Origin of the sequence: Bradyrhizobium sp. th-b2, from assembly GCF_000426785.1 — a bacterium.
Lineage (GTDB): Bacteria > Pseudomonadota > Alphaproteobacteria > Rhizobiales > Xanthobacteraceae > Bradyrhizobium > Bradyrhizobium septentrionale.
In genome coordinates, this window is the sequence record NZ_AUGA01000004.1 from 113,667 (window position 1) to 170,153 (window position 56,487).

Consider the following 56,487-nt stretch of genomic DNA (forward strand, 5'->3'; position numbering starts at 1 on the left):
TGTCCAACGAAGGGAACGTCCCAGTTCATCGCGGCGCGGGTGTTGAACATGCGCGCCTCCATGCCGGTCGAGACGCTCCACACCACGATCGCCTCGGCGCCGGCGTTCTTGGCGCGCAGCATGTCCGGCGTCATGTCGGGCTGCGTGGCGTCGATGTTGGCCTGATAGGCCACCTCGGCGCCGTCCTTCTTGAACGCCGCGACCGACGCGCCAACCGCGGTGACGCCGTAGCCGGTGGTGTCGCCGATCACAGCGACCTTCTTCACCTTGAGGATCTTCAGGCAGTAATTGCGCACGGCATCGTCCCATTGATTGTTTGACGGCGCGATGCGGAACGCATTGGGGAACTTGACCGGATCGATCAGGGTCTCGACGACGCAGGGGTGCAGGTCGGGCATCTTGGCGCGCGCCATGATCGGTGTCGTGGCCAGCGCCTCGCCCGAATTCAGCGGGCCCCAGATCGCATGAACCTTGGCCTGGCTGATCAGCTCCTGCGTGGCGTTCACCGCCTTGGTTGGATCGCCCTGGGTATCGCGCATCACAAGCTCGATCTTGCGGCCTTTCACCCCGCCGGCGCCGTTAATGGCGTCGACCGCGAAATTGACGCCGCGATTGAAACCGACGGTCGGCGCCGAACTCGGGCCGGTGATCGCCGCGAGACAACCGATCTTGATCGGTTCCGATTGTGCGATCGCAGGAGCGGGGAAGGAGAATGATGCGGCGCCCAGTGCGCCGGCGCTGCCCAATAAAACGTCACGGCGTGAAATGGCCATGTGATGCCTCCCTGTTTCCCTCTCGGCGCCCGTCGTTTGCTGCGGGACGTCCGTTGATTGATTGTCCGCGCGCTCACGGCCGCGGTTTTGCAAGCTCAAGTTTGATCTGGATGTGAAGGTCTTGTCCAGTCCCGCGGACGGCATTGGGATCAGTCGAACTTTCATGGCCGCGGCCGCCGCGTCCAGCGCTCGGCATTGACAGCGCCGACAGGTATCTCGCCGGCAATGATCTTCGCGACCTGGCGCACGGTTTCCGACGATTGATGCTCGATCGCCTGCGGGGTCAGGCCGCCGACATGCGGCGTTGCGATCACATTGCGCAGCTTCGCAAGCTCCGGCGTCGGCATCTGGTCGGGCGCACGGCCGACATCGATCGCCGCGCCGGCAATGCGGCCATCGCGCAGCGCGGCCGCCAGCGCCGCTTCGTCGACCAGGTTGCCGCGCGACAGGTTGATGAAGAATGCATGCTTCTGCATCCGCGCCAGTGCGGCTTGCCCGATCAAATTCTCGGTCTCTGCGTTGGCGATCGCGAGACAGACGACATAGTCGGCGCTTGCCAGGAGATCGTCGAGCGGCAGATGCCGGATCGCGGCATCGTCTGACGTCACGAAGGGATCCGCGACCAGCACATTCATGCCGAGCACTTTTGCGATCCCGGCAAGATGGCGCCCGATGCTGCCATAGCCGATGATGCCGACCGTGCTTCCCGCAAGCTGGTGACCCATCACGACCTCAGGCGCCCTGCCCGCATGGTAGTCCGCGGTCGCGCGCGAGACGCCGCGCGACAGATCGACCATGAAGCCGAGCGCGAGCTCGGCGACCGACTGCACGAACCCGGTGCTCGCCTGCGTCACCAGCACGCCGGCGGCAGACGCCGCCGCGACGTCGATGTTGCGGATATCGACCGCACAGCGCACGAAGGCGCTGAGCTTCGGCAGGCGCGGAAAGATTTCGCTCGGCCCCTGCGTCATGCGGTCGGCGACGATGATGTCGACATCGACCGCGGCCCTGACCAGCGCAGCCGCGTCGAGCGCCTCGTTGCCGTCATGCAGCCTGACGTCGGCGACCGCGCGCAGGCCGTTCAGGCTACGCTCGCCGTAATAGTCGCGGCGCATTTGCGGGGTATGGGCGAGCAGTACCTTCACGCTTCTCTTCCCCTAATAGCCGAGCGCATGCGGCAAGGCCGTGCTGATCGCCGGCACGAAGGCGATCACCAGCAGGCACAACAACAGCAGGCCGAGATACCCAGCGATAGGCTTGACGGTCTGCTCGATCGGCACATTGCCGATCAGGCAGGCGCCATAGAGCCCAAGGCCAAGTGGCGGAGCAAAGAGCCCGAGCCCCATCGCGATCACCAGCACGACGCCGAAATGCAGGGGATCGATGCCGAGCTTGACGGCGACCGGCAGCAGCAGCGGCCCAAAGATGATCAGCGCCGCGGCGCCCTCGAGCACCGAGCCCATCACTACCAGCACCAGGATCGACAGCAGCATGAACAGCCAGACGCCGTGGCTGCCCGAGATCGCCAGCATGAGGTCGCCGACCGCGTGCGGCACCTGCTGCAGCGTCAGGATGAAGGCCAGCGATTGCGCCGCGGCGACGATGAACAGCACCAGCCCCGAACGAACAGCCGATTGCACAAAGCAGTGCGCGAGGCTTTTCGCGCCGAGCTCGCGGAACAAGAGACTACCGACGGCGATCGCATAAACCGCGGCAAAGGCGGAGATTTCGGTCGCGGTGGCGAAGCCGCTCTTGAAGCCGAAGAAGATCATGAAGATCAGCCCGACCGAGGCGATCGCGCCGGTCCACAGCCCCGACACTGCGGCGCGCGGCTCGGTTTCCACGTTCCCGGCAGGGCGTTTGCCGAAGATGATTGACACCGCGATCAGCGCCAGCGCCATCAGGGCAGCCGGCAACATGCCGGCGACGAACAATCCGCCGATCGAGAGATTAGCGACGAAGCCGAGGATGATCAAATTGATGCAGGGCGGAATGGTCTCCGCCATCACAGCGGAAGCCGCGAGCAGCGCCACCGCCCCGCCCGGATTCTGCCGCGAGCGGCGCGCCGCCGGGATCAACACCGAACCGACCGCGGCGACATCGGCCATCTTGGAGCCGGAGATGCCGGAGAACAGCACCATCGACATCACCATCACGACATTGAGCCCGCCGCGCATCCGCCCGACCGCACGCTGCAGCAGCTCGATCAGCCGGACCGACATGCCGTTGGCTTCCATCAAATAGCCGACCAGGATGAAGAACGGGATCGCCAGCAGCACGAAATTGTCGATGCCGCGCGCCATCTGCTGGGCGAAGATCACGCCAGGCAGCGTGCCCTCGACCCAGATGAAGATCAGCGCCGCCAGCGCCAGCGCAAAGCCGATCGGCAGTCCGCCGAACAAAGTGAGGAAGAAGCCGACCAGCATCAGCGCCTGCGACGATGGCACGGACGACGGCGCCAGCGCATCCCAGGCCAGATAGAGGCCCACGATGACGGCCGTTGCGACGATGCCGGCCACCATGTCGCGGAGCGGGCGGCTACAGAACGTCTCGAACGCGAAGATCGTCATAAATGAGGCGCCGACGCCCATCGGATAGAACGTCCATTCCAGCGGCAGGCCGGAGCCGGAGGTCTGCCCGGTGGTCAGCCAGCCCATCTTGATGGCGTTGAATGCAACGTAGAAGGCGATGATGGCGGCGAGCAGCGCACCGACCGCATCGACGACCCGCCGCACGCCCGTCGGCAGCATGTCGACGAAGAAGGCGACGCCGAGATTCTCGCTGCGTGCGAGCGCGCTGGCCGCGCCGAAGAAGCTCGAGCCGACCATCAGGCCGCGGGCGACATCGTCGGACCACTCGACCGGCGCGTTGAACAGGAAGCGCGCCAGCACCGACACGCAGACCACCACGAGATCCGCAGCGAGCAGGATCGCGGCGATCGCGTCGCTGGCGGCAAGCAGCGGCGCCGTGATCCGCTCAGCGCTGCTTCTCGTCGCGACTGCGGCGACCGACATGCGTCGACCTCAGGCCTGGGTGGCGCGGATCAGATCGACGACGGCCTTCGCCTCGGGCCGCGCCTTGATGAAATTGTCGGTCTGCGGCAGCACGCGCTTGCGGAACGCCTCCTTGTCGCATTCGACGACGGTGACGCCCTTTTCCGTAAGCGTCGCCAGCGCCTCCTTCTCCACCGCAAGGCCATGCGCGCGGGTGTCGATCGCGGCCTTGTTGGCCGCGTCGAGGAAGCCTTCGCGCAGCTTGGGATCCATGCGCTTGAAGCTGGCGTCGCTGAAATAGACCGCGAGCGGCGAGAAGATGTGCTGGGTCAGCGCATAGTGCTTCGACGTTTCGTAGAACTTGCTGGCGAGGATGGTCGGCGGATCGTGCTCGAGGCCGTCGAGCACGCCGGCCTGCAGCGCCGTGTAGATCTCGCCGAACGCCAGCGGCGTCGCCGCGGCGCCCATCAGCCGCAGACACTCGGTGATGATCGGATTGGGCAGCGTGCGGATCTTCAACCCGGCGAGATCCTCCGGCGTCTTCACCGGCTTCTTCGCCAGCACGCTGCGCGCGCCGAAATTATAGGCCCAGCCGATGATATGGATGCTGGCGCCCTTGAGCAGCGCATCCTCGATCGGCTTCGCCGCGCCGGCGTTGAACGCCTTGGTCTGCTGCTGATAGCTGGTGAAGAGATAGCCGAGGTCGAAGGTGCCGACCAGCGGCACCAGATTGGCCGATATCGACGATCCCGACACCATCAGGTCGATCACCCCGAGCTTCACCGAGTTGATGACGTCGATCTCCTGGCCGAGCTGGTTGTCCGGGAAGAAGGTGACGTCGATCTGCTCGCCGAGCCCGTTCGCCTTCAGGCTCTTGACCAGATTGTCGTAGTAGACGCGACCGTTGGCGTATTTGGGATCGTTCGGCAGCGACGACGAGCATCGCATCTTCAGGGTCGCGGCCTCGGCGCGGCGGATGATGGCGGGCGCAGCGGCAAGCCATGCCGCGGCCGTGACCGACGATCGCAGCACAATGCGGCGGCTCACCCGGTTCGTCGTCATGATGGTGCTCCTCCCCAGGAACGGATCGTTATTGTGTTGGCCGCCCGCCTGAACGGCGTGAGCTTGGCAGCTGATTTGTCATAATGTATGACAAAACAGATACGGTTGTGCAAGAGCGCGGCGCTGCGGCGGCGCAGGCACCAACCGCAGCGAGGCTTCCGATGTTCCAGACATCCAACGCATTGCGTCGGAGCGTGCACAGCCAGGTCACCGACCACGTCGGCAGCAGCATCGTGCGCGGCGATATCGGCGTCGGCGAGACGCTGCCGCCGGAGATGCAGATCTGCGAGATGATGGACGTCAGCCGCACCGTGGTGCGCGAGGCGATGCGAACCCTGACCGGCAAGGGCCTGATCGAGTCGCGGCCGAAGAGCGGCACGCGGGTGCGGCCGCCCGAGCAGTGGAACCAGCTCGATCCCGACGTGCTGCGCTGGCACCTCGAGACCGCGGAGATCGATCGCTACCTGGCAAAACTGTTCCAGCTGCGCGCCGCGGTCGAGCCCGGCGCCGCAGCGCTGGCGGCAACCCATGCCGAGGCGGACGACATCGCCCGCATTCGCGCCGGCTGCGACGGCATGGACGCGGCGAGGACCAACGACGACTTCGTCACGGCCGACATCATGTTCCATCAAGCGATCTATTTCGCGACCCGCAACGAGTTCTTCTGGCCGATCGCGCAGATGTTCGAGATCACCCTGCGCCAGAGTTTTACGATCGCCGCACCGGGCTCGCACCGCCCGCGCGCGCTGCGCGAACACCGCGCGGTACTCGACGCGATCGCCGCCGGCGAGGCCGAGGCGGCGCGCGCGGCCACCGTCGTGCTGCTGACGAATTCCGCCGATGACCTCGTGCGAATTCGCGGCAGGGAGTTCGAGACGCCGGCGGGCAAACCTGCGCGCAAGCGGTAGTGAGCGCACGACTCTCTCCTCATCGTCGTCCCTGCGAAAGCAGGGACCCATAGCCACCGATGCCAATTGGTTCGCAACGCTGGGGCCACAGCTCGCTTCAACAACACAACCCTGTGGTTATGGGTCCCTGCTTTCGCAGGGACGACCACGAGGATGGTTCTCGATTTCAACCTGTCAAACAACCTGCTCGGTGTCATCGCCAGGCTCGACCGGGCGATCCAGTATTCCAGAGACGCCGGTGCTTGAGCCGAAAGGCCGCGGCGGACTGGATCGCCCGGTCGAGCCGGGCGATGACAGTGTGGGTGGGGACACAGCTTTGCATTCTCGCGACATGATTCGTCCGAGCTTTGCATCTCTTGACCGCCCTCCTCTTGCAGAGGGCGCAGGGAAAGCCGGGTGCCGATCGCACCCATGGGCCCCGAGCAATGGGTAGAAAGCTCGGGGGTAGGACCACAGGTGTAACCGGAGCAATCCGGCTTTCCCTGCGCGATGGGTTACGGCTTACTTCGTGCTCTCCCCGGCGAGACTGGGCTTGTTTGTCCCTCGCATCACGCCTTCGCGTGTTGCTTGGGGACACCGGCCGCTAGGGCGTCAGGACCACACGACTTCACCGTCCGCTTCGCGTGCTCTCGTCAGCGACACGCTCGGCGTCCACCGCATCCCACACCGCGTTCGTGACGATCGCGACCCGCCCCTCGTATCGGGTGAGACGGGTGAACCTATAGCACTGAGTTGCTCTACTGATAAACCGAATTATTTCTGCGCGCGGGGATTGACAGGTTTTTGCTGTGTTGCCCGACGTGTCGAATTGGCAACACTGGTTGCCATCACGATGTGCATGGTAGGATGGGTCGAGCCCAGCGAAACCCATCCTCTCAACGCGCGGATAAGATGATGGGTTTCGCTGCGCTCGACCCATCCTACGATCTACTACGATCCACCAGCCGAACCTCGTCGCAACACAACTATTTCGAGCGTGCCACCGTGGTGCCGTCCCAGTCCTCGTCGGTGGGATTGGCGAGCTGATGCCGGCACCGCTCGATCATCAGCGACGAGGCCGCATCCGCGCCGCGGAGTTGCCGGGAGGTCTCGAACGCTGCGATCGCTGCGGTGAAATCGCCGGCGCGCCAGGCCGACAGTCCGGCCTCATAGGACGCGATCAGTCGCACGCGATCGCGCCCTCGTCGGCCATTGCGATCAACTCGTAGATGTCGAGCCCGCCGGCGCGGCCGTAGACGGCGAGCCGGTCGAGCTCGCGGACGACGATGCGATCACCGGCCAGACGCCGCGTCTCCGGACCGATGATGATGGTCGAGCCATAGACCTTGTTGGTGCTCTCGAGGCGGCTTGCGATGTTCACGGCATCGCCGATCACGGTGTAGTTGAGCCGCACCTCCGAGCCGATATTGCCGACCAGCATGTCGCCGGAGTTGATGCCGATGCGGATCGCGACCGCGTCTCCCTTGTCGTCGGCGAGGTCGGCCTGCGCCACCGCGCGCTGACAGGCGAGCGCCGCCCGGCAGCAATCCGCGGCGTGATCCGGGTTGGCCGCGGGCGCGCCCCAGAACGCCATCACGGCATCACCGATGAACTTGTCGATGGTACCACCCTCCTTCTGGATCGCCGCGGAGACGACGTCGAAATAGCGCGACAGCAGGGGGATGATGCGGTCGCCGAGCCGCTCCGACATGCCGGTGAAGCCGGCAAGATCGATGAACATCACGCTCATCGGCCGCACCGCGCCGCCTAGCCGCGCGCCGTTGCCGTCGCTGACCAGCCGCCGCACCAGATCGGCGGGGATGTATTTGCGGAACGCGGCGAGCCCCTGCGCCATGTCGCCGATCGCGCCCGAGAGGTTTTCGATCTCGGCAAGGCGCGACGGATGCCGCTCGACCTTGTCGAGGTCGAAGCGCTCGACATGCCGGATCTCGCCGACCACCTTGATCAGGGGCGCCGCGATCAGGCGCTGCGCCAGCCAGGCCGACAACAGGCCGGCGGCCGCGATCAACGCAGCTAGCCCGATCAGGAGATTGCGGATCGTCATCCGCACCGGGCCGAGGAATTCGGATTCCGGCACCACCGTCACCAGCGACCAGCCCGGAAACGAGATCGGCGTCAGCACCGCCTGATAGGCCTGCCCGTCCCGTGTGACCTGCGAGCGGTACGCCTCGCCCTCGCCGGGATCGTAGGCCTTGCCGGCCTGCCTGACCGCGGCGACCGCAACCGGCAGCAGCGGGTGGTCGGTCTTCAGCGCATTCAGCTCGTCGGCGTCGGGATCGGGAGACGCGATCACGCTGCCGTCGCGATCGAGCAGGAAGGCGCCCGCAGACTTGCCGACCGTGAGTTGCGAGAGGAAGTTCGACACTCGGGTCAGCTCGATGATGATGGCGAGCACGCCGGTGCGCTCCCCGTCGACGTCGATCGGCACCGCCAGCATCGCGGCCAGCCGCTCGCCGCGGGGCAGCGTCGTCAGCGTCGACCATTGCTGGTCGCGGGCTGCGATTGCATCGCGAAACCAGGGCTGGTCGGTGACCAGATATTTGCCATCCTCGACGGTGCTATCCCTGAGCTTGATGTCGATGCCGGCATAGTCGTATCGATCGGCCTTGAGCTTGCGGTCGGGTGAGATGGTCAGCATCTCGACGCCGGCATCGCCGAGCTTGTGCCCACCGAAGAACGAGCCGTCCGGCCAGCCGAATGCAACCCATGAAATGGTCGGTTGCGACTGCAACTGCGACAGGAACACGAACTGCCGCTTGCGCGCGTCGCTTGCGTCCAGCACCTTCTCGGTCAACAACGTCCGCACCGCCGTCATCGACGAACGCGCTTCGGTCGTGATCGACTGCAATTCGTCGCCGACCGCGGAGACGATCTGGTCATTGATGGTGTCGGCCAGGGTCTGGCTCACCCGTTGTGCGGTGCGCCACCACAACAGATGCACGCCGACGGCGCTGACCACGATCGAGGTCAGGACGAGGGCCGAGATGGCGCTGCGGATGCCGATGCGCATCGTTGGGGTCCGTATCAACGGTTTCATTACCGCACTACGGAACATATCAGGGTTTGTTTCACCCGCACGGCCTTGGCGTAGCGCCCGGACACGGCCCTGTGACCATAGTTGAATGTGCCGGCGACGAAACTTCTGGATTGTTGGCCGCGTACACGCCAAGACAAGACAGTTACCTCGAAGGTCCATTGATGCACGACGTCTCGATCCCGGCAGCCCTGATCGCCGGCCTTGTCAGCTTCCTGTCGCCCTGCGTGCTGCCGCTGGTGCCGCCCTATCTGATCTATTTGACCGGGGCGACCATCGAGCAGGTCAATCAGGACGGCGCCACCGCGGCCTCCAAGCGCGCGGTGATGGTGGCGGCGCTGATGTTCGTGCTGGGCTTCTCCACCGTGTTCGTCGCGCTCGGCGCCAGCGCCTCCCTGGTCGGCGGGCTGGTGCGGGCATGGTCGGCCGAGCTCTCGATCCTGGCCGGCATCGTCATCATCATCATGGGCCTGCACTTCCTCGGCGTGACCCGGATCGGCCTCTTGATGCGCGAGGGGCGCATGACCGCACCGAAGCCGGTCGGGCTGTGGGGCGCCTATGTCATGGGCCTTGCGTTCGCGTTCGGCTGGACGCCCTGCATTGGGCCGATCCTGGCGGCCATCCTCTCGATTGCGGCCGCCGAGGCCACGGTGACGAAGGGCGCCGGCCTGCTCGCGGTGTATTCCGCCGGGCTCGGCATCCCGTTCCTGCTGGCGGCCTTCATGATCAAGCATTTCTCCTCGCTGTTCGCGCGGATGAAGCGCCATCTCGACACCGTCGAGCGGGTGATGGGCGTGCTGATGGTCGTGACCGGCATCGGCTTTCTGACCGGCGCCGTCTCCGGCGTCAGCGTCTGGCTGCTGGAAACCTTCCCGGCGCTGCAAAATATCGGCTAGGCGCGTAACAAGCCCGCCACGACCGGCGAAACTCCTGCCATGACGGGCCCGTAGCTTTTAGCTCGTGCCCTTTGCCGCGCGTGCGCCCAACGGGCGCAGGCGGCCTGGCGAGATATTCGGGAGGGTTCGCATGAATTTCATCGTTAATTTGCTGATTCTGCTGCCGGCGCGGATCGCTTCGCATTTTTCGTGGGCCGGGCCGCTGATCATGCGGATCATCGTCGGCTACACCTTCATGCTGGCCGGCTGGGGCAAGCTCACCAACCTCGCCCAGGTCACCGAGAATTTCGTCGGCTGGGGCATTCCGTTCCCGACCATCCTCACCCCCTTTGTATCAGGCGTCGAATGCTTCGGCGGCGCGATGCTGATCCTCGGCCTGTTCACACGCATTCCCGCCGCGATGCTCGCGGTGGTGATGATCGTCGCGATCAGGTCGGCGAAATGGGGCGACGTCGATTCGCTGGAGACGCTGCTCGGCTTCGAGGAAGCGACCTACTTCGCCGCCTTCATGTGGCTTGCGATTGCAGGTCCCGGCGCCGCCTCGCTCGACCGCCTGCTGGTCAACGCGGTGGCCGGCCAGAAGGCGGCGACCTGAGAGGCTGGCTCACGATCCCGTGACATGGCGAGCCCCGATCCGGGCGGGCACGTAGCTCACACGACCCCTCGCCGCCAGGAGCGCGCCATGAGACTTGTCCGCACCATCGCAATTCTCGTGGCGTTGAGCGCGTCACCATCGCTGGCGGCGGACGGCCCGGCATGGAGCGACTGGGGCCACGATCCGTTCGCACGCGCCACGGCCGAGAAGCGCTTCGTCATCCTCGATCTCGAGGCGGTGTGGTGCCACTGGTGCCACGTGATGGAGAAGACGACCTACGCCGACCCCAAGGTGCAGGAACTACTGTCGGCAAGATATCTCCCCGTCCGCGTCGACCAGGACGCCAATCCGGACCTCTCCAGCCGCTATGGCGACTGGGGCTGGCCGGCAACCATCGTGTTCGCGCCTGACGGCACCGAGATCGCGAAGATCAGGGGCTATATCGAGCCGGAGCGGATGCAGTCGCTGCTCAAGGCCATCATCGACGATCCCTCGCCGGGCCCGTCGGTCGGCGAGGCCTTTGAGGTCAAGCCCGCCGCCTCGGCCTTTCTCGGCAAGGCGCAGCGCGCTGAGCTGAATAAGGCCTTCGACGAGTCCTACGACGAGAAACTCGGCGGCTGGGGCGAGAACCAGAAATATATCGATGCCGACAGCCTCGACCTTGCGATCGGCCGCGCCGAAGCCGGCGACGCCACGGCGACAAAGCGCGCGAGGCAGACGCTCGATGCCGCGATCGCGCTGATCGATCCGGTGTGGGGCGGCGTGTTCCAGTATTCCGAGGCCGGCTCCTGGAAGCGACCGCATTTCGAGAAGATCATCTCGTTCCAGTCGCAATATCTGCGGCAATACAGCCACGCCTATGCGCTGTGGAAGGACCCGAAATATCTCGCGGCCGCGCGCGACGTCGAGCGTTACCTGACAAGCTTCCTGCTGAGCCCCGACGGCGCCTTCCATGTCAGCCAGGACGCCGATCTCAATCACGATGTCGACGGCCACACATACTACGCGCTTGATGATGCCGAGCGCCGCAAGCTCGGCCTGCCCCGCATCGACAAGAACCTCTATGCGCGGGAGAACGGCTGGGCGATCTCGGGTCTCGTGGCCTATCATGACGCGAGCGACGATCCGAAGGCGCTTGAGATCGCCGAGCGGGCGGCAAAATGGGTGCTGGCCAATCGGGCGCTGCCGGATGGCGGCTTCCGCCATGGCGAGACGGATCGCGGCGGCCCCTTCCTCGGCGACACCGTCGCGATGGGACAGGCCTTGCTCGATCTCTACGCCGCGACCGGCAATCGCGACTGGCTGACGGCGGCAGCGAAGGCAGGCGATTTCGTCGCGGGCTTCCGCGACGAGGCCGGCGGCTTCTTCACCGCGAAGACGTCGGAGGGAAAGCGGGCGTGTTTGCAAAGCCCGCAAAACTGATCGACGACCAGATCCAGGTCGCGCGTTTCATGAACATGCTCAATCGCTATACCGGCAGCAACGGCACCCGCGAACAGGCGGCGCATGCCATGCGTTACTTGAGCGCGGCGTCGGCCGAGATGCCGCGGCCGCTGCCCGGCGTGCTGCTCGCCGACGAGGAGCTCGCGGTCGAACCGACGCATGTGACGATCGTCGGACACAAGGATGACGGCCGCGCGCTAGCGCTGCATGCGATCGCCCGCGCCCAGCCCGCCCGCTACAAGCGGCTCGAATGGCTCGACCTCCGCGAAGGCAAGCTGCCCAACCCTGATGTCGACTATCCCGATCTCGGCGAGCCCGCGGCGTTTGCCTGCAGCAACCGCATCTGCTCATTCCCGGCGTTCAGTGCCGAGGAATTGCAGGCGAACGTGGCGCAGATGGCGAAGCTCAAGCCGGCGCGATCAGCGCAGAATGATTAAAATGCAGAGAGTGCGATGCAGCAAACCGATCGGCACCGCGCAATGAAACACTCTTTGATCCGCGGTGTTTGACATGAACCGGGCATCAGACCCGGGTCGAACAAAATTTTCTTTTGAAGCGCTGTAACCAAATCGCCTGATACCCCGTAGCTGATTTTGGACCAGCACTCAAATCGCGGGAAGCACCGCGCCGCGGACGCCCCTGCGATCTGATTGTTCTCCGAATGTCCATCCGTTGTGCGGTCCGGGATCGAACGATCATCGGATACTCACGGACCACGTTTACTGCATTCAAACAATCACCGAGGAGATCGTCATGAAGTTGAATTCGAAGTCCGGCGCCACGCTCGCCGTCGCTGCGGCCACCCTGTTCCTCGCCGGCTCCGTGGTTTCAACCACCTCGACCGCCGCCAATGCCGCCACCGGCAAGTGCATGGCCGGCAATGCCTGCAAGGGCCAGAGCGCCTGCAAGGGCGGCGCCAATTCCTGCAAGGGCCTGAACGCCTGCAAGGGCACCGGCTTCTCGATGGCCTCGGAGAAGCAGTGCATGGCTCAAGGCGGCAAATTCGTCAAAGGCTGATCGCAGCGGTCAACGGCCGGAGAAGGCCCGGCACGCAGACCGGGCTTTCTTCATTGCGAGCAGCAAAATGTCCGTCCTTGGTGTAACCAGGACGGACTGCTGTGCGTAGCTATCAATCGGGTGCAGCCCTGGTCCGGGACTGTCGCAGGCCGGCGGGCGCCGCACCTTCAACCATCGTCCGTAAGGAGACGCTCATGAAGGTTACGACCAAGTCCGGCGCCACACTTGCCGCCGCTGCAGCCACGCTGTTCCTCGCCGGTGCTGTCGTGTCGACGCCGTCCTACGCCGCGGGCGAAGGCAAATGCATCGGCGCCAATGCCTGCAAGGGCCAGAGCTCCTGCAAGGGCGGCAACCACGCCTGCAAGGGCCAGAATGCCTGCAAGGGTCAGGGCTTCTCGTCCATGACCAAGGATCAGTGCACCACCGCCAAGGGCAAGTTCGAGCCCGCCTGAACCGATCGAGCGGGACGAGGCCCGGCATAGGCCGGGCCTCGTTTCCATGTTAGTTTTGCAGACGAGACGCTGCGATTGCAGCGCCTGCCACGCGGAGACGCCATGAACGTCGCAAGCCGATTGCCCACGACGGCGCACACGGGGCAAACGATGCAAGCGGCCAAACCGCCGTTCCTGGGCTTTGGCCTCGGCCTGCGCGCGCAGCACTACGACGAGATCCTGAACGGCAATCCGCCGATCGACTGGTTCGAGGTGATCAGCGAGAACTACATGCTGCCGGGCGGCCAGCCGCTGCGCATCCTCGACCGGATCTGCGAGCGCTATCCCGTGGTGATGCACGGCGTCTCGCTGTCGATCGCCTCCACCGCGCCGCCGAATTTCGACTATCTGGAGGGCCTGAAGGACCTCGCAAAACGCGTGCAGCCGAAATGGGTGTCGGACCATTTGTGCTGGACCGGCGTGCACGGCAAGAACCTGCACGATCTGCTGCCGATCCCCTACACAGAGGAGGCGCTCGATCATGTCGTGAGCCGCGTGCAGCTGGTGCAGGATGTCCTCGGTCGCGCGCTGGTGCTCGAGAATGTCTCGACCTATGTGCAGTTCAACAATTCCGAGATGACGGAGTGGGAATTCCTCTCCGAGCTGTCGCGCCGCTCCGGCTGCTGGCTGCTGTTCGACATCAACAATGTCTATGTCAGCGCCTTCAACCACGGCTATGATCCGATGGCCTTCCTCAACGGCATTCCGGCGGATCGCGTGGTGCAATTTCACATGGCGGGCCACAGCCATATGGAGACGCACATCATCGACACGCACGACCATCCGGTGTGCGAGGATGTCTGGGAGCTCTATGTCGCGGCATTGCAGCGGTTCGGCCGGGTCTCGACCATGATCGAGCGCGACGACAACATCCCGCCTCTCGACGAATTGCTGATCGAGGTCACGCGCACCCGCGAGATCGCGGCGCAGGTGCTGGGCGCGGGCGCGCCGGCGGCATGAGCGACTTCGCGCGCCAGCAGGGCGACTTCCAGCACGCCATCCTCACCGGCGACGATAATATCCTGACCGAAATCCTCGACAGCCCCAGGGAGACGCGCGCGACGCTGTTCGGCGTCTACCGCCACGCCTATGGCTCGCGGCTGGTCGAAGCGATGCGCAACGACCACGCGCTGCTGCATCGCTTTCTCGGCGACGAGATGTTCGACGAGATGGGCCACGCCTACGTCAGGGCACGGCCATCAGAGCATCCGAACCTGCGCTGGTTCTCGCAATGGTTGCCTGACTTCCTGAAGTCCGCCGAACCCTACAGCCATCATCCGGTGCTCGCCGGCCTTGCCGCGCTGGAGAAGGCGCTGAACGACGCCTTCGACGCCCGCGAGGGCGCCGTGCTCGCGCTGGAGACGATGGCGGGTTTCGCGCCCGAGGTCTGGAACGACCTGGTGTTCCAGCCGCATCCGAGCGCTGCGCGGATCGACCTGTCGACCAATGCCGCCGCGATCTGGATCGCACTGAAGAACGACGAGACGCCACCCGAGGCGGCGACGCTGGCCGAGCCCGCCCGCCTCCTGATCTGGCGCCAGGACACCACGCCGATGTTCCGCGAGCTGCCGGCCGAGGAAGCGATGATGTGGGACGAAGCCTCTGCCGGCATTCCGTTCGGCGTGCTCTGCGAGATGCTCGCGACCTATGACGATCCCGACGGTGCTGCAGCACGCGGCGCCGGCTATCTGCACGGCTGGATCACGGCGGGACTGCTGACGGCGGCATCGGTTCGCGAATAGGGGCGCGGCATGAGCGCCGAGATCATCAACCACTTCATCGAGCGCCTCACCTGGGACGAGGTCGCGCGGCGAATTGCGGCTGGCCGACCGGCGATCCTGCCGATCGGCGCCGCCGCCAAGCAACACGGTTTCCATCTGCCGCTCAACACCGACCGCGTGCAGGCCGAGTGGTTTGCGGCGCATCTCGCCGAACGCATCGACGCACTGATCTGGCCGACCCTCACCTACGGCCACTACCCCGCTTTCATCAACTATGCCGGAAGCGCCAGCCTGTCGGCAGCAACGTTCGAAGCCATGGTGCATGAGATCGCCGCCGGCATCCTCGACAACGGTATCAGCACCTTGTTCGTGCTCAACACGGGAGTCAGCACTCTCGCTCCGGTCGAACGCGCGCTGGCGGGTTTCGAACCGGCCAAGGTGACGCATCTGCGGCTCTATCAGGGCCCGCGCTTCCGCCGCACGGCCGAGCAGATCTCCGAGCAGCGCCATGGCAGCCACGCCGACGAGCTGGAGACGTCCCTGATGCTGGCGCTGGCACCGGATGTGGTCGATCCGGAACGCGCCGAAGCCAGTCCCGCTTTGCGCTACGAGGTGCCGGGCCGCCTGACGCCGTCGGACAGCAATTCGCCGAACTACAGCCGATCCGGCAGCTACGGCGATCCGACGCTGGCGACATCAGCCAAGGGCGCGGCGCTGCTCGCGGCCATTCTCGACGATCTCAGCGATCAGGTGACCGCGGCCCTTGGCGAGAACGACAGGCCACAGCCGCGCGGCACGCCGCGATGAAGAGCATCCCGACCTATCGCGTGATATCAGCCGCGATGCTGGTCGCGGCGATCCTCATCGGCATCGTATCATGTCACGTCAAGGCACAGTCCGAGTTCATGCGCGGCGAAGGCATGCCCTACGACGCCTTCGACCGGCTGCCCAGGACCGATCTCGAAGTGTCTGGTGGCACCATTCATGTCGGGTTCGCGCCCGGCAACATGGCGCTGCCCAAGGAGAAAATATTCGACTGGATCAAGGCGTCCGCCAGAGCGGTCTCGATTTACTACGGCCGGTTTCCCGTCAACTCGCTGCGGCTTCTGCTGGTGCCGGTCGACGGCTCGCGCGTGCGCGGCGGCACCACATGGGGTTATCGCGGCGCTGCGATCCGGCTGCCGATCGGCCGCGATGCCGATGCGGACGATCTCAAGCGCGACTGGGTGATCGTGCACGAGATGGTGCACACCGCCCTGCCCGATCTCGACGACCGCTACGCCTGGCTGTCGGAAGGGCTCGCGGTCTATGTCGAGCCGGTCGCGCGCGTGCAGGCCGGCGACCTGACGGCGCAGGAAATCTGGCAGGCGATGGTGCGCGACATGCCCAAGGGCCTGCCGCAGGCCGGCGACGAGGGCCTCGACAATACCGACACCTGGGGCCGGAAATACTGGGGCGGCGCGATGTTCTGCCTGTTCGCGGATGTCGAAATCCGCAAGCGCACCGGCAACAAACTCGGCCTGCAGGATGCCGTGCGCGGCGTGCTCGCCGCCGGCGGCAATCACGAAAAGGACTGGCCGATCGCGCGCGTGCTGTCCACCGCCGACAAGGCGGTCGGCGTCGACGTGCTGACGCGGCTGCATGACGAATGGGGATCAAAGCCGGTGACACCCGATCTTGCCGGACTGTGGCGCGATCTCGGAGTGAAGATGAAGGGTAATAGTATTGCGTTCGACGACAACGCGCCGCTGGCGGCGATCCGCAAGGCGATCACCGAGGCGCGCGCCGGATAGCTGTCCGCTTCGCGGCTGCACATAACCCAACTCCGCTGGCTTTTGGCTGCGCGATATCCGAATATTCAAGAATCGCGGCAATCCACGTGGGAGACCGATGGGCCAGGATCATCCGACACGCGCCAGCTGGCCGGTCTTCCGTTCGCTGGCCGCATTCCGGCCGAGCGACCTGCCCGGCGACCTGATCGCCGGGCTGACGCTTGCCGCGATCGCGATCCCGGAGCAGATGGCGACCGCGCGGCTTGGCGGCTTCTCGCCGCAGATCGGCTTCTTTGCCTTCATGGCGGGCTCGCTCGGCTTTGCGATGTTAGGGGCCAACCGCTTCCTGTCCTGCGGCGCCGATTCCACGATCACGCCGATCTTCGCGGCGGGCCTCGCGCTGATGGCAACCGCGGGTTCACCCGACTATCAGTCGCTGGCGATGGCGCTGGCGCTGATGGTCGGCGCGATCATGATCGCCGGCGGCCTGTTCAAGCTCGGCTGGGTCGCCAATTTGCTGTCGACGCCGGTCACAGTCGGCTTCCTCGCCGGCATCTCCGTCCACATCCTGGTCTCGCAACTGCCCGGCGTGCTCGGCCTGACCACGCCGGACGGGCCGACGCTGTACAAGCTCGGGGTTCTCGCGGCAGAGATCGGCCAAACAAATTTCTATACGCTGGCGATCGGCCTCGGCGTGCTGGCGCTGGTCGCGGGATCGGAGAAGATCAGCGCGCGCATTCCGGGCGCGCTGATCGGCCTTGTCGTGGCCACCATTGCTGTCATCGCCGGCCATCTCGAAAGCAAGGGCGTCAAGGTGGTCGGCATCGTGCCGGGGTCGCTGCCGAAGCCGTCATTTCCGGACATCGCACCGGAGCGATGGATCAAACTGTTGTCGCTGGCGATCCTGATCGCCATCGTGGTCATGGTGCAGACCGCGGCGACGACGCGTTCGTTTCTGTCAGATCCGGACAAGCCGGCCGACGTCGATCGCGACTTCCTCGGCGCCGGTGCCGGCAGCCTCTTGTCCGGCCTGTTCGGCGCCTTCCCCGTCAACGCCAGTCCGCCGCGCACCGGCATCGTCTCGGAGACCGGCGGACGCACGCAGCTCGCCGGGCTGTTCGCCGCGACAATCGTGCTCGCGCTGCTCGCGTTCGGCGCGACGCTGCTCAAACACGTGCCTGACGCTGCGCTCGGCGGTGTGCTGCTGTTCGTGGCGCTGCGCATCATCCGCGTGAAACAGATCGTCGCGATCTTCCGCCAGTCGTTCTACGAATTCCTGCTGGTGCTGGCGACGGCGGCCGCGATCATCGTGCTGCCGATCGAGCAAGGCGTCGCAGTCGGCATCGCGCTGTCGCTGCTGCACGGCATCTGGACCACGACGCGGGGCCAACTGGTGGAATTCGTCCACGTGGCTGGCACCACGATCTGGTGGCCGACGGGTCCGCACGTCACCGGCGAGCGCAAGCCCGGCATTGCCGTCGTCGGCCTGCAGGCGCCGCTGTCGTTCCTCAACGCGCAAGGCTTTCACAGCGACGTGCTCAAAACCATCGGCACGGCGACGCCGAAACCGCTTCTGCTGGTGATCGAGGCCAGCGGCATGATCGAGATCGATTTCACGGCGGCGCAGGCGTTGCGCGATCTGTTTCGCGAATGCCGCGATGACGGCGTGACGGTGGCGGTGGCGCGGCTCGAATCCGCACGCGCGCAGGACGCGTTCGAGCGCTTCGATCTCTACGCGGTTCTGCCGCGCGACCACGTCTTCCGCAGCGTCGACGAAGCGGTGCGGACGCTGGGCCCACAGGCGAGTAATTCGTAGCCCGGATGAAGCGAAGCGCAATCCGGGATTCTCTCGTGCATTGATGAACCGTCCCGGATTTCGCTTACGCTCCATCCGGGCTACGGGGACTCGCCTCGGCCGGAGCAACTCAAGCCTGCTCGCCCTCGAGCGTCGGATGCTCCCTCAGGACGTCGGCCTTGATGGAATTGGTGTGGATGGCGCGGAACAGCGCCCGGCCGGTCTTGATGTTGTTGGCCTTCATGCAGAGGCCGACGATCTCGCGCACCGCGGAATCCCGCATCATCTCGTCGGATATTTTCATCGCGATCTCCATCGCGGTCCTGGCGGCACGCTCGTAGCGCTCACGCTCGACCTGATGCTTGTTCGGCGAACGCTTCTCGGGCGCGCCGACCGCCTCGGCGCAGCTAGCGGCGTCGCGGCAGATCGCGCGTATCCGCTGCGCAGCCTCGATATCGCCGAGCGGCTGCTCGACGGGATCATCCCAGATGTCTTTGCGCTTGGCCTTGCTGAACGTCCACATCGCCGTACCCCGAAAGCGCGGCGAGCATAGCTGGCCTGGGCACAACCTGTGAACCGCAGAGTCCTCTCGGCGCAAGAGCGAGATGCTGGCTATGGCATCATGGCCACACCGGAACAGCCGATCCGGCGAGTGACTTGATGTCACACGCGCATCAAGCCGATCGTTGCGGCCCGATCGCCTCGAACTGCGCCTTTTGCTCGTCACTGAGGGTGGCGTAGAAATTCTCAAGCGCGGCGCGGACGTCCTTGACAGCCTGCAGCATGACGTCGAGCCGATTCGCAACGGAGGCGAGACGCGCCGGCGGGGTCATCGCGTCGTTGGGCTGGCACGCCGCCTTCAGTTTGCGGGCCGCATCGGCGCTGGTGTCCTGAAGCGCCTGGAGCGCTGCGCGCTGGGCGTCGTTGAGCTGCATCCGGGCCTGGATCTCGCTCGTCGGCCAATCCTGCGCGGCACCCTGCGCAGCGCCGCAGTTCCGGGCGACTGCCGCGTTCTGGTCACCTTTGGGATCGCGCGCCGCGGCTTCCTTGCGCTGGCTGTCGGCGAGCGCGTTGAACCGCGCCTTCTGCTCATCGTCGAGCAGGCCGTAGAATTTCTCCAGCGGCGGCCTGACGGTTGCGACCGCCGTCACCATCGCTTCGATCCGCTGCTGCATGGCGGCGAGGCGGTTCGGCGCGGTCAACACCACCTGTGCAGGACATGCCGCCCGAATGGTGCGGGCGGCTGCGAGCGACGCTTCGCCGAGTTCGCCGAGCGCAGCCAGCTGCGCATCGGTCGGCTGCACAGTATCCGCAATCTGATCCACCGGCAGGCCGGCAATCGAGCGGCTGTCATTGCCGCACATCTCTTCGATCCGCCCGCCGCCGCGATATCGGCGGCCCGGCCTGCGATCTGGCAGATAGCCCCTGAGATCGTCATAACCATAGGGACCGAAGATGCCGGCATAGATGTCCGGATAGCCGTAGCCCCAGAATCCGAGATCGTCGCCCCAGACCGCGTAGTCATAGATGTCGTTGTAGGCGAACGGCCAGAACAGCGGGCCGACCCAACCATAGCCGCCGCCGGAATGCTGCCACCAGCCGCTGGCGACAGTCCCGCCGTGCCAGCCGGCGAGCGCCGCGGCCGCCGCGATCTGCGCACGCGCCGCCGGGTTGCTCAACAGCCGGCCGTTGCGCAATGCGCCGTTGCGCGACAGCGAGTTGAACGCATTGCGCATGTTGCCGGGCTGGCCGAAATTTGCCGCCCCGCGCGACACGAAGGCGCCATGGCCGGCGAAGCCTGATCGCGGGATCGCGTGCGAACGGCCGAACCCGCCATGATGGCCGCCGCCGAAATGCATGTGGCCAAAGCCATGCCCGCCATGTCGATGACCACCGCCATATCCATGGCCACCGCCATGTCCATGGCCACCGCCGTGCCCGTGACCGCCACCATGGCCTCCTCCATGGCCGCCACCGTGCCCGCCGCCGCGGGCGATCGCGTCGCCCGACAGCGCCATGGCAACGATCATGACTGCAATTCCGATTGCTCGTCCGATCACTCGTCTCGCTCCGCGCCAATACACTACGGCACAGGAAAGACGCCGGACGGACGGAAAAGTTCCGCGCGATCGCGGCGCGCAACCGCTCGCGGATACTGCGCTGCTGAGTAACGGCGCCTCAGGCGGCCGGGACGATCTTTCCGGGATTGAAGATGTTCTGCGGATCGAGCGCCTGCTTCAGCGCCCGCATCGCGTCGAGCGCCTCCACCCCGAGCTCGGCCTTGAGATATTTCTGCTTGCCCTGGCCGATGCCGTGCTCGCCGGTGCAGGTGCCGCCCATCGCCTGCGCGCGTTCGACCAGACGATGCATGAACTCCTCGCCGCGCGCCATCTCGTCCTCGTTGTCGATGTCGCACACCAGTGAGCAGTGGAAATTGCCGTCGCCGACATGGCCGACGATCGGCGACATCAGGTTGAGCCGCTTCAGATCGTCCTCGGTCTCGGTGACGCAGTCGGCAAGCCGCGAGATCGGCACGCAGACGTCGGTCGCGACGACGCCGATGCGGTCGCCGGGACGCAGCGCCTTCACCGACCAGTAGGCGTCATGCCGGGCCTGCCACAGCCTGGTGCGGTCCTCCGGCTTGGTGGTCCAGGAGAAGTCGCCGCCGCCGCATTCGGCGGCGATGTCGTGGAAGTTCTTCGACTGCTCGGCGACCTCGACCTCGCTGCCGTGGAATTCCAGCAACAGCAGCGGCGTCTCCGGCAGCGACAGTTTCGAATAGCTGTTGCAGGCCTTCACCTGCTCGGCATTGAGCAGCTCGATGCGAGCGACCGGGATGCCGGTCTGGATCGCGAGGATGGTCGCCTGGCAAGCGCCGCGCACCGTCTCGAACGAACAGGCGGCGGCGGCGATCGTTTCGGGAATGCCGCGCAGCTTGATGGTGAGCTCGGAGATGATGCCGAGCGTGCCTTCGGCGCCGATGAACAGATGCGTCAGGTCGTAGCCGGCCGACGACTTCTTGGCCCGCGTGCCTGTGGTGATGATCTCGCCGTCGCCGCGCACCACCTTCAGCGCCAGCACGTTCTCGCGCATGGTGCCGTAGCGCACCGCGTTGGTGCCGGAGGCGCGGGTCGAGGTCATGCCGCCGAGCGAAGCGTCGGCGCCGGGATCGATCGGAAAGAACAAGCCCTGGTCGCGCAGATGCTCGTTGAGCGCCTTCCGCGTCACGCCGGGCTGGATCACGCAGTCGAGGTCCTCGGCATGCACCTCGAGCACCTTGTTCATGTCGCGCAGATCGATGCAGACGCCGCCCGCAGGCGCATTGACCTGGCCCTCGAGCGAAGTTCCGGTACCGAACGCGATCACCGGCACGCAGTTCGCGGCACAGATCCGCACCACGTCCTGAATGTCAGCCGTCTCCTGCGCCATCACCACTGCGTCCGGCGGCTGGTTCGGCAGCCATGTGGTGGTATGGGCGTGCTGTTCGCGCACGGCCAAAGACGTGACGAGCCGGTTGCCGAACCGCGCCGCCAGCGCGTCGATCGCGCGCTTCAGGGCCTGCGGCTCAGGTCGCGTCAAATTGCTCGAAATCGTTGTCGCCAAGTCAAATTTCCTCCCGGCTTTAGCCGACCGTGGCAAAGCTTGTATAAGGGGTCAAGAGAGCCGGACTTGAAAAAGTGGCCGCCGGAGTCACAGAAAAGCTCATGCTCGAACGCCAGCAAACCGGGGGATGGACGATGACGCCAGTGACTGCCGCAAGCGAGATGCCGATCCCGCCGGCCCCGTTCAAATCCTCTCTGATGCAGATCGAGCCGCAATGGATCGATTACAACGGCCATCTCAACATGGCCTACTACAACGTGATGTTCGACCGCGCCATCGACGAGATGTGGCTGCAGCTCGGGATCGGGCCGGCCTACATGACGGCGCGGCACTGCTCGACGTTCACCGCCGAGTGTCACGTCCGCTACTTGCGGGAGATTCATCTCGGCGATCCCGTGCAGGTCTCGGTGTTCCTGCTCGGCGCCGACGAGAAGCGGCTGCACACCTTCGAGGAGCTGCGCCACGCCACCGAGGGCTGGCTCTCGGCGACCTCGGAAAACCTCACGCTGCACATCGACATGGAGGCGCGCAAGGTGGCGCCGTTTCCGCCTGACATTCAGACGCGTGCCCGGGCGATCGTGGAGAGCTATGCGGGCGTGCCGCGTCCGGAGGGCATCGGCCGCAACGTGGCGATGCCCTCCACCAAGACGTAACCAAGCGCCGCGTTAGACCCTTGTGCGGCCACGCGCCAATCCGACCACCGCCGACACCAGGAACAGGATGATGGCGATGAAGAAGATCGCCTTGGCGATTTCGATCGAGGCGCCGGCGATGCCGCCGAAGCCCAGAATTCCCGCGATCAGGGCGATGACCAGGAATGTGACGACCCAGCTCAGCATGATCAAACCTCCGCTTCGTTTCCTCGTTCGTTTCCCAGCGCGGACCTCTGCCCGGCGTCGAACTTGTTGAAACAATCCTGCGGGGAAACGCTGGTTCCTGATCGCGAAACCGCGAGATTTTCGCCGATTTCAGGAACCAGGCCGGTTGTACGCTGCTGCCAAAAGCGTTCCTGTCGGCCGCGATAAAACCTGTCAAAACGGCCGATCAGGCCCTATATGCCCCTCAATCCCTGTTAAGAAGGCTCCCCTTCACCGTCCCGCGGTGCCATCGTGGGGCCGAGACGATTCGCTGATGACCGAGCCGAGCAAATTGCCCCCTCACGGCGTCCCCGAGCACCAGCCGGTGGCTGGGGGCATCGCCGCGCGTGCGCGGGCGGCGGCGGGTCCGCAATATCTCCAAGGCCTCAATCCGGAGCAGCGCGAGGCGGTCGAGACGCTCGACGGCCCCGTGCTGGTGCTCGCCGGCGCCGGCACCGGCAAGACACGGGTGCTGACCACGCGCATCGCGCATATCCTGAGCCAGGGCCGCGCGCGGCCGCACGAGATCCTGTCGGTGACCTTCACCAATAAGGCGGCGCGCGAGATGAAGCTGCGGCTCGGCCAGATGCTGGGCCAGGCGGTCGAGGGCATGCCGTGGCTCGGCACCTTCCACTCGATCGGCGGCCGCATCCTGCGCATCCATGCCGAGCTGGTGCAGCTCAAATCCAACTTCACGGTGCTCGACGTCGACGACCAGGTGCGGCTGCTCAAACAGCTTCTGCAGGCCGAGAACATCGACGACAAACGCTGGCCGGCGCGGATGCTGGCCGGCCTGATCGACAGCTGGAAGAACCGCGGGCTGTCGCCGTCGCAGGTGCCGTCGGGCGAGGCCGCCTCGTTCGGCAACGGCAAGGGCGGCAAGATCTACGCGACCTATCAGGAGCGGCTGAAGATCCTCAACGCGGCCGATTTCGGCGACCTGCTGCTCGAGAACATCAGGCTGTTCCGCGAAAATCCCGATGTGCTCCGGCAGTACCAGAACCGCTTCAAGTTCATCCTGGTCGACGAATATCAGGACACCAACGTCGCGCAGTACCTGTGGCTGCGGCTGCTGTCGCAGGCGCCGACGCAGCCCGGCCTGCCGCTGTCGGCGGTGATTCCGGGTCCGATCGATGATGCGGCCGCAAAGCAAGCAGCAAGCGCACAGCCCGCGCCGGCCGCTCCCTCCGCGCCGCTCAAGAACATCTGCTGCGTCGGCGACGACGACCAGTCGATCTACGGCTGGCGCGGCGCCGAGGTCGACAACATCCTGCGCTTCGACCACGATTTTCCGGGCGCCAAGGTGATCCGGCTCGAGCGCAACTACCGCTCCACCGGCCACATCCTGGCCGCGGCCTCGCATCTGATCGCGCATAATGAAGGCCGGCTCGGCAAGACGCTGCGCACCGAGGATGTCGACGGCGAGAAGGTCACCGTCACCGGCTCCTGGGATTCGGAGGAGGAAGCGCGCGCGATCGGCGAGGAACTTGAGGAGCTGCAGCGCGCCGGCGAAAACCTCAACGACGTCGCCATCCTGGTGCGCGCCTCGTTCCAGATGCGCGAGTTCGAGGACCGCTTCGTCACGCTCGGCCTGCCCTACCGCGTGATCGGCGGCCCCAGATTCTATGAGCGCGCCGAAATCCGCGATGCGCTGGCCTATCTGCGCACCATCAACTCGCCGGCCGACGATCTCGCCTTCGAGCGCATCGTCAACGTGCCCAAACGGGGCCTCGGCGACGCCACCGTGCAGCTGCTGCACGACCATGCCCGCAAACGCCGCATTCCGCTGTTCGAGGCGGCGCGCACCGTGGTCGAGACCGACGAGCTGAAGCCGAAAGCGCGCGGCTCGTTGCGCGATCTCGTCATGCAATTCGACCGCTGGCGCGCCCAGCGCGAGGTGGTCTCACATACCGAGCTCGCCGAGATCGTGCTCGACGAGAGCGGCTATACCGAGATGTGGCAGAAGGATCGCTCGGCTGATGCCGCGGGCCGGCTGGACAACCTCAAGGAACTGGTGCGTTCGATGGAGGAATTCGAGAACCTGCAGGGGTTTCTCGAACATATCTCACTGGTGATGGACCGCGACGGCGAGGCCGGCGACGAGGCGGTGTCGCTGATGACGCTACATTCGGCCAAGGGGCTGGAATTCGACAATGTGTTCCTGCCGGGCTGGGAGGAAGGCCTGTTCCCGAGCCAGCGCACGCTGGATGAACAGGGCCGCGCCGGGCTCGAGGAGGAGCGCCGCCTCGCCCATGTCGGGCTGACCCGCGCCCGCCGCCGCGCAAAAATCTATTTCGCCACCAACCGCCGCATCCATGGCACCTGGTCGACCACGATCCCCTCGCGCTTCCTCGACGAGTTGCCGGCGCACAATGTCGAGATCACCGAATCCAAGGGCGGCTCGGGCTGGGGCGGCAGCGGCGGCTATGGCGCCTCGCGCTTCGACAACCTCGAATCATTCGGCTCGAGCTATTCGACCCCGGGCTGGCAGCGCGCCCAGGCCAACCGCGGCCGCGGTGGCGGGGGGCGCAGCGGCGGCTTCGAGGAGCGGCAATCGCCATTTTCAGGTTCGCGAAGCGATACCTCCACCTCGCGGACCGATGCCTCCTCGGGCGGCTTCAATCGCAGCAAGCGCGGCCCCATGGTGATCGAGGGCGAGCTGGTGGCGAAATCCACCGGCACGGTGTCGGAATTCTCGCTGGAGGATCGGGTGTTTCACCAGAAATTCGGCTACGGCCATGTGGTGAAGATCGACGGCAACAAGCTCACCATCGCCTTCGAAAAGGCCGGCGAGAAGAAGGTGGTCGACAGCTTTGTGGAACGGGTGTGACACAGCCGCCTTCCTTGGCGGCCTTCCCTGTTCGTAGCTCTTGACCCCAGTTGAATTCACGGGTTGAGATGGCCCCATGGTCCGGGGAGGGTTTTTCCTTTTTGTCATCGCGCTCACTGCGCCGTCGCTGGCGGTCGCGGAGACGATGAGCTTTGGCGATTCGGCCGCGCAGCTCGCCAAGGCCTGCGGCGCCGACATCACCGCCAACTGCCGCGGCGTCAATCTTGACGCCACTCGCCTCAAGGAGTGCCTGTCGCGCAACCGCGACGTGATATCGCCGCAGTGCAAGGAGACTTACTTCTCCACCCTCGACACGATCCAGAAGCGGATCGCGGCGCGCGTGACGGTTGCAAACGCCTGCACCCGCGAGATCGTCAAGGTCTGCAACGGCTCGACCAAGGAGACCAGCAAGGCGGTGCCCTGCCTCGTCGCAGCCAAGGGCGTCAGCCGCAATTGCGCCCAGGCGATCAATGACGCGGGGTATCAATGATGCGGCTGTCGACGGGCGGCTTGCGCGATCTTGGCCTGTTGGGTCTTCTCGCCGCGCTGACGTTGCTGGCGGCGCCGCTCGTGCAGGCGCAGACCGCGGTCACGCGCGACGACGTCATCGCCAAGCTCAATCATTTCGAGACCGACGCCGCAATCGACGTCCCGGCGCTGCGCCAGCAGACGCTCGAACGATCGAAGTCGCGATCGAAGAACGAGCCGCCGCCGCAAAAGCGCCCGCCGATCGCTCCCGATCTGACCAAGCTGCCGGCGTTCAATGCCGACATCGCGTTCGACGTCGACACGCCGATCGTGATGCCGGAATCGTATCAGACCGTCGGGCGGATCGCCGATGCGCTGACGCATTCCTCGCTGCTGCCCTACACATTCCTGATCGTCGGCCACATCGAATCGACCGGACGGCGCGACAACAACGTGCTGCTGAGCCAGCGGCGCGCGGACGCGATCCGCGACATCCTGGTCAACACCTTCAAGATCGCGCCGAAGCGCCTGCAATCGGTCGGGCTCGGCGAAGAGCAGCTGCTCGACCCCGCCCGCCCCAACGCGCCGGTCAACAACCAACTGCAGATTATGCTGGTCGCGAAGGTCGCCGACGAGCCGCCCGCGCACCCCGCGCCGGCGGCGGCCGCCAAGAAGCCGGCGAAGCCAGCCAAGAGGCACTAGCGCGGCTTTTCTGCACGCCGCAGAATAGATTTCTGCGCTGCCGGGTGATTGCGGAACGGAATATGCGTTCCTATCTGCGCTTGACCCGCATCCCGCCCCGCCCGGGCCCCAATCCGCGCGCGCCCCCCTCCCTCACGCTTTCGATCCTTCATGTCGCCGATCATTTCCGTATCCAATCTTTCGAAGACCTACGGCTCCGGCTTCAAGGCGCTGAAGGGCATCAATCTTGATATCAACCGTGGCGAGATCTTCGCGCTGCTCGGGCCGAACGGCGCCGGCAAGACCACGCTGATCAGCATCATCTGCGGCATCGCCAATCCGAGCGAGGGCCGCATCATGATCGGCGGCCACGACATCATCGGCGACTATCGCGCGGCCCGCTCGATGATCGGGCTGGTTCCGCAGGAACTGCACACCGACGCGTTCGAATCGGTCTGGGCGACGGTGAGTTTCAGCCGCGGCCTGTTCGGCAAGCCGAAGAACCCCGCCCATATCGAGAAGGTGCTGCGCGACCTGTCGCTGTGGGACAAGAAGGACGACAAGATCATCACACTGTCCGGCGGCATGAAACGCCGTGTGATGATCGCCAAGGCGCTATCGCACGAGCCGCAGATCCTGTTCCTCGACGAGCCCACCGCCGGCGTCGATGTCGAATTGCGCAAGGGCATGTGGGAAGTGGTTCGCACGCTGCAGGCTGCCGGCGTCACCATCATCCTGACCACGCACTACATCGAGGAAGCCGAGGAGATGGCCGACCGCATCGGCGTCATCAACAAGGGCGAGATCATCCTGATCGAGGACAAGGCGACCTTGATGCAGAAGCTCGGCAAGAAGCAGCTGACGTTGCATTTGCAGAGCAAGCTCGACGCCGTTCCGCCCGCGCTTGCCGCCTACCATCTCGAATTGTCCGACGACGGCCGCGCGGTGACCTACGATTACGACACCAAGGGCGACCGCACCGGCATCACCAGCCTGCTCAGCGACCTCCGCAATGCCGGCATCCGGATCTCCGATCTGGATACGAAGCAATCCTCACTCGAGGACATCTTCGTCTCCATCGTGAGGGCGCCATGAATTATCGTGCAATCCGGGCCATCTATCTGTTCGAAATGGCGCGCACCTGGCGCACGCTGCTGCAGAGCATCGTCTCGCCCGTGGTGTCGACCTCGCTGTATTTCGTGGTGTTTGGCGCCGCGATCGGCTCGCGCATCACCCAGGTCGAGGGCGTCAGCTACGGCACCTTCATCGTGCCGGGGCTCGTGATGCTGTCGGTGCTGACGCAGAGCATCTCCAACGCCTCGTTCGGCATCTACTTTCCGAAATTCGTCGGCACGATCTACGAGATCCTGTCGGCGCCGATCTCCTATTTCGAGATCGTGATCGGCTATGTCGGCGCCGCCGCCACCAAGTCGATCATCCTCGGCCTGATCATCCTGGCGACCGCCGGACTTTTTGTACCTTTGCATATCCAGCATCCGGTGTGGATGCTGACCTTCCTGGTGTTGACCGCCGTCACCTTCAGCCTGTTCGGCTTCATCATCGGCATCTGGGCCGATGGCTTCGAGAAGCTGCAGATGATCCCGATGCTGGTGGTGACGCCGCTGACCTTCCTCGGAGGCAGCTTCTATTCGGTGAACATGCTGCCGTCGGGCTGGCGCACCATCACGCTGCTCAATCCCGTGGTCTATCTGATCTCCGGCTTCCGCTGGAGCTTCTATGAGATCGCCGATGTCAGCGTGCCGCTGAGCCTCGGCATGACCGTGGGATTCCTGGTGGCGTGCATGGCCGTCGTGGCATGGATCTTCAGGACCGGCTACCGGCTGAAGAACTGACTTGCGAAAGCAAGTCATTCCGGGGCGCGCCTTAGCGCGAACCTCAGATGCGCAATCGCGCGTCGGGGAATCTCGAGATTCCGGGTTCATGCTTCGGATGCCCCGGAATGACGGTCACCGTCTCAATAACAATGGAAATGGCCGTGGCGGTAATAGCCGCGGCAGCGGTGGCCACGGCGGTAGCCGCGATCCGGGATGCCGAACACGCCCTTGACCGCGCCCATGGCGCCGCCGACACCAGCGCCGACGGCACCACCGACCACGCCGCCCACCGGGCCGGCGACCCGGTTGCCTTCATAGGCACCCTCATGGGCCCCGCGGACGATGCCCTGGGCATGGCCGGGATGGGGGACTGCCACCAGCGTCAATGCGAGGGCTGCGGCCGCAAGCAGGAGCCGCGCGGAGAGGCCGGCGGGGACGACGGCCGCGGTCTTAACCTTGGTATTGTTCATCTGGATTCCTTGAAGCTCGGCGCGATTGCGCCGCCGGGGCGGGATTGTGAAACGCCCATGCGGCCAGATGGTTGCGTGTTGGCGGCCAATTGCGGGCATCGTCGCGGCCTGCTCGCGAAAAAGTCAGGCCGCCGCGACCGGCAGGCCCGGCTTCGGCCTTGTTTGCGCCGTGCGCGGGATTAACGATGGCGCTTAACGATGGCCTGGGTCCGCGACTGGAACCAAGTTCGGATTCCGTGCATATTGGTTGCCGGGGACGGAGAGCCGCGGCATCGCGATCAGGCCTGGAGGCCAAAGGTAAAATGCGTTCGTTCCTCATTGCGTTCACTTCCGTGATGTTTTTTGCGGCCGGCGCCGCGCAGGCCAAGGTCGATATCACCATCGACAAGGACAACCAGCAGATGACCGTCGCGGTCGACGGCGTCGCGCGCTATCACTGGCCGGTCTCGAGCGGCATCCCCTCGCGCGAGACGCCGAACGGCACCTTCCGCGCCTTCCGCATGGAAGAGGACCACTATTCCAAGGAATTCGACGACGCGCCGATGCCGCATTCGATCTTCTTCACCAAGATCGGGCACGCGATTCACGGCACCGACTCGGTGAACCGCCTGGGCACACCGGCCTCGCATGGCTGCGTGCGGCTGTCGCGCGACAACGCAACGACGCTCTACGCACTGGTCCAGAAGCAAGGCGTGCTCAACACCACGGTGACGCTGACCGGCTCATCCCAGGTCGCACTGGCGCGCAATCCGCGTGGGCGCAACGGCACCGCCGTCGCCCGCCGCGCGCCGCAGCAAGATGAGCAGTACGGCACCGCCGCCGCCGGCGATCCCGTCGTGCTGACGCCGCAGCCGCGCGAATATCCGGCGCAGGCCCGCGCCGACGACGGCTACATCTATCCGGCCGACGGCAGCTCGACTGCGCAGCGCTACCCGGCGCCGCCGTCAAGCCGCCGCGTCTACGACGCGCAGGGCTATGGCCAGCAGCAATACTACGGCAACCAGGGCTACGCGCCGGCGCCGCAGGGCAATTACCAGCCGCGGCCGTACTACCAGCAGCAGCGCGGCTTCTACGGCAACAACTATCAGGACTGAGACGCAGTCTCCTGATCAACTGACGGCGCTGCAGGCCGCGCGCCTTCAGTTCACGATCCCCTCACCCGCTTGTGACCGCTGCAAAGCGCCCGCGTCGTCGTCCGCGGTGGCCCGTCGTTGCCTCGTCATCCGATTGTTAAAATAGCCCGATATTCGGCGGCAATAGCGCCCGCCTGGCCTCTGGAGGCCGTTTCACGCGGAATGCCCAGGTGAGATCAGGGCCAGGCGCGGGTCACGTAGGCAGTATCAGAGGTCGAAATGAAACGGGGCTTCATTGTCCTTTGCCTGTGCGTCGTGGCGATGGCCGGCTATTTCACGACGGACAGATGGGCGATCCGTCACACGACGCTGACGTTCAGTGACATCCTGCGCGACGACCGTAACGTCACGGTCGAGCTGGCGGTCCGCCGCGACCGGCAGATGCAGGCGATGGCCGAGATGATCGAATTGCCGGTCGCGATCCTGAGCCACGGCAACACCGTCAAGAACACCGAGTATTCGTTCCTCACCAATCTGTTCGCGTCGCGCGGCTACCTCGTGGTCAGCATCCAGCATGATCTCGACACCGATGCGCCGATGGTGACCAAGGTCGGCGAGGAATATGTCGGCCGCCGCATGCAATACAATCGCGGCGTCTTCAACATCATGTATGCGATCGACGAGCTCAAGAAGCTTTATCCGAACGCAAACTATCGCCAGCTGACGCTGATCGGTCATTCCAACGGCGGCGACATCTCGATGTTCTTCGCCAAGCAGCATCCCGAGTTGGTCAAGAAGGTGGTCACGCTGGACAATCTACGCGTCCCCTTCATCACCGACGCGAGGATCAAGATCCTCTCGTTCCGCTCGAAGGACCCTCATTTCAAGGCGGACCCGGGCGTCGTGCCCGACGACGAGACCTGCGCCCGGCTCGGCATCAAGGTGGTCCGAACCGAATTCCAGCACAACGACCTCAGCGACCGCGGCCCCGACAGCGCGAAGTCGTCGATCCAGGCCGGGGTCGAGCAATTCCTCGACGAGGACAATGGCGAGAGCACGCCGACGATGCCGCTGCTCGCAGCGTCAAGCCCGGACAAGGAGAAGGCTGCGGCGGCAGCCGACGACAAGTAACGGGCGGTCGAACGGCCGGCTAGAGCTTAGGTTCTGATTCAATCAGAACCTAAGCTCCAGTGCCTACGGGCTCTCTGATGCGACGAGGCCGCCCTTACGCATGCGCGTTGCGATAGGTGATGGCTATGAGCCAGATTGCGGACACCAGGAAGTAGAACGCGCCGAACCCCGCATAGGGAGCGACGTCCAGAATCGTTGGCGCGACGGTGCCAATGGATTGGCTGATCATGTAGCCACCGGCGAGGGCCGACTGCGCGCCGCTCAGGATCATTGCCCATTGCGCACCGTAATGACGCCAGCGCCTTGCTCCCGTGTACAACTGCAGCAGACCCGAAAGAATCGCCCAGACTCCGAATACGGCCAGCACGGCATATGCGCTGTGGCTAACCGCTGCGACCACGGCGAGCGCCGTTATCGTGCTGACCGCGACGTTCAATGCCTGGGATGGGTTGGCCTTCAGGCCGCCATTGACCCGGGCGTCTGCCAGATTGGCGATGGCGTCCCATGCCGGGTAGATCACGAGTAGAAACGCGGTGACCTCGGGTTGTCCGCTGAACAGAAGGGCGGCGGCAACCCAGGCGATCGAGAATATGGCGCGCCCGAAATAATACGATCGCAACCAGGCGGATTGGGTCGAAAGGTGGCTTTGCATTGACAGGCTCCCTGCTTACCTTCCTACTAGTAGGTAGATAAAGCTTTTGAGTCAATCCCACGCTCGGACACCTTCTTGTGTGGGACGGGAGAGCTGGGGTAGCTTGACAAGCTTACCTACTGGAAGGTAGGCGCCATTATGAACCCGACGATTTCGACCTCAGAAAAAATTCTCGATGTCGCCCAGTCTCTCATCGTCGCGGGAGGCTACAACGCGTTCAGCTATGCCGACATTTCGGATGCGATCGGCATCAGGAAGGCGAGCATTCACCATCACTTCCCGACCAAGGCCGAATTGGTCTCGGTGCTGGTGGATCGCTACAGGCGGCAGGCGGAACTGGGCCTGAGGTCGCTCCAGGAGCAGTTCTCGAGCCCGGCCGAACAGCTGCAGTCTTATCTGAACTTCTGGCAGACCTGCATTCGGGATGCCTCGCTGCCTTTCTGCGTCTGCGCGATGCTTGCCGGCGAGATGCCGATGTTGCCGGAACCGGTCGCTTCACGCGTCCGGGCGCATTTCCATGGTCTCGCAAGATGGTTGACGTCGGTGCTGCAGGCCGGCGCGGAGCAGCGCCTGTTCCACTTGAACAACCGGCCGGAAGACGAGGCTCAGATGCTGATGGCATCGGTCCACGGCGCAATGCTCTCTGCGCGGGCGTTCAACGATCCCGAGTTGTTCGTCGTAATCGTCAACTCCCAGATCGCGAAGCTGCTGGTAGCGGATCGCTAGAGCAGGATGAAGTTATCTTGAGCCGAAGCGGCTGCCGAACTTCACCTCTCCCTTGGGAGAGGCATAGGCCGCCCGCGGCGGCCGTCCACGAAGAGAACGCCGAAGCGAAGCTTCGGCTCTGGCGTAGCGCCGGGTGAGGGGTTGCGGTCTCTCGTTGGAGCTGCGGCCCCTCACCCGATTTGCTGCGCAAATCGACCTCTCCCCGATGGGGAGAGGTGAACCTCAAGCCTATTGCTCGCCGTCGCGCAAGCGGCGGTACACCGCACCCAGCACGTTCGAATAATCGTCGGTCCAGACCCGCTGTTTCTCGTCGGCTTCGGTCTCGGTCCAGACGTCAGACGATGCGAGCTTGCCGACATCGGCCTCCTCGCGCGCCGAGACCACCACCGAGGTCGAGAAAATGTACTCGTTGTCGCGGCCGGAATCCTCGCTGTAGACCCAGCTCTTCATGTCGTTGGCATCGGCGATGCCGACCACGACGCTGGCCAGTTCGAGATGGCGGTTGGAGACGTGCATCACGACCGCGCCCTGCGGCGCCAGCTTCTCCTTGTAGATCGCCATCGCCTCCTCGGTCGCGAGATGGATCGGGATCGCGTCCGACGAATAGGCGTCGACGATGATGAGATCGTAGACGCCGTCCGGCTCCTTGGCGAAGGTCAGCCGCGCATCGCCAATCACGGGCTTGAGGTTCGGCTCGCAGTTCTGGATGTAGGTGAAGTATTTCGGGTCGCGCGCGGTATCGACCATCGACTGGTCGATCTCGAAGAAGCGCCAGTCCTCGCCGGGCTGTGATGCGCAGGTCAGCGTCCCCGAGCCGAGCCCGATGACCGCGACCTTCAGCGGCGCGCCCTTGCGCTCGCGGATCGCTGTGATCGCCTGCCCGATGCCGCCATCCTTGTGATAGTAGCTGATCGGCTCCGGCCGCCCGGTGACCGGCGTACCGTCGTCGTTCCTGAACTTCTCGGCGCCGTGGATCGTGGTGCCGTGCATCAGCACGTGATACTGCCCGTTCCGGGTCACCACGATCTTGTGCACGCCGAAGAAGCTGCGCACGGTTTCGACGCGGCCGTCGTCGGACGGATAGGCGCGCAGCACCACCAGCGCGACCACGACAGTGGCGAAGATCTTCCAGCGATTGGCGTTGAGCGCGAGCGCCAATAGCGCCGAGAGCACGCCGACGGCGCCTATTATCCAGACCCTGCGGTCCTCGAGCCAGTTGAAGATGTCGCCCGCCGACCAGGATGGCGCGATCAGCGCCACCGCCAGCACCGCGAGGAACGGCCAGTACCAGGCGCTCCAGCGCGGCAGCCGCTCGGCGCCGCCGGGCGGGCGGCACAGCGCGGCGAGCGCCAGCAGGATCGGATATTCGGCGACCCAGGAGAAAGTAAACGGTGCAATAAGTCCCGCGAACAGGCCGCCGATCATGCCGCCGAACGACAGCGCGACATAGAAGCCGGTGAGGTATTTCGCGGCCGGGCGGGTGCGCGCGAGCTCGCCATGACAGGCCATCGCGATGATGAAGAAGCAGAGTTGATGGCCGCCGAGCGTGAGCAGAAGGTTCTGCTCGCCGCCGACCGCGAGCAGGATCACGACGCCGGCGATCGCCAGCGGCTGCGCCAGCAGCATCCATTTGTGCGGTAGCAGCGGCCGCGACTGGAACACCAGCACCCAGGTCAACAGATACAGCGACAGCGGCAGCACCCACAGCAGGGGCGCTGCGGCGACGTCGGTCGAGATATGCGCCGTCACCGCGATTAGGAGGCCGGACGGCACGGCGGCGAGGAAGATCCAGCGCGCCCGCTGCGGCCAGGACGGCACCGTCGCGTTTGCGTCGTCGGCCGGCATGTTGAGCGCGGCGGCATTGGCCGGCGATCGCAACAGCAGCAGGCCGCAGCCCGCGATCAGGACGATCAAAAGACCATAGCCGCCAGTCCAGATCAGGTTCTGGGTCCGCAACGTTAACATCGGCTCGAGCAGCACCGGATAGGACAACAGCGCCAGGAAGCTGCCGATGTTCGAGGAGGCGTAAAGAAAATACGGGTCGGGGCCGTTGGGGTGGCCGGTGCGCACGAACCAGGCCTGCAGCAGCGGATTGTTGGCGGCGAGCGCGAAGAACGGCAGGCCGATCGAGACCACGAACAGGCCGAGCAGCCAGATCGCATAGCCTGAAGTCGGCGGCTCGCCCCAGCCGCTCTTGATCGACAGCGGCAGTGTCAGCAACGCAATGACGAGCAGCACGAGATGCACCACGATCGGCACGACACGGCTGTTCAGCTTCATCAGCAGATGCGCATAGGCATAGCCGCCGAGCAGCAGCGACTGGAAGAACACCATCGCCACCGACCACACCGCCGGCGAGCCGCCGAGCCGCGGCAGCACCATCTTGGTGAACAGCGGCTGCACCGAGAACAGCAACAGGGCACTGACAAAGATCGCAGCGGTGTAGACGACCAGCACCAGCCGGTTTCGCGAGGCGGACGGCTCAGATGTCATGAAAGCTCCGGCATGGACCCGGCGGGCGCCGGAGGCGGACGGTCCGGCGGCAGCGCACCAGAGGAGGAGAATTGAGCATAAGGCAGTAGCACGGACAAGAAACCACGGTCACGCGGACTTGACGACCGGGCGCTGCGGCGCCACAGCACGTGCTCTAATCACTGCTTCTTGAAGCGGACATGAACGAGACAGACGTCGTCATCATCGGTGCGGGGCACAACGGCCTCACCTGCGCGGCCTATCTTGCGATGGCAGGGCTGCGGGTCAAGGTCGTGGAACGCCGCAAGGTGGTCGGCGGCGCCGCTGTCACCGAGGAGTTCTGTCCGGGATTCCGCAATTCGGTTGCCGCCTACACGGTGAGTTTGCTCAACCCGCAAATCATGTCTGACCTGAAACTTGCCGATCATGGCCTCAGGATCGTCGAGCGGCGCGCCCAGAACTTCCTCCCCGCGACCGACGGCAGCTATTTGCTGACCGGCGAAGGCCGCACCCAGCAATCGGTCGCGAAGCTCAGCCAGCACGACGCGGGTGCAATCGGCGTGTTCTCCGGGGAACTCGAAGCCATCGCCGACGTGCTGCGGCAATTCGTGCTGCGCGCGCCGCCGAACCTTGTCGAGGGCTTTGGCATCGGTGCGGTGAGCGAGGCCTTCAACGCGCTCGGCACCGCCAACATCCTGCGGCGGCTGTCGCTCGAGCAGCAGCGCGACCTGCTCGATCTGTTCACGCGCTCGGCCGGCGAGATGCTCGACGAGCGTTTCGAGAGCGACCTCGTCAAGGCGCTGTTCGGCTTCGACGCCATCGTTGGCAACTATGCCAGCCCCTACGCCGCAGGCTCAGCCTATGTGATGCTGCACCATGCGTTTGGCGAGGTGAACGGCAAGAAGGGGGTCTGGGGCCACGCGATCGGCGGCATGGGCGCGATCACCCAGGCGATGGCGCGCGCCGCACGCGGCCATGGCGTCGAGATCGAGACCGATGCCGGCGTGCGCGAGGTGATCGTCGAGAAGGATCGCGCCACTGGAGTCATCCTCGACAATGGCGAGACCATCCGCGCCAGATACGTCGTCTCGAACGTCAATCCGAAGCTGCTGTACACGCGCCTGGTGCCGGCAGGCGCTCTGGCATCCGAGTTCCTCGCGCGCATCTCGCGATGGCAGAATGGCTCCGGCACGTTCAGAATGAACGTGGCGCTCAGCGCCCTACCCTCGTTCACCGCGCTGCCCGGCCCCGGTGATCACCTCACTGCGGGAATCATCATCGCCCCAAGTCTCGGCTACATGGATCGCGCCTGGCGCGACGCGCGCGACTTCGGCTGGAGCCGCGCGCCCGTCGTCGAAGTGCTGATCCCCTCGACGCTCGACGACAGCCTGAGCCCGCCGGGCCAGCATGTCGCGAGCCTGTTCTGCCAACACGTCGCGCCGCAATTGCCGGACGGCAAATCCTGGGACGACCATCGCGAGGAGGTCGCCGATCTGATGATCGCAACCGTCGACAGCTACGCCCCCGGCTTCGCGGCCGCCGTGGTCGGCCGCCAGATGCTGTCGCCGCTCGACCTCGAACGGCAGTTCGGCCTGCTCGGCGGCGACATCTTCCACGGCGCGCTGACGCTGAACCAGCTGTTCTCGGCGCGGCCGATGCTCGGCCATGCCGACTACCGCGGCCCGCTCCGCGGCCTCTACCATTGCGGTTCCGGCGCCCATCCCGGCGGCGGCGTCACCGGCGCCCCCGGCCACAATGCCGCGCGCGCCATCCTGGCCGACCATCGCGCGCTGTTCGCATAGGGCACGACGGATCACACGCTGCGGAGGGCAAGCTGTGGACAGGTCTGTTGAGAAGCTGTGGGTCGGTTGTGGGTGAACCGCGGTGCGCTGCGCGGGAATGCCGGAGGAAATCCCGGTGGACTGGCTGTGCAGCAGTCGCTGACAACCCGGGGACAACGCCCCGCATATCCCGTTGGCAAGTTGCGTGGAACTCTGTGGACGGCCTGTTCAAAAAAGAAAACACCGGGCGTCGTTGCCCGGTGTTTGCTCGAGAACGCCGTCTGCCAATTACTTCAGGGAACCGCTGATCGAGTTGAAGGTCCCGCTCAGCGCCGTACCGACGCCATTCACCGCAGCGATGATGGCGATAGCAATGCCGGTCGCGATCAGTCCGTATTCGATGGCGGTCGCGCCGGATTCATTCTTCAAGAATCTAACGATAAAAGCCTTCATTGCAGCCCTGCCCTTGGTTGTGATGCCTTGGAACACGGGAGAGTTCCGGTTCCGGAACCAGTATAGTACGGTAACATCTAAGGTTGTCTGAACCGGGAACCTATCAATTCTCGCGATATTCGAATGAATCCAGCTTGAAATTTTAACAAAAACCGCGCTACCGGCCTCCGATGACCCCGTCCACACACCGCGCCAGCATCACCCTGTCAGACGAATCGACCGCAAAACGCGTGGTTGATGCGCTTTCCGAGCTGTTTTTCGAGGATCAGGCGGCCTTTGCAGCCTTCGAGCGGCCGGACGGCCGCTGGGACGTCACCGTCCATTTTGCCGACCCGCCGGACCAATCCTTGCTGCGCGAGTTGATCGGACAGGTGGTGCGGCAGGATGTCGCATCTACTTTAGTCTTTGATATTGTTGAGGCAAAGGACTGGGTCAAGGCCAGCCTCGAAGACCTTGTCCCGGTCGCGGCCGGCCGCTTCATCGTCCACGGCCAGCATGACCGGCACAGGATTCCGCCCAACAAGCTCGGGATCGAGATCGAGGCGGCGCTCGCCTTCGGCACCGGCCACCACGGCACCACGCGCGGCTGCCTGCTGCTGCTCGACCACGTGCTGAAGGCGTATCAGCCCCGGCGCGTGCTCGATCTCGGCACCGGAACCGGTGTGCTGGGGATTGCCGCCGCCAAGGCGCTGCATGGCCGGGTGCTGGCCAGCGATATCGATCCGCCGTCCGTCCAGGTCGCCGAGGAGAACGCCCGGCTGAATGGGGCAGGACATCTGGTCGACGTGATCCGCGCCACCGGCTTTGCGTCGCCGCGCTTTGCCGGGGACGGGCCGTTCGATCTGGTGCTCGCCAATATCCTGGCCAATCCGCTGCGCCAGCTGGCGGGGCCGATGGCCCGCCACCTCGCTTCGTCGGCACAGGTCATCCTCTCCGGCCTGCTGACCCACCAGGCGCCGGCTGTCATCGCCGCCTACCGCGCCCGCGGGCTGGTGCCGCTGCGGCATCTCAGAATCGAGGGCTGGAGCAGCCTGCTGCTACGCTCGGTGAGGTGACATGACCGCGCCCGGCAGACAGTGCGGCGACTGCACGCTCTGCTGCAAGGTAATGGCGATCGAGGAACTGGCGAAGCCCGCCAACGCCTGGTGCCCGCATTGCAAGCCGGGGCGCGGCTGCCGGATCTACCCGAGCCGGCCGGCGGAATGCCGCTCGTTCAGCTGCGTCTGGCTCGTCAACGAGCTGCTGGAGGAGCACTGGAAGCCCTCCCGGTCGAAGCTGGTCCTGACCACATCGGACGACGGCCTCGAGGTCAGATGCGATCCGGGCTTCCCGGACGCCTGGCGCAGGGAGCCGTTTCGCAACGAACTGAGGGAATGGGCGCTGTCCGGCGAGACGCTCGACATGACCGTCGTCGTCATCGCCGGTCAGCACATCACGCTGGTGACGGCGGAGCGCGAATTCGATCTGGGGATCGTCGGCCCCGATGAGCGGATCGTGCGCGAGCTCGACGGCACCAGGGTCGTCAACGTGACCGTGGCGAAGGCGTCGGACCTGGGATAGTCAGACCCTTGCAACGGCAGGCATCATCAAGCGTTGGTCCGCGATCCTGTTCGTGATCTCTGCGAAGGAGACCGTCCGCATGAAACGTCCCACTCGCGCTTTCACCATCGCGGCGATCTTCGCTGTCGCGTCTGCGGCGGTCACCAACGCCCGAGGAGGCGGCATCCGCCCCGTCAGCGACCGCAGCCATGCCGGCGAACCCTATCGCGGTTATCCAACCGGGCGTCATGACAGCCGGCCGCGGGTACGCAGTGACGGCCGCGAGCGTGGCTGGCCCAGCGGATCATATCCTCTGGAGTACGAAGACCGGGACCGGGGCGTGTACCTCGGCCAGCGTCACGACGATTGAAGGAGAGCTATTTGGACGGCGCAGGATCGCGGCCGGGAGTCTTCTCGACCTTGTCCTGACTGGCTGCACGCCTGGCACGCGCCTCGACAAAACGGTCAAGCATCTGGACGATGACGCCACGCTGCTTCTGTTCGATCGGCGCGACCGGTCCGCGAGGGACTGGCGGCGAGATCTTCTCAAACGAAAATGCAGGCATCGTGCATCTCCTCACCGTTGAGTTGAGACACTCCTGGACACCCCCCCGTACGCTTTGACCAAGGACGCGAAGTGGACATCGTCCGGTCATTTCCACTATGCCACGATTCAAGCATAAGTTATGCCAAAATAATGGTCAGGCCTGACCGCGTGGCGCAAGGTGGACAACCGGCTTTCCGGCGCGACAAAGGCGCCGCGTTTGCGCGAAGATCATGCGCCATCCGAAGAGAGTGCGACAGCGATGTTCGAAGCCCATTTCCAGACGTTCGAAGAGCCTGAAGGCGGCGTGGCGCTGACCGCGCGCTTGAGCGCGCTACGCGAGGAACTGGTGCGGCGCAAGCTGACCGGGTTTGTGGTTCCGCGCGCCGACCAGCAGCAGAATGAGTATGTTGCGGCGTCCGAGGAGCGGCTCGCCTGGCTGACCGGCTTCACAGGATCGGCCGGGCTCGCGATCGTGCTGAGCAAGCAGGCCGCCCTGTTCGTCGACGGCCGCTACACCCTGCAGGCCGCCAAGCAGGTCGACGCCAAGGCCTGGCAGGTCGAGCCGCTGGTCGAGCCGCCGCCGGAGCACTGGCTGACGCGGCACCTTTCAGCGGGCGACCGCCTAGGATTTGACCCGTGGCTGCACACTTCTGCGGCAGCGGAACGGCTGGCGACGGCCTGCACCAAGGCCGGCGCCGAACTGGTCGCCGTCGATCGCAACCCGGTCGATGCGATCTGGAGCGAGCGGCCGGCGCCACCGCTCGGCCCGGTCAGCATCCACGGTGCGCAGTTTTCGGGTGAGATCGAGGCCGAGAAGCTCAAGCGCATCCGGCTCGAGATCAACAAGCTCGGGGTCGATGCGCTGGTACTGTCCGACAGCCACGCGGTGGCCTGGGCCTTCAACATCCGCGGCGCCGACGTCTCGCATACGCCGCTGCCTCTGTCCTACGCGCTGGTGCTGAAGGACGGCCGGCCGCTGGTGTTCATCGATCACCGCAAGCTGTCGAACGCGACGCGCGACCATATCGAGCAATCCGCCGATGTCGAGGAGCCGGCGGCGCTGGCGCCAAAACTCACCGAGCTCGCCAAGCGCGGCGCCTCGATCGCGCTGGACAGCGCGACCGCCGCGGACGCGCTGAGCCGCCTGATCGCTGGCGCCGGCGGCAAGCCGATGCGCGGCAACGACCCGGTCAGCCTGCTGAAGGCGGTGAAGAACATCACCGAGATCGAGGGCACCCGGTCAGCGCATCAGCGCGATGCGGTGGCGCTGACGCGCTTCCTCGCCTGGATCGACCGGGAGGCGCCCTCGGGCCACCTCACCGAGATCGACACCGTCGAGGCGCTGGAGACGTTCCGCCGCCAGACCGGCGCGCTGAAGGACGTCTCGTTCCCGACCATCGCCGGCACCGGGCCGAACGGCGCCATCGTGCATTACCGCGTGACGCGCAAGAGCAACCGCCGCATCGCGCCCGGCGATCTTCTGCTGATCGATTCCGGCGCGCAATATCAGGACGGCACCACCGACGTCACCCGCACCATCGCGATCGGCACACCTGTTGACGAGATGCGTGACCGCTTCACCCGCGTGCTGCGCGGCCATATCGCGATCGCCCGCGCGATCTTCCCCGACGGCACCACCGGTGCGCAGCTCGACAGCTTCGCGCGGCAATATCTCTGGCAGGCCGGGATCGATTTCGAGCACGGCACCGGCCACGGCGTCGGCAGCTATCTCTCAGTGCACGAAGGGCCGGCGAGGATCTCGAAGCTCGGCACCACGCCGCTGAAGCGCGGCATGATCCTGTCCAACGAGCCCGGCTACTACAAGACCGACGCCTACGGCATAAGGATCGAGAACCTCGAGCTCGTGATCGGCACCGACATTGCCGGCGCCGAGAAGCCGGTCAACGCCTTCGAGACGCTGACCCTGGCGCCGATTGATCGCCGCCTGATCGAGGTCAGCCTGCTGAGCCGAGACGAATTGGCCTGGCTCAACGACTACCACGCCCGCGTCGCGCGCGTGGTGCGTCCGCATCTCGACGACAACGCCACGAAGCAGTGGCTGGATGAGGCGACGGCTGTGCTGAAGTAGCGGCGCGGGCAGCGTCCACACACTCGACGTCGTCCCGGCGAAGGCCGGGACGACAGTGTGTTTATTGCGCGAGACGAAACATCACCGCAGCGCCTCTCGAAATCGCATGGGCGCATGCCAAAACACACGTATTCCGCGCGAACGGGCACGCTACAGTCTTTCCATAATGCTGGATCGGACCTGAATGCACGGCGTGATGGGCAAGCCGCCCGGCGACAACAACAAAGACAACATCAAGGACAACATCGCGACATCGAAGGTCATGCTGCTGATGCTCGTCGTGATGACGGGCGTCGCGCCGATCTCGCTCTATATGCTGGTCCCCGCGTTGCCGGTGCTGGCGACCAATTTCGGCCGCGACATCTCTATCGCGCAGATGACGGTGTCGCTCTACATGGTCGGCATTGCGCTCTCGCAGCTGATCATGGGGCCGCTGTCCGACAAGTTTGGCCGCCGCCCGGTGCTGCTCGCAGGCCTCGGCCTGATGGTGGCGGCGGGCATCGGCTCGGTGTTCGCCGAGACCCTGCCGCAGCTGATCGCGGCGCGCTTCTTCCAGGCGCTGGGCGGCGCCAGCGGCATGGTGATCAGCCGCGCCATCATCCGCGATCTCTATCCGCGCGAGCGGGTCGGCGCCATGATCAGCCTCGTCGTCGCCGCGCTGATGATCGCGCAGATGGTGAGCCCGCTGACCGGTGGCCTCTTGGAGACCGCATTCGGCTGGCGCGCGATCCTCTATCTGATCACCGCGGCGTCGTTGACCGTCACAATCTTCATTGCGCTGGCGCTGCCCGAGACCCGGCGCGACCGCGCCGACAGCTCCAGCTTTCGCGGCGACCTCGGCAAGCTGATAACGAACCGCGCCTTCGTCGGCTATCTGCTCTGCCAGGTGCTGTCATCACAGATCATCTTCGCCTTCGCCGGCGGCGGCCCCTACATCGTGGTGACCCAGATGGGCCGCAGCAGCGCCGAGTATGGCGCGTGGTTCGCGATGACCGGGTTCGGCTACTTCGTCGGCAATCTGCTCTGCGTGCGCTTCGCGCCGCGGCATTCGCTGGAGAAACTGATCTGGTTCGGCCTCGCGCTGCAGCTCGGCGGCAGCCTCTTGAACCTGATCTGGAGTTTTGCCGGAGTAAACCAGGCGCCGCTCTGGCTGTTCGGCACCCAGATGATCGTGATGGTCGCCAATGCCTTCGTGATGGCCAATTCCGCCGCCGGCGCCATCAGCATCCGCCCCGAAGCCGCCGGCACCGCCTCAGGCGCCATGGGCTTCCTGCAGCAGGGCATCGGCGCGCTGATCTCGCAGTTCGGCGCCTATCTCGGCGGCCACTCCACCACCACGCTGCCGCTGACCTCGGCAATCTTCGCGATCTCGATCGCCTGCGCCTGCACCATGATCTTCATCGTTCCGCGGCGGAATGTGGTGGTGAGCGAAGAGCTGATCGCGCAGGCGGAGGAGGATGAGAGCGGGATGATGTGAGGCGTGCGTGCGCCGCACCTCAACTCGTCATCCCCGCGCATGCGGGGATCCAGTACGCCGCGGCCCATCCGCTCAACAATGACTGTCTCTGGAATACTGGATCACCCGCATTCGCGGGTGACGACAACGGAGAGTGCGGCGACGCTGCGCCCCTACTCCTCGATCAGCGTCAGCCACTCGTCCTCGGTCAGCACCGCAACGCCAAGCTCGCGCGCCTTGGTCAGCTTGGAGCCCGCGTCCTCACCGGCCACCACATAATCCGTCTTCTTGGAAACCGAGCCCGCGACCTTGGCGCCGAGACGCTCTGCCATCGCCTTGGCCTCGTCACGGGTGAATTTCGTCAGTGAGCCGGTGAACACTACGGTCTTGTCCGAAACAGGCGAGCTGTTGCGCGGCTGCTCGGCGGGCTTCACCTCGATCTGGTGCAACAATTCGCCGAGCGCCTTGACGTTGCGCGGCTCTGCAAAGAACTCGACCACCGCATCTGCGACGATCTCGCCGATGCCATCGATATCGTTGAGGTCCTGGTAGGCCTCGGTGGCGTTCTCTTCGTCCTTGCTGCCCTTGGCGGCGGCCAGCATCGCCTCACGGAAGTTTTCGATCGTGTGGTAGTGCCGCGCCAGCAGCTTGGCGTTGCCTTCCCCGACATGGCGAATGCCGAGCGCAAAGATCAGCCGGTGCAGCTCGATGTTGCGGCGAGCATCGATCGCGTCGAACAGATTGCGTACCGAGGTTTCGCCGTAGCCCTCGCGCTCCATCAACTTCCTGGTCAACCGCCCGTCCCGCTCGCGAAGGGTAAAGATGTCGACCGGCGACATCACCAGCCCGTCCTCGTAGAATTCCTGGATCTGCTTCTCGCCCAGACCATCGATGTCGAAGGCAAGCCGCGACACGAAATGCTTCAGCCGCTCGACCGCCTGCGCCGGACAGATCAGTGCGCCGGTGCAGCGGCGCACCGCCTCACCTTCCTCGCGAATCGCATGGCTGCCGCACACCGGGCAGGTGTCGGGAAACTTGTACGGCTTTGCACTCTTCGGCCGCTTGTCCAGAACAACGCCGACGACCTGGGGGATGACGTCGCCGGCGCGCTGCACGACGACCGTGTCGTCGACGCGGAGATCCACGCCATCCCGAATCGGATTTCCGTCGTTGCCGATGCCCCTGATGTAGTCCTCGTTGTGCAGGGTTGCATTCGAAACCACGACGCCGCCGACCGTCACCGGCTCGAGCCGCGCGACCGGCGTCATCGCGCCGGTGCGTCCCACCTGGATATCGATCCCCCTGAGAATCGTCGTTGCCTGCTCGGCCGCAAATTTGTGAGCGATCGCCCAGCGCGGGCTGCGCGACACGAATCCGAGGCGCTCCTGCCAGTCGAGGCGGTCGACCTTGTAGACCACGCCGTCAATGTCGTAGCCGAGCGAGGCCCGCTCCTCGCCGATCTTGTTGTAGAATTTCAGGACATCATCGACGCTCTTGCAGAGCGTGATCAGCGGATTGACCACAAAGCCTGCCTTGTCCATCCACTCCAGCATGCCGTGCTGGGTGTCGGCGGGCGGCTCGCTCATCTCGCCCCATGTGTAGGCGAAGAATTTCAGCGGCCGCGACGCGGTGATCGACACGTCCTTCTGACGCAGCGACCCCGCTGCCGAATTGCGCGGATTGGCAAAGATCGTGTCGTCAGCCGCGGCCTGCTTCTTGTTCAGCTCAAGAAAATCCTTCTTGAGCATATAGACTTCACCGCGCATTTCGCAGGCTGCCGGAACGTTGCGGCCCTTCAGGGTGTGTGGAATGTCCTTGATGGTACGGACGTTGGCGGTCACGTCCTCGCCGGTGAAGCCGTCGCCACGCGTCGCGGCGCGGACAAGCTCGCCATTTTCGTAGCGCAGCGAGAGAGACAGGCCGTCAATCTTCGGCTCGGCGACCAGCACCGGAATCTGGTCGGCATCCAGCTTGAGAAAGCGCCTGATACGTTCGACGAATTCGGTGACGTCCTCGTCGCTGAATGCGTTGCCGAGCGACAGCATCGGAACGGCATGTTGCACCTTGGCAAAGCCGCGAGCCGGCGCCGCGCCAACCGTCTGCGTCGGCGAATCCTTGGTGACGAGATCGGGGAATTTGGCCTCGATCGTTTCCAGGCGCCGCCGCAAGGCGTCGTAGGCCGCATCGGATACGGTCGGCGCGTCCTTCTGGTAGTAGCGCTCGTTGTGAGCCTCGATCTCGAGTGAAAGGCGCATCAGCTCGACCTTGGCCTGCGCCTTGGTGAGCTTGTCGACGTCGACCAGCGCTTTCTTCGCCTTGGCAGCCATGGGCGCGACTAGCTCGCCGCCCTGAGCAGCCGCTCCGCCGCGGCGCGGGCCTCGGCGGTGATCTCGGCGCCGGCCAGCATGCGCGCGATCTCCTCACGGCGATGGTCGGCGGCGAGCGCGTTGACGCGGGTGGCGACGCGCTTGCCCTTGTCGAGCGCATCTTTGGAGATCAGGAGATGCTGGCTGGCGCGGGCCGCGACCTGCGGCGCATGCGTCACCGCCATCACCTGCACCTTGCCGGCGAGACGTGCCAGCCGCGAGCCGATGGCATCCGCCACCGCGCCGCCGACGCCGGTGTCGATTTCGTCGAACACCAGGGTCGGCGCCGAGCCGCGATCGGCCAGCACGACCTTCAGCGCCAGCAGGAAGCGCGACAGCTCGCCGCCGGAGGCGACCTTCATCATCGGTCCCGGCTTGGTGCCCGGATTGGTCTGGACCCAGAACTCGACGCGGTCGATGCCCTGCGGGCCCGGCGCGGCGGCGTTGCTCTCGACCTGGGTCATGAACTTCGCGCGCTCGAGCTTGAGCGGCGCGAGCTCGGCATTAACGGCCTTGTTGAGCTTCTCGGCCGCCTTGGTGCGCGCCGCCGACAGTTTTACGGCAGAAGCAGCGTAGCGCTGGTCGGCCTCGCGGGCGGCCGCTTCCAGCTTCTTCAGCTGGTCGGCGCCGGCATCGATCAGCGCGACGTCGCCGGCGTATTGCGCTGCCAGCGCGGCCAGCAGATCGACCGGCGTCGAATATTTGCGCGAGGCGGCACGCAGCGCGAACAACCGCTCCTCGATGCGCTCGAGTTCGGCCGGATCGAAATCGGTCGCCGCCAGCGCGGCATGGAGATGCTGGTCGGCCTCTTCCAGCGCATTGATCGCAACGTCGATCGCCTTCACCGCGGGCTCGATCAGGCCGGGCGCATTGGCGGCGCGCCGCTCCAGCCGCCGCACCGCGGCCGACAGCGCCGACACCGGCGAATGCGAGCCGCCGATCGCCTCCTGCGCCTCGCGCAGATCGGTGGCGACCTTCTCGCCCTGCATCATGGTGGTGCGGCGGTTGGCGAGCTCGGTCTCCTCGCCCTCCTTCGGCGCCAGCGCCTTCAGCTCCTGGGAGGCATGGCGCAGGTAATCGGCCTCGCGCGCGGCGCGTTCCATGCCGGCGCGATGTTCGTCGAGGTCGGCATTGGCGGTCCGCCTGATATCCCACAGCGCTTCCAGCGCCGCGACGTCCTTCTCATGGCCGGCGAAGGCATCGAGCAGCTGACGGTGGGTGGAGGCGTCGACCAGGGCGCGCTCGTCGTGCTGGCCGTGGATTTCGACCAGAACGGCGCCGACCGCCTTCAGGGTCTGCACGCTGATCGCCTGGTCGTTGATGAAGGCGCGGGTGCGGCCGTCAGCGAGTTGCACGCGGCGCAGGATCATCTCACCGGTGTCGTCGAGGCCGTTCTCGGCCAGGATTTTGGCCGCCGGATGCCCCTTCGGGACATCGAACGTGGCGGTGACCTGGCCCTGCTCGGCGCCGTGGCGCACCAGTCCGGCATCGCCGCGGCCGCCGAGCGCGAGCGCAAAGGCGTCGAGCAGGATGGATTTGCCTGCGCCGGTTTCGCCGGTCAGCACCGCGAGGCCACGGGAAAATTCGATATCGAGCCGTTCGATCAGGACGATGTCACGGATCGACAGACGCGCCAGCATGCGAGGACAATTCCTAGCCGAGACCTATCTTCTTGAAGGTCCTGCTGATCCAGGAACCCTGATTCTCGCTCGGCTCGAGACCGCCGGACTTTACTAGATTATACGCGTCCTTGTACCAGCGGCTGTCTGGAAAATTGTGGCCAAGCACCGCGGCGGCGGTCTGCGCCTCGCCGGCAATGCCGATCGCCATATAGGCCTCGGTGAGCCGGTACAGCGCCTCTTCGACGTGGCGCGTGGTCTGGTACTGCGTGACCACGGTCTTGAAGCGGTTAATCGCGGCGGTGAAGTCGCGCTTCTCGATGTAATAGCGCCCGACCGCCATTTCCTTGCCGGCGAGTTGGTCGCGTGCGGCCTGGATCTTGGACTTGGCCTGGGTGGCGTATTCCGAGGTCGGATATTTGCGCACCACCTCTTCGAGCGCCGCGATCGCCTTCTCGGTGCGACCCTGGTCGCGCGAGATGTCCGGGATCTGGTCGAAATGCGATGCCGCGATCAGGTACTGGGCGTAGGATGCGTCCGGGCTGCCGGGATGCAGCGTGACGTAGCGCGTGGCAGAGCCGATGCAGCTGTCATAGTCGCCGGCCTGGTAGAACGAATAGGCCGACATCAACAGCGACTTGCGCGCCCAATCCGAATAGGGATGCTGACGGTCGACTTCCTCAAACTTCTTCGAGGCGGCCTTCAGGTCCTTCTTCTCGTTCATCATGTACAAGCCCTCATTGTAGAGCTTGTCCGCGGGCTCATCGACGAAGGTGTCGTCCTTGGCCATGAACTTGTCCCACAGCGCGCCGGTGCCGCAGCCTGAGAGCGGCAATGCCAGCACGATCAGGCCCGCCGCAAAACGCAGCGTGCGCGCGGCCTTGGTCAGGCCGGAGACGTCAGAAGAGGAGCGTGGTTCGAGCGCCATACGCATTGCCGACATGGATTGTAAAACCTGACGCCTTTGATGCGGTTAACGGCGACCCCACTCCACCCATGAACCGCGGTCATGGATGCAATATTACCCGTGGCTTTGGTGCCGTCACTCGCAACCGCGGGCCTGTTTAGCCGAAAAATGACCTCGGACCAACCGAATACGAAGCCATTCCGCCCGGAATAAGGCGGCACGACGAAGCGCACAGCCTGCTGTGGTTACTACGGAAATTGGGGCTGACCGCCTGCGGCGATCAGGACACGTCCGGACCATAGGCCGGGGAGACAAGGCCGCCCACCGTGCTTGCACCGGCCTCGACATGGCCACGGACCGGCCGCCGGGCGGTTTCCGATTCGACCACTCGCCAGGCGCTGCGGTCGGAGAGCAGCGCCTTCAGCACCGCGTTGTTGAGCTTGTGACCGCCCCGGACCGAACGGTAGCTGCCGAGCAGCGGCAGACCGGCCAGCGCGAGATCGCCGATCACGTCGAGCACCTTGTGGCGAGCGCACTCATTGGCGTAGCGCAGGCCCTCGGTGTTGAGCAGGCGGGCCTCGTCGAACACCACGGTGTTGTCGAAGGAGGCGCCGAGCGCGAAGCCCGCGCCCCACAGCCGCGCCACGTCGTTCATGCAGCCGAAGGTGCGGGCACGGGCGACATCGCGGCGGAAGCCTTCCGGCGAAAGGTCGAACGAGAAGGTCTGGTGGCCGATCACCTTGTTGGTGAATTCGATCTCGACTTCAGCGCGGAACCCGCCGGCGAACGGACGCAGTTCGCCCATTGCGTCGCCGATCTTGACCTGCACCGGCTTCAGCACCTGGATGAAGCGGCGGACGGCGGGCTGGGTCACGATGCCGGCCTGATCGATCGCTGCGACGAACGCCGCAGCGCTGCCGTCCATGATCGGAACTTCCTGCCCGTCGATTTCGATGGTGGCGTTGTCGACGCCCATGCCGCGCAGCGCAGCGAGCACGTGTTCCGCGGTCGAAACCAGCGGCCCTTCGCGGTCACCCAGCACCGTCGCGAACTCGGTTGCGATCACAGCGTCAACGGTGGCGGCGACTTCGCGGTCGGCACCGTCGAGACCGGTGCGGACAAAAATAAAACCCGAATCAACGGGCGCCGGTCCCAAGGTAAGACTGACAGGAAGACCGGAATGAACGCCTACGCCAGTCACGGTGGCTTGCGACCGAAGCGTGGTTTGACGGCTGAACTTCATTCGATAATGCCCACTACCCGACTTCACTCAATTCAAGTGGCCAAATTTCCCCAGGCCGACTCGCTTGAGCTCCCCAAGTCACGGCAGACCATAGTGATTTCCTAAACCGCGCCAACTCACGCTTCTTTACCGATTGTTACCCCATCTCGGCCGCATTCACGCCCAAGGTTAACCTAATTGCGGCAACGAAACCGGCCCTCGAAGCGCGGCCATCAGATCACCGAAAGAATAATTAATGATTTAAAATCAGTTGCTTGTTTGGCAATCACAATCGCCTGCCCGCACAAAGGAGAAGGCCCCGGCGGTTCCCCGCCGAGGCCTTCTTTGTCGCCAAGGTTGTAACAAACTTCAGTTTGCCTGCCGGCGCAGGAAGGCCGGGATATCAAGATGGTCGTCACCCTGTGGCGTTGGCGCAACAGGTGCCGGGCGGCCATGAGCGTCCAATCCCTGCGGCGCCGGACGTTTCGCATATTCCGATACCGGCGATTCGTTCGCCGATATCTGCTGCGCGACGCTGCGGGCCTGCTTGCGGTCGGGCAGCGGCGGCATCGCGGGCATCGCTGGATTGGAGGCGCGGGCCGCGATCGGCGGCTCGGTCTCCTCGTCGCGGCGGCCGAGGCCGACATTGGCCAGCCGCTGCAGCAGCGACAGCCGGGTCTTCTGCGGGTGCTCCGCCTCACCGTCATGGGCCTGGCGGATCTCCGCCTGTGCCGGCATCGGCAGATCCTCGAACTTCGGCATCCGCGGGGCGCGGACCGGCGAACGCTCGGCAGCCTGCGGGATGAAGGTCTCGGGCGGCATCGGCTCGTGCTGCTCGGCCTTGGCTGCCTCGTGGTCGGGGAACAAGGTCGGCTTCTGGGCGATCGGCCGCACGGTGACGTCACCATAGGACCCCGGCTGCATCGGCGCCTGAGCCGATGCGCTGTCAGGGGCCACCGCGGCCGCGATCGCCGCGAGCGCTGCGCGCTCGACGGCCGGACGCTGCTGGGCGGCGGCAGGAGCCGCAATCGGCGCGACCGTCACGCCGGTCGGCGGCTCCAGCTTCTGGGAACGCTCGGCCATGCGCTGGTTGTCGGCCCGCAGGCGGGCAGTCAGATCGGCCAGCCGGCTCTCCGGCGAGCCGCCCGACTGCTGCGCGGGCGCCGCGGCACGGGAGGCGATCGCCGCCTGCTCGATGCCGGTTGCGACCACCGAAACGCGAATGACGCCGTCGAGCGATTCGTCGAAGGTGGCGCCGACGATGATGTTGGCGTCGGCATCGACTTCCTCGCGGATGCGGGTCGCGGCTTCGTCGACCTCGAACAGGGTCAGATCCTTGCCGCCGGTGATCGAGATCAGGAGGCCGCGGGCGCCCTTCATCGAGCTATCGTCGATCAGCGGGTTGGCGATCGCAGCTTCGGCTGCGGTCAGCGCGCGCTTCTCGCCGGTGGCTTCGCCGGTGCCCATCATCGCCTTGCCCATTTCCCGCATCACGGCGCGGACGTCGGCGAAGTCGAGGTTGATCAGGCCTTCCTTGACCATCAGGTCGGTGATGCAGGCGACGCCCGAGTACAGCACCTGGTCGGCCATCGCGAAGGCGTCGGCGAAGGTGGTCTTCTCGTTGGCGACCCGGAACAGGTTCTGGTTCGGGATGATCAGCAGCGTGTCGACCACCTTGTGCAGCTCGGAAATACCGTGCTCGGCGGTGCGCATGCGGCGCTGGCCCTCGAAGTGGAACGGCTTCGTGACCACGCCGACCGTGAGGATCCCCATTTCGCGGGCCGCCTTGGCGATCACGGGCGCAGCACCGGTGCCGGTGCCGCCGCCCATGCCGGCGGTGACGAACACCATGTTGGCGCCGGTGAGGTGATCGCGCAGCTCGTCCATGACCTCCTGCGCGGCCGCGGCACCGACATCGGGCTGCGAACCGGCGCCGAGGCCCTGAGTGACCTGGGTGCCCATCTGGACGATGCGCTGCGCCTTCGACATGGTCAGCGCCTGTGCGTCGGTGTTGGCGACGACGAAGTCGACGCCCTGCAACCCGGCGGTGATCATGTTGTTGACGGCATTGCCACCCGCGCCACCGACGCCGAAGACAGTGATCCGCGGTTTCAGCTCGCTGATGTCAGGGGGTGTCAGATTGAGTGCCATGGTTGCCTCTCTCGATTACGCGCGCGTGGGTTCGCCCCGGCCACGGGGCGCGGGAGTTGGTGAAAATGGGGTGAGCCGGGATGCGGTCATCAGAAGCCCTCGCGAAGCCATCGTCCGACCTTTCCGAAGTAGCCGTCTGTCCCTGTCCTGAGCTGCCGCGTGCGCCGCGGTTCGACATGTTCAAGATGAGCGTATTGCGGATAGACCAGGAGGCCCGTCGGCACCGAGAACGAGGCGCCCTTCGCTTCGTTCGGCAGCCGGCCGAAGCCGAGCGGGCGGCCGATGCGGACCTGGCGGTTCAGGATGCGGGTGGCAAGCTCGATGGTGCCGGTGAGCTGGGATGCGCCGCCGCTCAGCACGACGCGCGCCCTCGGCTCGGCGGCAAAGGGGGAATCCGCGAGCCGGTCACGGACCATTTCGAAGATCTCCTCGGCGCGATGCCGGACAATGTTCGCGATCGTGGCGCGGGACACGATTTGCGGAGTCTCCCGATCATCGCCTGCAGTGGGGACGGACATCAGCTCGCGCGAGTCCGAACCGCCGGTCAGCACCGTGCCGTATAAAGTCTTGATTCGCTCGGCATCCGCAATGCACGCGCCGATGCCGCGCGCAAGATCCATCGTGATATGTTGCCCGCCGAGCGCAAAACCCGATGCGTGCACGAGGCGTCCGCCCGAGTAGGTCGCGATCGTCGTCGATCCCGCGCCCATCTCGACGACGGCAGCGCCGAGGTCGGCCTCGTCATCGGTCAGCACCGACAGGCCCGCGACATAGGGGCTCGACGCCATGGCTTCGACGTTGAGATGGCAGCGCTCGACCACCAGCATCAGATTCTTGGCGACCGTCGCATCCGACGTCACGACATTCATGTCGACGCCGAACTGGCGCGCCACCATGCCTCTGGGATCGCGGATGCCCTTGACGCCGTCGAGCGCGTAGCCGACCGGCAACGCATGCAGCACGGTGCGGCCGGCGCCGGCGGCGTGGCGCATGCCGGCGGAGGTGACGCGGCTGATATCGTCCGCGGTGACCGAGCCGCCGCGGATATCGGCCGCGGCCTCAACCAGCTGGCCATGCAGCCTGCCGCCGGAGACCGACAGCAGCACGGATTCGACGCGGACCTTGGCCATGCGTTCGGCCAGCGCCACGGCATGACGCACCGCCTTCTCGCATTCGGCGAGATCGACCACGGAGCCGGCCTTGACGCCGCGCGACTGGATCTGGCTGTAGCCGATCAATTCGACCGCATGGGTGCGGCCGCGCAGCGCCTCGTTCGGCGGCGACGGCTTCAGCCGCGCGATCATGCAGGCGATCTTGCTGGAGCCGACGTCGAGAGACGCCACCATCGCGGTGCGCTTCTGCATCGGGCGGGTCTTCGGGGTCAGGTTGCGATCGAGGCCGGTCATGCGGAATCACCGGCCTTCTTCTTGGACTTCTTGTCCTTGAACAGCTCGTCGCGCGCCTTGCCGGCGTCCTCGGACAATTGCACGATCAGGCGGTCCGGCAGGCGCATGTCGACGGCGACGATGTCGCGCGAGAACAGCTTCTCGTCCTTGTCGAGCCTGGAGAGCGCAGCCAGCGCATTGCCGACGTCGTTTTCCGGCAGGCGGATGTCGAGGCCGTCCTTGAGGCGCAGGTTCCAGCGCCGCTCGCCGACGAAGATCGCGGCCTTGGTCACCGAGCGCACCTGCGGGTAGCGGTCGAGCAGCGCCAGGAAGTCCTGGGCACGCGTATCGGCGCCCTTGCCGACCACCAGCGGCAGGTTGAGGAAGCGGCGCGAGACGTAGGGCTCGAGCACCGCGCCGTCGGAGGCGATCACCGACAGGCGGCCGTTCTGCTGCCACAGCGCGAAGGCGGTGCGCTCGACGATGTCGATCTGCAGCCGGCCCGGATAGAGTTTCAGGATCGTGGCGTCCGCGATCCAGGGATTGGCCTTCAGCTTGGCGCGCACGGTGTCGGCGTCGAGGAACAGCAGCGAGGAGCGGCCGTTGACGCCGCCGATCGCAAGCACCTCGTCCTGGCTCAGCTGCTTGCGGCCGTTGATGCCGACGGTGGTGATGCGGAAGCCTGCTGCGTTGGCGAGCGCGTTGCGGGTGTCGCTGAGCGCCGTGGTGAATTCCTCGACATGGCCGCCGCGGACGATGCCGAAGCCTGCGCTGCCGAACAGAATCGCGAGCGTCGCGACCAGGCCGATGCGGCGCGGCAGATAGCGTTCGACCGTCAGGATGAAGCGGTTCGGCGGCTCGCGATCGATCACCTGCGACCGCCTGGCGGCGGGACGCCGGCGGCGTGCGAGATGGGCGCCGACATACTCGCGCAACAGCACCGCCGCTCCAATAGCGGCTGCTTTCAGGTCAGCTTGGGGCCCCAGCGATCGCAGCGATCGAGTGAGGCGTCCTGCACCATCCATTGCACGAGCTCGTCATGTTGTGCCCGCCAAACCCTGCGGGTCCCGGCACAGGTCACGTCTCGGCTAGACCGGTGGGATTAGAGTGGCCCCCTGTTCCCTGGTTGCGATCCTCGAAGCGGTAATCCGCGACAGCTCACGCCCCGGCAGCCAAGCGCTACATGCGCCGCCAGCGTTAACCTTCGGGCTTCCTGGTAAACAAACGGTAAACGAGTTCAGCCTGGAGTGTGTTTTGATCAACGCTTTGAGGACTTTGCCGCGAACCCGTTAGCATTTTAGCAACAGCGGCCGGGTTCCATCCGGCCGAGTCTCACGGGTTCCCGCCCGGTCGGCCTTAACTCCGGACGCGGCGGCGCGCGATCTCGATCTGGTCGATCAGGAAGTCTGCAAAGGCGATGCCCTGCGCGTTCAAGGCCTTAGGGTACAGTGATGCCGCAGTCAGCCCGGGCAGCGTGTTGGTCTCGAGGTAGACCGGCCCGTTCACTGAGACGATGAAATCACTGCGCGAGTAGCCGGTGCAGGAAAGCGCGCGATGCGCCTTCAGCGCGTGATCCATAATCGCGGCGCTGACGTCCGGCGCGAAGCGGCCGGGGCAGATCTCCTGGGTCGACTTCAGGAGGTATTTCGCCGTGTAGTCGAAGCTGCCCTCCGCCGGTACGATCTCGATCGGCGGCAGCGCGAACACCGTGCCGTCGGATTGCTCGAGCACGCCGCAGGTCGCTTCCACGCCCGCGACGTACGGCTCGATCAGATAGTCTTCATGCCTGGCCGCATTGCGAACGGCGACAAGGTCCTGCTGTGCGTTGACGAAGATCAGGCCGTAGCTCGATCCGTCCTTGGCGGGCTTTGCGATCAGCCTGCCGTGTTGGGCGAAGGCCGCATCGATCCGTTCGACGGCGATGCCCAGCGGCGCGTTGAGACCTGCGATCGCCGCGAAGCGTTTGGCCGACGGCTTGTCGAACGCCAGATGCGACGACGCCGAGCCTGAGCCGGTGAACGCGACGCCGCGCATCTCGCACATCGCCTGCAATTCACCATTCTCGGCGCGGCCGCCGTGCAGGCCGAGCACCAGCACACGCTGCTCGGCGCCAGCCTTGTCGAGCGCCTCCTCAAGCGCGATGCCGCGACCGTCGGGCTTGAAATCAACCTCGAAGGGCCGCGTGTGACCGAGCAGCTTCTCCGACGTCACCGCATGCACGGTGTCGTCGACGTCCCAGAACCAGAGCTCCGCGTCGGGCAGCGCGCGATGCAGCGCCTGCGCGCTCGCCACCGAGACCAGCCGCTCTTTGTTGGTGCCGCCGAACAGAATGGTCACCTGCATCAGCCGTTCCCGATCCGCTTGATTTCCCAGTGCAGCTCAATCCCGCTTGTTTGCTTGACCCGTTCACGCACCGTTTCGCCGAGCGTCTCGATGTCGTGCCCGGTGGCGTTGCCGGTGTTGATCAGGAAATTGCAGTGCATCTCCGACACCTGCGCGCCGCCGACCTTGAGACCGCGGCAGCCGGCGGCGTCGATCAGCTTCCAGGCGCTGTTGCCGGGCGGATTCTTGAAGGTCGAGCCGCCGGTCTTCTCGCGGATCGGCTGCGCGGTCTCGCGATGGGTCTGCACCTCGTTCATGCGGGCGCGGATCGCATCTGATGCGGTGATCCTGCCGCGGAAGCGCGCCGAGGTGAAGATGACGGACGGATCGACGCCGCTGTTGCGATAGACGAACTTCATGTCGGCATTGCCGAACGTATGCTTCGTGCCGTCGCGGCCGATGCCGGTCGCTTCCACCAGCACGTCCTTGGTCTCGCCGCCATTGGCGCCGGCATTCATGCGCAGCGCGCCGCCGACCGTGCCGGGAATGCCGAAGAAGAATTCCATGCCGCCGATATTCGCGGCTGCCGCCGTTTCGGCGACGCGCTTGTCGAGCGCCGCGGCTCCCGCAGTGACGACATCGCCGGCCGCGCTGGTCTCGCCGAACGCGCGCGGCGCCAACCGGATCACGACGCCCGGCATGCCGCCGTCGCGCACGATCAGATTGGAGCCGACGCCGACCACATAGACCGGCCGCTCCTGCGGCAAGCGCGTCAGGAAATAAGCGAGATCATCCTCATCCGCCGGCGTGAACAGCACCTGCGCCGGACCGCCGACGCGAAACCAGGTCAGCTCCGCAAGCGATTGGTTCGCCAGCAGCCGCCCGCGCAGCTCCGGCATCGCGGCTTTGAGATCGGGCGTGATGTCGGGGAAGGTCATGACGCGCTGATCGATGTACGAACGGATTTGAGAAAGCGTCGCTTTGCGTTTCGCGCCGGCGCCCGGGGCTTACCCCTCTCCCCGACCCTCCCCCGCAAGGGGGGAGGGAGCCTGACGAGCGTGCTCACCTTACGTGGTGTCACAACGGCGCTCTGACTCTTTGCACGAGTCAGGGAGGCACGGGCGGATGGGTTCCCTCCCCCCTTGCGGGGGAGGGTTAGGGAGCTGGGTGGCGGCATACGCCGGCCTTCGTGACTGCGCACCTGCTCGGCAGCGGCAAGAGCGAACCTCATCACCCCAGCGCCTTCAATTCGCCGGGCAGCGCGTAGGCCCATTGCGTGATGTTGCCGGCGCCGAGGCAGACGACGAGGTCGCCGGATTTTGCCAAACCGTGCACGATCTTCGCGAGCTCGC

General features: G+C 65.3%; 52 protein-coding genes and 1 pseudogene (2 of these 53 running past the window's edge). 27 read left to right on the forward strand and 26 right to left on the reverse strand.

All coding sequences use genetic code 11. The features are described from left to right. From K359_RS0107910 to K359_RS0107925, 4 genes are all read right to left on the reverse strand, one after another. Positions 1-773, reverse strand: partial view of an ABC transporter substrate-binding protein gene (locus K359_RS0107910; RefSeq protein WP_245284541.1) — the 5' portion only. Its footprint begins 424 nt before the window's first position; 773 of the gene's 1,197 nt are visible here — the first part of the coding sequence; the start codon lies at positions 771-773; its stop codon lies beyond the left edge, outside the window. A gap of 161 nt (positions 774-934) precedes the next feature. Continuing rightward, entirely contained in the window at positions 935-1,918 is a 984-nt protein-coding gene (locus tag K359_RS0107915) for a hydroxyacid dehydrogenase (RefSeq protein WP_029078859.1), read from the reverse strand. Between the two features lie 12 nt (positions 1,919-1,930). After that, complete coding sequence (locus K359_RS0107920) at positions 1,931-3,787, reverse strand: TRAP transporter large permease subunit (protein ID WP_029078860.1); 1,857 nt, start codon at positions 3,785-3,787, stop codon at positions 1,931-1,933. 9 nt (positions 3,788-3,796) lie between these two features. Then, the gene (locus K359_RS0107925) at positions 3,797-4,828 is read right to left on the reverse strand and encodes a TRAP transporter substrate-binding protein (protein WP_029078861.1); all 1,032 of its coding nucleotides are present in this window, start codon (positions 4,826-4,828) and stop codon (positions 3,797-3,799) included. Between the two features lie 161 nt (positions 4,829-4,989). Between K359_RS0107925 and K359_RS0107930 the strand changes: the two genes are divergently transcribed. Further along, the gene (locus tag K359_RS0107930) at positions 4,990-5,736 is read left to right on the forward strand and encodes a FadR/GntR family transcriptional regulator (RefSeq protein WP_245284542.1); all 747 of its coding nucleotides are present in this window, start codon (positions 4,990-4,992) and stop codon (positions 5,734-5,736) included. Between the two features lie 965 nt (positions 5,737-6,701). Here the strand turns inward: K359_RS0107930 and K359_RS58300 are convergent. Then, positions 6,702-6,905, reverse strand: coding sequence for a hypothetical protein (locus K359_RS58300; RefSeq protein ID WP_063618916.1), 204 nt, complete (start codon positions 6,903-6,905; stop codon positions 6,702-6,704). Continuing rightward, positions 6,896-8,746 carry an adenylate/guanylate cyclase domain-containing protein gene (locus K359_RS51435; protein ID WP_063618917.1) on the reverse strand — a complete coding sequence of 617 codons (1,851 nt, stop codon included), beginning with the start codon at positions 8,744-8,746 and terminating at the stop codon, positions 6,896-6,898. The genes K359_RS58300 and K359_RS51435 overlap by 10 nt, the downstream gene beginning before the upstream one ends. 188 nt (positions 8,747-8,934) lie before the next feature. Between K359_RS51435 and K359_RS0107940 the strand changes: the two genes are divergently transcribed. The 11 genes from K359_RS0107940 (at position 8,935) to K359_RS0107990 (ending at position 18,521) form a co-directional block, all read left to right on the forward strand. Beyond that, positions 8,935-9,666: a cytochrome c biogenesis CcdA family protein gene (locus K359_RS0107940; RefSeq protein WP_156928408.1), complete on the forward strand. Its 732-nt coding sequence runs from the start codon at positions 8,935-8,937 to the stop codon at positions 9,664-9,666. Between the two features lie 130 nt (positions 9,667-9,796). Further along, the gene (locus tag K359_RS0107945) at positions 9,797-10,261 is read left to right on the forward strand and encodes a DoxX family protein (RefSeq protein ID WP_029078864.1); all 465 of its coding nucleotides are present in this window, start codon (positions 9,797-9,799) and stop codon (positions 10,259-10,261) included. Positions 10,262-10,348: 87 nt separating this feature from the next. After that, the gene (locus K359_RS0107950) at positions 10,349-11,683 is read left to right on the forward strand and encodes a DUF255 domain-containing protein (RefSeq protein WP_165125058.1); all 1,335 of its coding nucleotides are present in this window, start codon (positions 10,349-10,351) and stop codon (positions 11,681-11,683) included. Further along, the gene (locus tag K359_RS0107955) at positions 11,659-12,141 is read left to right on the forward strand and encodes a hypothetical protein (RefSeq protein ID WP_029078866.1); all 483 of its coding nucleotides are present in this window, start codon (positions 11,659-11,661) and stop codon (positions 12,139-12,141) included. Before K359_RS0107950 ends, K359_RS0107955 begins: the two co-directional genes overlap by 25 nt. A 316-nt stretch (positions 12,142-12,457) precedes the next feature. Next, positions 12,458-12,721 carry a hypothetical protein gene (locus K359_RS0107960; protein ID WP_029078867.1) on the forward strand — a complete coding sequence of 88 codons (264 nt, stop codon included), beginning with the start codon at positions 12,458-12,460 and terminating at the stop codon, positions 12,719-12,721. A 194-nt stretch (positions 12,722-12,915) separates the two neighbouring features. After that, entirely contained in the window at positions 12,916-13,173 is a 258-nt protein-coding gene (locus K359_RS0107965) for a hypothetical protein (RefSeq protein ID WP_029078868.1), read from the forward strand. A 150-nt stretch (positions 13,174-13,323) separates the two neighbouring features. Continuing rightward, positions 13,324-14,172: a DUF692 domain-containing protein gene (locus K359_RS0107970; RefSeq protein WP_035976316.1), complete on the forward strand. Its 849-nt coding sequence runs from the start codon at positions 13,324-13,326 to the stop codon at positions 14,170-14,172. Beyond that, complete coding sequence (locus K359_RS57160; protein WP_051346054.1) at positions 14,169-14,954, forward strand: DNA-binding domain-containing protein; 786 nt, start codon at positions 14,169-14,171, stop codon at positions 14,952-14,954. The genes K359_RS0107970 and K359_RS57160 overlap by 4 nt, the downstream gene beginning before the upstream one ends. A 9-nt stretch (positions 14,955-14,963) precedes the next feature. Then, a complete protein-coding gene (locus K359_RS0107980) occupies positions 14,964-15,740 on the forward strand; it encodes a creatininase family protein (RefSeq protein ID WP_029078870.1) in 777 nt (258 codons plus the stop codon). Continuing rightward, the gene (locus K359_RS0107985) at positions 15,737-16,726 is read left to right on the forward strand and encodes a hypothetical protein (protein ID WP_029078871.1); all 990 of its coding nucleotides are present in this window, start codon (positions 15,737-15,739) and stop codon (positions 16,724-16,726) included. Before K359_RS0107980 ends, K359_RS0107985 begins: the two co-directional genes overlap by 4 nt. Before the next feature lie 97 nt (positions 16,727-16,823). Further along, positions 16,824-18,521, forward strand: coding sequence for a SulP family inorganic anion transporter (locus K359_RS0107990; protein WP_029078872.1), 1,698 nt, complete (start codon positions 16,824-16,826; stop codon positions 18,519-18,521). 109 nt (positions 18,522-18,630) lie between these two features. Here the strand turns inward: K359_RS0107990 and K359_RS0107995 are convergent, their stop codons facing one another. The 3 genes from K359_RS0107995 to K359_RS0108005 all read right to left on the reverse strand — a co-directional run bounded on the left by K359_RS0107995 (position 18,631) and on the right by K359_RS0108005 (position 22,103). Then, entirely contained in the window at positions 18,631-19,023 is a 393-nt protein-coding gene (locus K359_RS0107995) for a hypothetical protein (protein WP_029078873.1), read from the reverse strand. A 151-nt stretch (positions 19,024-19,174) separates the two neighbouring features. Next, on the reverse strand, positions 19,175-20,530 hold the full coding sequence (locus K359_RS0108000; RefSeq protein ID WP_245284543.1) for a Spy/CpxP family protein refolding chaperone: 1,356 nt from the start codon (positions 20,528-20,530) through the stop codon (positions 19,175-19,177). Between the two features lie 148 nt (positions 20,531-20,678). After that, entirely contained in the window at positions 20,679-22,103 is a 1,425-nt protein-coding gene (locus tag K359_RS0108005; protein ID WP_029078875.1) for an FAD-binding oxidoreductase, read from the reverse strand. A 161-nt stretch (positions 22,104-22,264) separates the two neighbouring features. Here K359_RS0108005 and K359_RS0108010 point away from each other — a divergent pair, with 161 nt between their 5' ends. Further along, positions 22,265-22,756, forward strand: a complete 492-nt coding sequence (locus K359_RS0108010) for a thioesterase family protein (RefSeq protein ID WP_029078876.1) — start codon at positions 22,265-22,267, stop codon at positions 22,754-22,756. A gap of 12 nt (positions 22,757-22,768) precedes the next feature. Here the strand turns inward: K359_RS0108010 and K359_RS58660 are convergent, their stop codons facing one another. Beyond that, entirely contained in the window at positions 22,769-22,942 is a 174-nt protein-coding gene (locus tag K359_RS58660) for a DUF1328 domain-containing protein (protein WP_021077209.1), read from the reverse strand. A gap of 292 nt (positions 22,943-23,234) precedes the next feature. Between K359_RS58660 and K359_RS0108020 the strand changes: the two genes are divergently transcribed. The 5 genes from K359_RS0108020 (at position 23,235) to K359_RS0108040 (ending at position 28,792) form a co-directional block, all read left to right on the forward strand. After that, positions 23,235-25,790: an ATP-dependent helicase gene (locus K359_RS0108020; protein ID WP_029078877.1), complete on the forward strand. Its 2,556-nt coding sequence runs from the start codon at positions 23,235-23,237 to the stop codon at positions 25,788-25,790. Between the two features lie 76 nt (positions 25,791-25,866). After that, entirely contained in the window at positions 25,867-26,280 is a 414-nt protein-coding gene (locus K359_RS0108025; protein WP_029078878.1) for a hypothetical protein, read from the forward strand. Then, positions 26,277-26,960: an OmpA family protein gene (locus K359_RS0108030; protein ID WP_029078879.1), complete on the forward strand. Its 684-nt coding sequence runs from the start codon at positions 26,277-26,279 to the stop codon at positions 26,958-26,960. The genes K359_RS0108025 and K359_RS0108030 overlap by 4 nt, the downstream gene beginning before the upstream one ends. A 150-nt stretch (positions 26,961-27,110) precedes the next feature. Further along, positions 27,111-28,034: an ABC transporter ATP-binding protein gene (locus tag K359_RS0108035; RefSeq protein ID WP_029078880.1), complete on the forward strand. Its 924-nt coding sequence runs from the start codon at positions 27,111-27,113 to the stop codon at positions 28,032-28,034. Next, the gene (locus K359_RS0108040) at positions 28,031-28,792 is read left to right on the forward strand and encodes an ABC transporter permease (RefSeq protein ID WP_029078881.1); all 762 of its coding nucleotides are present in this window, start codon (positions 28,031-28,033) and stop codon (positions 28,790-28,792) included. Before K359_RS0108035 ends, K359_RS0108040 begins: the two co-directional genes overlap by 4 nt. A gap of 122 nt (positions 28,793-28,914) precedes the next feature. Here K359_RS0108040 and K359_RS0108045 read toward each other — a convergent pair whose 3' ends face one another. Continuing rightward, positions 28,915-29,244: a hypothetical protein gene (locus K359_RS0108045; protein ID WP_029078882.1), complete on the reverse strand. Its 330-nt coding sequence runs from the start codon at positions 29,242-29,244 to the stop codon at positions 28,915-28,917. Between the two features lie 302 nt (positions 29,245-29,546). Here K359_RS0108045 and K359_RS0108050 point away from each other — a divergent pair, with 302 nt between their 5' ends. Both K359_RS0108050 and K359_RS0108055 read left to right on the forward strand, forming a co-directional pair. Then, complete coding sequence (locus K359_RS0108050) at positions 29,547-30,338, forward strand: L,D-transpeptidase (protein ID WP_029078883.1); 792 nt, start codon at positions 29,547-29,549, stop codon at positions 30,336-30,338. 258 nt (positions 30,339-30,596) lie between these two features. Beyond that, positions 30,597-31,448, forward strand: a complete 852-nt coding sequence (locus K359_RS0108055) for an alpha/beta fold hydrolase (protein ID WP_029078884.1) — start codon at positions 30,597-30,599, stop codon at positions 31,446-31,448. A 94-nt stretch (positions 31,449-31,542) separates the two neighbouring features. Here K359_RS0108055 and K359_RS0108060 read toward each other — a convergent pair whose 3' ends face one another. Beyond that, positions 31,543-32,100: a DUF308 domain-containing protein gene (locus K359_RS0108060; protein ID WP_029078885.1), complete on the reverse strand. Its 558-nt coding sequence runs from the start codon at positions 32,098-32,100 to the stop codon at positions 31,543-31,545. Positions 32,101-32,238: 138 nt separating this feature from the next. Here K359_RS0108060 and K359_RS0108065 point away from each other — a divergent pair, with 138 nt between their 5' ends. Further along, entirely contained in the window at positions 32,239-32,826 is a 588-nt protein-coding gene (locus K359_RS0108065) for a TetR/AcrR family transcriptional regulator (RefSeq protein ID WP_029078886.1), read from the forward strand. Between the two features lie 228 nt (positions 32,827-33,054). On the opposite strand, the gene K359_RS0108070 is transcribed toward K359_RS0108065, so the two are convergent. Next, entirely contained in the window at positions 33,055-35,319 is a 2,265-nt protein-coding gene (locus K359_RS0108070) for a fused MFS/spermidine synthase (RefSeq protein WP_029078887.1), read from the reverse strand. 179 nt (positions 35,320-35,498) lie between these two features. Between K359_RS0108070 and K359_RS0108075 the strand changes: the two genes are divergently transcribed. Then, positions 35,499-37,100 carry an NAD(P)/FAD-dependent oxidoreductase gene (locus tag K359_RS0108075; protein WP_029078888.1) on the forward strand — a complete coding sequence of 534 codons (1,602 nt, stop codon included), beginning with the start codon at positions 35,499-35,501 and terminating at the stop codon, positions 37,098-37,100. Between the two features lie 267 nt (positions 37,101-37,367). Here K359_RS0108075 and K359_RS0108080 read toward each other — a convergent pair whose 3' ends face one another. Next, positions 37,368-37,532 carry a Flp family type IVb pilin gene (locus K359_RS0108080; RefSeq protein ID WP_029078889.1) on the reverse strand — a complete coding sequence of 55 codons (165 nt, stop codon included), beginning with the start codon at positions 37,530-37,532 and terminating at the stop codon, positions 37,368-37,370. Between the two features lie 170 nt (positions 37,533-37,702). Between K359_RS0108080 and K359_RS0108085 the strand changes: the two genes are divergently transcribed. The 3 genes from K359_RS0108085 to K359_RS61140 all read left to right on the forward strand — a co-directional run bounded on the left by K359_RS0108085 (position 37,703) and on the right by K359_RS61140 (position 39,441). Next, positions 37,703-38,587 carry a 50S ribosomal protein L11 methyltransferase gene (locus tag K359_RS0108085; RefSeq protein ID WP_029078890.1) on the forward strand — a complete coding sequence of 295 codons (885 nt, stop codon included), beginning with the start codon at positions 37,703-37,705 and terminating at the stop codon, positions 38,585-38,587. Position 38,588: 1 nt separating this feature from the next. Next, complete coding sequence (locus K359_RS0108090; protein ID WP_029078891.1) at positions 38,589-39,092, forward strand: hypothetical protein; 504 nt, start codon at positions 38,589-38,591, stop codon at positions 39,090-39,092. Between the two features lie 79 nt (positions 39,093-39,171). Continuing rightward, a complete protein-coding gene (locus K359_RS61140) occupies positions 39,172-39,441 on the forward strand; it encodes a hypothetical protein (RefSeq protein WP_156928410.1) in 270 nt (89 codons plus the stop codon). 7 nt (positions 39,442-39,448) lie between these two features. On the opposite strand, the gene K359_RS0108100 is transcribed toward K359_RS61140, so the two are convergent. After that, on the reverse strand, positions 39,449-39,637 hold the full coding sequence (locus K359_RS0108100; RefSeq protein WP_029078892.1) for a hypothetical protein: 189 nt from the start codon (positions 39,635-39,637) through the stop codon (positions 39,449-39,451). Between the two features lie 240 nt (positions 39,638-39,877). Here K359_RS0108100 and K359_RS0108105 point away from each other — a divergent pair, with 240 nt between their 5' ends. After that, positions 39,878-41,707, forward strand: a complete 1,830-nt coding sequence (locus K359_RS0108105; protein ID WP_029078893.1) for an aminopeptidase P family protein — start codon at positions 39,878-39,880, stop codon at positions 41,705-41,707. Positions 41,708-41,891: 184 nt separating this feature from the next. Further along, on the forward strand, positions 41,892-43,184 hold the full coding sequence (locus tag K359_RS0108110; RefSeq protein ID WP_029078894.1) for a multidrug effflux MFS transporter: 1,293 nt from the start codon (positions 41,892-41,894) through the stop codon (positions 43,182-43,184). A gap of 152 nt (positions 43,185-43,336) precedes the next feature. Here the strand turns inward: K359_RS0108110 and ligA are convergent, their stop codons facing one another. The 11 genes and pseudogenes from ligA to murC all read right to left on the reverse strand — a co-directional run. After that, a complete protein-coding gene (gene ligA / locus K359_RS0108115; RefSeq protein WP_029078895.1) occupies positions 43,337-45,490 on the reverse strand; it encodes an NAD-dependent DNA ligase LigA in 2,154 nt (717 codons plus the stop codon). An 8-nt stretch (positions 45,491-45,498) separates the two neighbouring features. After that, a complete protein-coding gene (gene recN / locus K359_RS0108120; protein ID WP_029078896.1) occupies positions 45,499-47,169 on the reverse strand; it encodes a DNA repair protein RecN in 1,671 nt (556 codons plus the stop codon). Positions 47,170-47,182: 13 nt separating this feature from the next. Continuing rightward, positions 47,183-48,091: an outer membrane protein assembly factor BamD gene (locus K359_RS0108125; RefSeq protein WP_029078897.1), complete on the reverse strand. Its 909-nt coding sequence runs from the start codon at positions 48,089-48,091 to the stop codon at positions 47,183-47,185. Between the two features lie 244 nt (positions 48,092-48,335). After that, positions 48,336-49,298 (reverse strand): UDP-3-O-acyl-N-acetylglucosamine deacetylase, encoded by a 963-nt coding sequence (gene lpxC, locus K359_RS0108130; RefSeq protein ID WP_029078898.1) that lies wholly within the window; start codon positions 49,296-49,298, stop codon positions 48,336-48,338. A gap of 348 nt (positions 49,299-49,646) precedes the next feature. Beyond that, positions 49,647-51,428, reverse strand: coding sequence for a cell division protein FtsZ (ftsZ, locus tag K359_RS0108135; protein ID WP_029078899.1), 1,782 nt, complete (start codon positions 51,426-51,428; stop codon positions 49,647-49,649). An 89-nt stretch (positions 51,429-51,517) separates the two neighbouring features. Further along, positions 51,518-52,834 carry a cell division protein FtsA gene (gene ftsA, locus K359_RS0108140; RefSeq protein ID WP_029078900.1) on the reverse strand — a complete coding sequence of 439 codons (1,317 nt, stop codon included), beginning with the start codon at positions 52,832-52,834 and terminating at the stop codon, positions 51,518-51,520. After that, positions 52,831-53,838, reverse strand: coding sequence for a cell division protein FtsQ/DivIB (locus tag K359_RS0108145; RefSeq protein ID WP_029078901.1), 1,008 nt, complete (start codon positions 53,836-53,838; stop codon positions 52,831-52,833). The genes ftsA and K359_RS0108145 overlap by 4 nt, the downstream gene beginning before the upstream one ends. After that, a pseudogene (locus K359_RS64290) lies at positions 53,778-54,044 on the reverse strand (hypothetical protein); the annotation flags it as partial. The gene K359_RS0108145 and the pseudogene K359_RS64290, both read right to left, overlap by 61 nt. 125 nt (positions 54,045-54,169) lie before the next feature. Beyond that, positions 54,170-55,156 carry a D-alanine--D-alanine ligase gene (locus tag K359_RS0108150; protein WP_029078902.1) on the reverse strand — a complete coding sequence of 329 codons (987 nt, stop codon included), beginning with the start codon at positions 55,154-55,156 and terminating at the stop codon, positions 54,170-54,172. Continuing rightward, entirely contained in the window at positions 55,156-56,073 is a 918-nt protein-coding gene (gene murB, locus K359_RS0108155; protein ID WP_029078903.1) for a UDP-N-acetylmuramate dehydrogenase, read from the reverse strand. The genes K359_RS0108150 and murB overlap by 1 nt, the downstream gene beginning before the upstream one ends. Before the next feature lie 292 nt (positions 56,074-56,365). Next, positions 56,366-56,487 carry the 3' end of a UDP-N-acetylmuramate--L-alanine ligase gene (murC, locus tag K359_RS0108160; protein WP_029078904.1) on the reverse strand. Its footprint extends 1,282 nt past the window's final position, so only the last 122 of its 1,404 coding nucleotides appear in the window; its start codon lies beyond the right edge, outside the window; the stop codon is at positions 56,366-56,368.

What these genes read in the sequence shown, in the direction of transcription:
- K359_RS0107920 (WP_029078860.1), bottom strand. Translation starts at nt 3,787, where the DNA reads ATGTCGGTCGCCGCAGTCGCGACGAGAAGCAGCGCTGAGCGGATCACG.
- K359_RS0107925 (WP_029078861.1), bottom strand. Translation starts at nt 4,828, where the DNA reads ATGACGACGAACCGGGTGAGCCGCCGCATTGTGCTGCGATCGTCGGTC.
- K359_RS0107930 (WP_245284542.1), top strand. Translation starts at nt 4,990, where the DNA reads ATGTTCCAGACATCCAACGCATTGCGTCGGAGCGTGCACAGCCAGGTC.
- K359_RS51435 (WP_063618917.1), bottom strand. Translation starts at nt 8,746, where the DNA reads ATGCGCATCGGCATCCGCAGCGCCATCTCGGCCCTCGTCCTGACCTCG.
- K359_RS0107940 (WP_156928408.1), top strand. Translation starts at nt 8,935, where the DNA reads ATGCACGACGTCTCGATCCCGGCAGCCCTGATCGCCGGCCTTGTCAGC.
- K359_RS0107945 (WP_029078864.1), top strand. Translation starts at nt 9,797, where the DNA reads ATGAATTTCATCGTTAATTTGCTGATTCTGCTGCCGGCGCGGATCGCT.
- K359_RS0107950 (WP_165125058.1), top strand. Translation starts at nt 10,349, where the DNA reads ATGAGACTTGTCCGCACCATCGCAATTCTCGTGGCGTTGAGCGCGTCA.
- K359_RS0107960 (WP_029078867.1), top strand. Translation starts at nt 12,458, where the DNA reads ATGAAGTTGAATTCGAAGTCCGGCGCCACGCTCGCCGTCGCTGCGGCC.
- K359_RS0107965 (WP_029078868.1), top strand. Translation starts at nt 12,916, where the DNA reads ATGAAGGTTACGACCAAGTCCGGCGCCACACTTGCCGCCGCTGCAGCC.
- K359_RS0107970 (WP_035976316.1), top strand. Translation starts at nt 13,324, where the DNA reads ATGCAAGCGGCCAAACCGCCGTTCCTGGGCTTTGGCCTCGGCCTGCGC.
- K359_RS57160 (WP_051346054.1), top strand. Translation starts at nt 14,169, where the DNA reads ATGAGCGACTTCGCGCGCCAGCAGGGCGACTTCCAGCACGCCATCCTC.
- K359_RS0107980 (WP_029078870.1), top strand. Translation starts at nt 14,964, where the DNA reads ATGAGCGCCGAGATCATCAACCACTTCATCGAGCGCCTCACCTGGGAC.
- K359_RS0107985 (WP_029078871.1), top strand. Translation starts at nt 15,737, where the DNA reads ATGAAGAGCATCCCGACCTATCGCGTGATATCAGCCGCGATGCTGGTC.
- K359_RS0107990 (WP_029078872.1), top strand. Translation starts at nt 16,824, where the DNA reads ATGGGCCAGGATCATCCGACACGCGCCAGCTGGCCGGTCTTCCGTTCG.
- K359_RS0107995 (WP_029078873.1), bottom strand. Translation starts at nt 19,023, where the DNA reads ATGTGGACGTTCAGCAAGGCCAAGCGCAAAGACATCTGGGATGATCCC.
- K359_RS0108000 (WP_245284543.1), bottom strand. Translation starts at nt 20,530, where the DNA reads ATGATCGTTGCCATGGCGCTGTCGGGCGACGCGATCGCCCGCGGCGGC.
- K359_RS0108010 (WP_029078876.1), top strand. Translation starts at nt 22,265, where the DNA reads ATGCCGATCCCGCCGGCCCCGTTCAAATCCTCTCTGATGCAGATCGAG.
- K359_RS58660 (WP_021077209.1), bottom strand. Translation starts at nt 22,942, where the DNA reads ATGCTGAGCTGGGTCGTCACATTCCTGGTCATCGCCCTGATCGCGGGA.
- K359_RS0108020 (WP_029078877.1), top strand. Translation starts at nt 23,235, where the DNA reads ATGACCGAGCCGAGCAAATTGCCCCCTCACGGCGTCCCCGAGCACCAG.
- K359_RS0108025 (WP_029078878.1), top strand. Translation starts at nt 25,867, where the DNA reads ATGGTCCGGGGAGGGTTTTTCCTTTTTGTCATCGCGCTCACTGCGCCG.
- K359_RS0108030 (WP_029078879.1), top strand. Translation starts at nt 26,277, where the DNA reads ATGATGCGGCTGTCGACGGGCGGCTTGCGCGATCTTGGCCTGTTGGGT.
- K359_RS0108035 (WP_029078880.1), top strand. Translation starts at nt 27,111, where the DNA reads ATGTCGCCGATCATTTCCGTATCCAATCTTTCGAAGACCTACGGCTCC.
- K359_RS0108040 (WP_029078881.1), top strand. Translation starts at nt 28,031, where the DNA reads ATGAATTATCGTGCAATCCGGGCCATCTATCTGTTCGAAATGGCGCGC.
- K359_RS0108045 (WP_029078882.1), bottom strand. Translation starts at nt 29,244, where the DNA reads ATGAACAATACCAAGGTTAAGACCGCGGCCGTCGTCCCCGCCGGCCTC.
- K359_RS0108050 (WP_029078883.1), top strand. Translation starts at nt 29,547, where the DNA reads ATGCGTTCGTTCCTCATTGCGTTCACTTCCGTGATGTTTTTTGCGGCC.
- K359_RS0108055 (WP_029078884.1), top strand. Translation starts at nt 30,597, where the DNA reads ATGAAACGGGGCTTCATTGTCCTTTGCCTGTGCGTCGTGGCGATGGCC.
- K359_RS0108060 (WP_029078885.1), bottom strand. Translation starts at nt 32,100, where the DNA reads ATGCAAAGCCACCTTTCGACCCAATCCGCCTGGTTGCGATCGTATTAT.
- K359_RS0108065 (WP_029078886.1), top strand. Translation starts at nt 32,239, where the DNA reads ATGAACCCGACGATTTCGACCTCAGAAAAAATTCTCGATGTCGCCCAG.
- K359_RS0108070 (WP_029078887.1), bottom strand. Translation starts at nt 35,319, where the DNA reads ATGACATCTGAGCCGTCCGCCTCGCGAAACCGGCTGGTGCTGGTCGTC.
- K359_RS0108075 (WP_029078888.1), top strand. Translation starts at nt 35,499, where the DNA reads ATGAACGAGACAGACGTCGTCATCATCGGTGCGGGGCACAACGGCCTC.
- K359_RS0108080 (WP_029078889.1), bottom strand. Translation starts at nt 37,532, where the DNA reads ATGAAGGCTTTTATCGTTAGATTCTTGAAGAATGAATCCGGCGCGACC.
- K359_RS0108085 (WP_029078890.1), top strand. Translation starts at nt 37,703, where the DNA reads ATGACCCCGTCCACACACCGCGCCAGCATCACCCTGTCAGACGAATCG.
- K359_RS0108090 (WP_029078891.1), top strand. Translation starts at nt 38,589, where the DNA reads ATGACCGCGCCCGGCAGACAGTGCGGCGACTGCACGCTCTGCTGCAAG.
- K359_RS61140 (WP_156928410.1), top strand. Translation starts at nt 39,172, where the DNA reads ATGAAACGTCCCACTCGCGCTTTCACCATCGCGGCGATCTTCGCTGTC.
- K359_RS0108100 (WP_029078892.1), bottom strand. Translation starts at nt 39,637, where the DNA reads ATGCCTGCATTTTCGTTTGAGAAGATCTCGCCGCCAGTCCCTCGCGGA.
- K359_RS0108105 (WP_029078893.1), top strand. Translation starts at nt 39,878, where the DNA reads ATGTTCGAAGCCCATTTCCAGACGTTCGAAGAGCCTGAAGGCGGCGTG.
- K359_RS0108110 (WP_029078894.1), top strand. Translation starts at nt 41,892, where the DNA reads ATGCACGGCGTGATGGGCAAGCCGCCCGGCGACAACAACAAAGACAAC.
- ligA (WP_029078895.1), bottom strand. Translation starts at nt 45,490, where the DNA reads ATGGCTGCCAAGGCGAAGAAAGCGCTGGTCGACGTCGACAAGCTCACC.
- recN (WP_029078896.1), bottom strand. Translation starts at nt 47,169, where the DNA reads ATGCTGGCGCGTCTGTCGATCCGTGACATCGTCCTGATCGAACGGCTC.
- K359_RS0108125 (WP_029078897.1), bottom strand. Translation starts at nt 48,091, where the DNA reads ATGTCGGCAATGCGTATGGCGCTCGAACCACGCTCCTCTTCTGACGTC.
- lpxC (WP_029078898.1), bottom strand. Translation starts at nt 49,298, where the DNA reads ATGAAGTTCAGCCGTCAAACCACGCTTCGGTCGCAAGCCACCGTGACT.
- ftsZ (WP_029078899.1), bottom strand. Translation starts at nt 51,428, where the DNA reads ATGGCACTCAATCTGACACCCCCTGACATCAGCGAGCTGAAACCGCGG.
- ftsA (WP_029078900.1), bottom strand. Translation starts at nt 52,834, where the DNA reads ATGACCGGCCTCGATCGCAACCTGACCCCGAAGACCCGCCCGATGCAG.
- K359_RS0108145 (WP_029078901.1), bottom strand. Translation starts at nt 53,838, where the DNA reads ATGGATGGTGCAGGACGCCTCACTCGATCGCTGCGATCGCTGGGGCCC.
- K359_RS0108150 (WP_029078902.1), bottom strand. Translation starts at nt 55,156, where the DNA reads ATGCAGGTGACCATTCTGTTCGGCGGCACCAACAAAGAGCGGCTGGTC.
- murB (WP_029078903.1), bottom strand. Translation starts at nt 56,073, where the DNA reads ATGACCTTCCCCGACATCACGCCCGATCTCAAAGCCGCGATGCCGGAG.